Below are 57,671 nucleotides of genomic sequence, written 5' to 3'. Positions count from 1 at the left end.
TCGGATACGGCGAGACCTTCCACCTGGCGCCGGTCGGGGTGTTCTTCGGCGACGGCCAGGACGCCACGGAGACGGCCGGGGAGGGCGTCAGGGCCGCGCCCGGCGCCGAGGTGGACGACCCCTACTTCGGCGGGGAGGGCCCGCGCCGCAGGTCCTGCACCGAGTGCGGCGAGTGCATGACCGGCTGCCGGCACGGCGCCAAGAACACCCTCACCGAGAACTACCTGTTCCTGGCCGAGAAGAACGGCGCGCAGATCCTGCCGATGACCACGGTCACCCGGATCCGCGAGGACGGCGAGGGCTACGCCGTCGACGTCCGGGCCACCGACTCCCGTTCGAAGAACCCCGCCAAGAGCGCCTTCAGGAGCATCAGGGCCCGAAAGGTCGTGGTCTCGGCCGGGACCTTCGGCACCCAGAAGCTGCTGCACGAGATGCGGGACGAGGGCCACCTCCCCCGGATCTCGGCCCGGCTGGGCGAGCTGACCCGCACCAACTCCGAGGCGCTGGTCGGCTCGATGACCACGGACCGGCGGCTGGGCCGCAAGGCGGACTTCACCAGGGGCGTCGCCATCACCTCCTCGGTGCACCCGGACGCGCACACCCATATCGAGCCGGTGCGCTACGGCAAGGGGTCCAATGCGATGAGCCTGCTGTCCATCATGCAGGTGCCGGGCGGCAGCAGGATGCCGCTGCTGCGGTTCGCGAAGATCGCGGCGAGCAAGCCGCAGGTGACCGTGCAGATGCTGAACAAGCGGCGCTGGTCCGAGCGGGTCATCATCGGCCTGGTGATGCAGTCGCTGGACAACTCCGTCATCGTGTCCCGGAAGAAGTCCGGTTTGGGCAAGGGGAAGTTGACGTCGCGTCAGGGCCATGGCGCGCCCAACCCCAAGTGGATCCCGGCCGCGGAGGAGTCGGCGCGGGCCGTCGCCGCCGAGATCAACGGCGTGGCCGGCAGCGGGGTCAGCGATCTGCTGGGCCGCACCCTGACCGCGCACTTCCTGGGCGGCTGCGTGATCGGTGACTCCCCGGAGCGCGGCGTCATCGACCCGTACCAGCGGTTGTACGGCTACCCGGGGATCAGCGTCGCGGACGGCTCCACCGTCTCGGCCAACCTCGGGGTGAACCCCTCGCTGACGATCACGGCGCAGGCGGAGCGGGCGGTGTCGATGTGGCCCAACAAGGGGGACGCGGACCCGCGGCCGGAGCAGGGCCGGCCCTACCGCAGGGTCGCCGCGGTGGCCCCGAAGGCGCCGGCGGTGCCCGCGGGGGCCTTCGCGGAACTGCGGCTGCCGCTGCTGGCGGTGCCGGCGGTACCGCCGAAGCGCGGGGCCGAGACGGCGGCGGAGGGCGACTGAGAGCGACGTGGGTCACATTTGCTGGAAGCGGCCTTGTCCGGGATGACCGGCCGCTAGGTTTCCGATCAGAACCCGCCCGCGCCGATGGACGACCGTCGGCGCGGGCGGTGTCATGCGGTGGGCGGTGCCGTTCGGCGGGCGGTGCCATGCGGTGGGCGCCCCGGAAATTCCGGGCGTGGCCCGAGCGGTCCCGGTTAGGGTCGCGGGTGGAACGATCACACACCGTGGGGGCCCCGATGCGGCACAGCAGCCAGACACTCGTCTTCGACGCGGACGACACGCTGTGGGAGAACAACGTCCTGTTCGAGCGGGTCATCGACGACTTCCTGGGCTGGCTGCGCCATCCGTCGCTCGACCGGACCCAGCTCCGTGCCGTCCTCGACGACGTCCAGGCCGCCAACGCGATCGCCCATGGGTACGGCAGCAGGATGCTGCTGCGCAGCCTGGCCGACTGCGTCGAGCGGCTGAACGGCCGGCCTGCCACGGTCGAGGAGCGCGCCGAGATCGCTGACCTGGCCGCCGTCCTGGTCCACAACCGGGTTGAGCTGATCGCCGATGTGGCGGAGACGCTCGCGGACCTCGGCACCCGGCACACCCTGCTGATGCTCACCAAGGGCGACCGGGACGAGCAGCAGCGCAAGATCGACGCCTCGGAGCTGGTGCACCACTTCCGGGCCGTGGAGATCGTCCAGGAGAAGGACAACCGGACCTACCAGGAGTTCCTGGCGGCGCACGGCCTCGCCCCCGGCAGCAGTTGGATGATCGGCAACTCGCCGAAGTCGGACATCCTGCCGGCCCGTCAGGTCGGCATGCGCGCCGTCTTCATCCCCAACGACCACACCTGGGCACTGGAGCACAGCGAGCTGGATCCCGCGGACGCGGGAGTGCTGCACCTCACGTCCTTCCGTCAACTCCTCGACCACTTCTGAGAGCTGTGATGAACCACGATTCGCCCGAGCGCCCGCCCCAGCGCCCGTCCGGACGCCCGGCCGAGCGCGCCCTCAGCGCGCCCACCGTGTCCTGCGTGTTCGTCTGCCATGACGGCGCCGGACGGATCCTGCTGGCCCGCCGCAGCGAGGGGGCCAGGGACGAGCCGGGGACCTGGGACACCGGCGCGGGCGCCCTGGAGCACGGGGAGTCCTTCGAGTCGGCGGTGCGGCGCGAAGTCCGCGAGGAGTACCTGGCGGAGGCCCTGTCCGTGGAGACCCTGGGGGTGCGGAACATCCTGCGGGGCGACCCGGTCTCGCACTGGGTAGCGGTGCTCTTCGCGGTACGGGTCGACCCGGACCGGGTCGCCGTCGGCGAGCCGCACAAGTTCGACGCCCTGGGCTGGTTCACGCCGGACGCGCTGCCGCGGCCGCAGCACTCGCAACTGGCCGGGACGCTGGCGGTCTTCGAAGGCCGACAGCCCCCCGACACCCCGGCGTAACCCGCTGTCGTGCTGGAATAGAGGCGCACGTCATCTCGGTCGTGCAAGCTGTGACCGGCAACACGTCCCTGATCGAAAGGCTCGCGCAGCCGATGCCCCGTCTCTCCGTCGTCGTACCGATCTACAACGTCGAGCGCTACCTCGAGGAGTGCCTCGACTCGATCGCCGCCCAGACCTTCGAGGACTTCGAATGCGTCCTGGTCGACGACGGTTCGACGGACTCCAGCGCGGCGATCGCCGAGGCCTTCGCCGGCAGCGACCAGCGGTTCCGACTGGTGCGGCAGGAGAACAAGGGCCTCGGGGCGGCCCGGAACACCGGCTGGCGGCACATCGCCGCAGACACCGAGTACCTGGCCTTCGTGGACAGCGACGACACCCTGCCGCCCGAGGCGTACCAGCTGATGATCAGCACGCTGGACCAGACCGGGTCGGACTTCGTGGCCGGCAACGCGCTGCGGTTCAACTCGAAGGGCTACACCCCGTCCGGCGTGCACATCAAGCCGTTCGCGGAGACCCGGCTCAAGACCCACATCAGCGCGACCCCCGCGCTGGTCACCGACCGCACCGCGTGGAACAAGGTCTACCGCCGCAGCTTCTTCGACGCCGCGGGCATCCTCTACCCCGAGGGCATCCACTACGAGGACGCCCCGGTCAGCGTGCCGCTGCACTACCTGGCGGCCGGCGTGGACGTGCTCTCCGAGACGGTCTACCACTGGCGGGAGCGGGAGACCGGCGAGGTGTCGATCACTCAGATGACCGACCCCCGGGGCCTGGTCGACCGGGTCCAGTCGATCGACCTGGTCCGGGAGTGGCTGCAGGCCCGCCCCCAGCCGGAGTACCGCGACTACCTGCGCTCGTACGACTACAACACCATGGTCGAGGAGATCCCCAAGTTCTTCTGGCTGGTGGTGAGCGGTGGCGCGGCCTACCGCGCCGCCTACCAGCAGCAGGTCAGCCGCCTGCTCGGCGCGATCGGCACCGAGCGGCTGGGCGAGCTCAGCACCCTGCTGCGCCTCAAGTACCGCCTCACCCTGGCCGACCGCATCCGCACGTTCGTGCTGGTCCACCGGCTCCACCGCAAGTACGTGGGCCTGAAGCGCAGGATCCGCCGCCTGCTCCGGCGAGGTGCCCGCTAGGGCCTGTCCGGAGCCGTCGGCCATGGCACGATGCCCCTTGAGCGAAGGGGGATCGTGTGAACGAGTCGGGTCGGGTGGAGGCGTTCAGCGACGGGGTGTTCGCCATTGCGATCACGCTGCTGATCCTGGACGTCAAGGCGCCGTCGCAGTCGACGGGGAAGAGCCTCGCCCATCAACTGGCCCATCAGTGGCCGCAGTACGACGCCTATGTGGTGAGCTTCCTGGTGATCGGGATCATGTGGGCCAACCACCATCAGGTGTTCAGCTTCGTCGCCCGGGTGGACCGGGTTCTGCTGTTCCTGAACCTGTTGCTGCTGATGGGGGTGTCGGCGCTGCCGTGGGCGACTTCGGTGGTGTCCGGGTACCTGGACCAGCCGAAGGGCGCCGAGCTGGCGGTGGCGTTGTACGGCGGGTTCATGGTGGCGCACGCGCTGACGTTCCAGGCGCTGTGGTGGTGGCTCACCCGGACCGGGCACCTCTTCGACGCGCGGGTCGACGAGGTGCTGGCCAGGGGGACCCGGGCGCGGTTCGCCCTGGGAACGGTGGTGTACCCGATCCTGGTGGGGCTGTCGTTCGTCAATGCCGTGCTGACGCTCGCGCTGCACGGGGCCATCGCGATCTACTACGCCTTCAACCAGCTCCGCGTCCCGATCAAGCCGCAGGCCGACGGCGACGCCGAAGCGGTTCAGCCGGCGTCGTGAGCGGCCGCGGCGTCCGTCACTGCGGTGATGAGGGGCTGGAGCTTGTCCGTCAGGCTCTGGAAGTCGATGGCGCGGCCGTCCGACCACTGGGCCAGGCCGACCACTGCCAGATCCTTGAGACTCTGGAAGGACTGCACCAGTCCGCTGTCCGAGGGCAGTGACCGGAGCCCGGAGCCGGCCGGCGGCATCAGTACGCCGACCTGGTAGCTCATCGGGTTCGAACCCAGATAGGTGATCACGTTCATGGCGTCGACGGGGTCCTTCAGGGCGAACACGACAACCGTGTACTCGTTGTCGTCCGCGTCCTTGTACAGGGCCCCGATGACGCCGCGGCAGCCCTTGGTCTCGTTGATCACCTGGATCAGGTCCGGGGCGACCGTGTCCGAACTCGTGCAGTCGGGGCCGCCGGACTGGGTCACCTTGGTGAAGCCGGCGACGTGTGCGGGGAACGCCTGGTCGGTGGTGACCATCGGCTCGGTGCCGGACGTCGTTCTCGCGGCATCGACGGTCACCGTCGGGCGGGCCGTGGGTGCGGCGGACGCATGCTGCGTCGTGGTGCGGTGCAAGGGGCTGAACCAGAATCCGGCACCTGCCAGGACGGCCACCGCGCCGAGACCCGCCACCGCCTTGAGCCCGCGGCGGCGAGGGCGCTTCGCGGACTGTGCGTCGTTCGCCGCGCCGGCGGCCGCGCGCTCAGCCGCGCTCGGTTCGGGTATGCCCTTGCTCTTCTCGAACTCCTTGACGAACGCGTCCCACAGTTCGTCACCCGTCCCCCGGTGCTGTTCGGTCACGGGCGAACCATAGTGATCTCCTCTGTCCCGTGCAACGACGGAGGGCCCCGCGGGGGAAGACGGGGCCCTCGATCTGCGGCAACCGGCGTCAGGGCAGCGCCGGTGCTGCGGGAACGGCACCGGGGGAGGGGTGCCGTTTGACAGTTGGTCTGGGGTTCACCTGAGCAGGGGGCGCGCGCATCGGCCATGCGCCTCTGGGCAGGGTCGGCGAGGTGGGCGACAGGGCCACGGGGCCGTTTTGATTACTGCGAGTGACTGGCGAGAGTCTGTGCCGAGCGGGTTCCCAGCCTGGTGGGAGCCGTGCTCACGGGTGCTGTCCCGCTGCCCCAAGTCCACCCCCTCACCAGCATCGTGGGGGATATGGCCGCTGTTGCGCAACTGGTTCGGCACACATCGGCATAGTCGTTTTCTGTGACCCGGCTTGCGCCGGTGCCCCTCGGGACGATGCAGTGCCGACGTTACGCTCTGCGAGGGGAAGCGCAAGGGGGTGCGCAGTGGGATGTGCGCCGGGGGACGGGTACTGATCCATGCTGATCCGGATTGATCCGGGGCGGCCGGATCCGAGCGTCCCCGGTGCCGACCGCCCCTTCACAACAGATCACTACAGTCATGACCGGGCGGCTGTCCCCTGCTGCCCGGCCGGGCGCCGGCGCGAGGTCCCACGACGCGCCCGTTGGGGCACGTCTCATCGCGTCGGCGGACTGTTGTGACACTCCACGCGTGGTCCTGCTCGCCGCACACGGCCTCCGGAAGGGGGCTGGGAGCACGTCACTGGCCGGGACGTGAACCCCGTACGGTCATGGGGAACAACGATTCTCCTGGTGATGGGTCACGGCTTCCGGCGCGGGCGAACGAGTGAAGCGGCTATGATGTCGCCCATGTTCTGCGCGGCAGTCAACTTTAGCTATGGCACCGGAAGCCCCGGTCGCCATGGTGATGCCGTCTGACTTCAGGACAACAGACATCGCAGAGGCGCCCCGGGCCAAACGGCCCGGGGCGCCTTTCGTCCCCCGGAGCCGGGCCGGCCGGGACCCGCGCCTCCCGCCACCGAGGGAGACCGTCCATGGACAGCAGCAACGCCAGCCCCAGCACCAACCCCAGCACCAACCCCAGCACCATGCCCGGCACGACCCCTGACATCGGCACCGCCCTGACCGCCGAGCAGGCGGCAGTCGTCATCGCCGGGGCCCGCGGGCGCATCGACGAGCTGGACCGACGCATCATCGACCTGGTCCGCGAGCGCATGGGAGTGTCCGCGGAGGTCCAGTCCGCCCGGATGACCACCGGCGGCCCCAGGCTGGCGCTCAACCGCGAGCTGGAGATCCTGGCCCGCTACCGCGCGGCGCTGGGCCCGCAGGGCACCGAGGTCGCCATGCAGTTGCTGGAACTCTGCCGGGGCCGGGCCTGAGGGGAGCTGCCTCCTGGGAGCGTTCGGCTGACGCCTCTCCGGCCGAGGGGGCGTCTCTCCGGCCGAGGGGGCGTCCGCAGGATTGGGTGGGGCGGCAGGGGCGACGGTACGATGGGTCTTTCCCCTTCGCACCGCCGGAAGGCCGCCCTGTGGCAAACGCGACCCCCGACCACCCGTCGACCACTGCGCAGTCGCAAGAGGTCGTCCTCGTCGTCGACTTCGGCGCCCAGTACGCCCAGCTCATCGCGCGCCGGGTCCGTGAGGCCCGGGTCTACAGCGAGATCGTCCCCTCGACCATGCCGGTCGCCGAGATGCTGGCCAAGCGGCCCGCGGCGATCATCCTCTCCGGCGGGCCCTCCTCGGTGTACGCCGAGGGCGCCCCGGTGCTGGAGCGGGCGATCTTCGAGGCCGGGGTCCCGGTCTTCGGCATGTGCTACGGCTTCCAGCTGATGGCGGTGGCGCTGGGCGGCACGGTCGACAACAGCGGCGCCCGCGAGTACGGCCGCACGGCGCTGTCCGTCTCCCGGCCCGGGTCGACCCTGTTCGAGGGCACCCCGGATGAGCAGCAGGTGTGGATGTCGCACGGTGACGCCTGCTCCGCGGCCCCTCCCGGCTTCACCGTCACCGCCTCCACCGAGGTGGTCCCGGTCGCCGCGTTCGAGGACGACGCCCGCAAGCTCTACGGCGTCCAGTACCACCCCGAGGTGCTGCACTCCACGCACGGCCAGCAGATCCTGGAGCACTTCCTCTACCGCGGCGCGGGCATCGCCCCGTCCTGGACCACCACCAATGTGGTGGACGAGCAGGTCGCCTCGATCCGCGCCCAGGTCGGCGACAAGCGCGCGATCTGCGGGCTGTCCGGCGGGGTGGACTCCGCGGTGGCCGCCGCACTGGTGCAGAAGGCCATCGGCTCCCAGCTGACCTGCGTGTACGTCGACCACGGGCTGATGCGCAAGGGCGAGTCGGAGCAGGTCGAGAAGGACTTCGTGGCGGCCACCGGCGTCCAGCTGAAGGTCGTCGACGCGGAGCAGCGCTTCCTGTCCGCGCTGGCCGGGGTGTCCGACCCGGAGCAGAAGCGGAAGATCATCGGCCGGGAGTTCATCCGGGTCTTCGAGCAGGCCGCGAGCGAGATCGTGGCCGAGGCCGGCGAGTCCGGGCAGTCGGTGGAGTTCCTGGTCCAGGGCACCCTCTACCCGGACGTGGTGGAGTCCGGCGGCGGCACCGGCACCGCCAACATCAAGTCGCACCACAACGTCGGCGGGCTCCCCGAGGACCTGCAGTTCCAGCTGATCGAGCCGCTGCGCAAGCTGTTCAAGGACGAGGTCCGGATGGTCGGCGCGGAGCTCGGCCTGCCGGACGAGATCGTCCAGCGGCAGCCGTTCCCCGGCCCGGGGCTGGGTATCCGGATCGTCGGCGAGGTCACCAAGGACCGCCTGGACCTGCTGCGGGAGGCCGACGCCATCGCCCGCGCCGAGCTGACCGCGGCCGGGCTGGACCGCTCGATCTGGCAGTGCCCGGTGGTGCTGCTCGCCGACGTCCGCTCGGTCGGCGTCCAGGGCGACGGCCGCACCTACGGCCACCCGATCGTGCTGCGCCCGGTCTCCTCCGAGGACGCCATGACCGCGGACTGGTCCCGGGTCCCCTACGAGGTGCTGGCGAAGATCTCGACCCGGATCACCAACGAGGTCCCCGACGTCAACCGGGTGGTGCTGGACGTGACCAGCAAGCCCCCGGGCACCATCGAGTGGGAGTAGCCACTCGTACGCATCGTCAAGCGTGCTGCCACCCGACCTCCGTTCGGGTGGCAGCACGCTTGTTTTGGCGCATCTACGCTGGGGGAGCGGCAAGGATTCCAGCCATGGGAGGAAACCTGATGACTGCCGAACCGATCCCCGAGATTGAGCAGCGGTCCGTCCCGGCATGGCTGATCCCGCCGCTCGACGGCTTCACCGCAGAACAGTTCCTGACGATGGACGGCCTCCCGCCGCATACCGAGCTGATCGACGGGAGCCTGGTCTTCGTGAGTCCGCAGCGGGATTTTCATGGTCTGACACTGTTCGTCCTGGAAACCGGGCTGCGCCGAACGGTGCCCGAGCAGCTGCGGTCAGCCTGCCTTTCGATATCGACATCGACCTCTCTGAGATCACCCGGTTGTAGCACCGCGGGCCTGGTCATTTGCGCTACTGAGGGGTAGCTTCCGGGCGAGAAGGCCACCCCCGCTAGGAGCGCTCGCGATGACGAACCCGCCGCCGTCCCCCGTGCCGTTGGACCAGTTGCAGTTCGCGCTGCCGCAGACGTTCGAGACCGTCGAGGAGGAGCGCCGGCATCGCAAGGAGCGGTTGGTGGTGGCGCTGCGGCTGTTCGGGAAGTTCGGCTTCGAGGAGGGCGTGGCCGGGCACATCACGGCGCGCGACCCGGAGTGGACCGACCACTTCTGGGTGAACCCGTTCGGAATGTCCTTCAAGCGGATCACGGTCAGTGATCTGATCCTGGTGAACCACGACGGCCAGGTGGTCCAGGGGCGGCACCATGTGAACGCTGCGGCCTTCGCCATCCACTCGCAGGTGCACGCCGCGCGCCCGGAGGTGGTCGCGGCCGCGCACAGCCACTCGGTCTACGGCAAGACGCTGTCCGCGCTGGGGGAGCTGCTGGAGCCGATCACCCAGGACGTCTGCGCCTTCTACGAGAGCCATGCGCTGTTCGACGACTACACCGGCGTGGTGCTGGACCAGGAGGAGGGCCGTCGGATAGCCGCGGCCCTGGCCGGGCACAAGGCGGTGATCCTGCGGAACCACGGGCTGCTGACGGTGGGGGACTCGGTGGACGCGGCGGCGTGGTGGTTCATCACCATGGAGCGGTCCTGCCAGGTGCAGCTGATGGCGAGGGCGGCGGGCAAGCCGGTGCTGGTGGACCATGAGAACGCGGTGGTCACCCGGGACCAGTTGGGCAATGACCTGGTCGCCTGGATCAACTACCAGCCGCTGGTCGCCGGGCACGGCGATGCGCTGGTCGGGGCGTTCGAGTAGGGGGTTGTTGCCGGCTGGTTTCCGGGTGCGGACCGTACACGGCTGGGCGCGCAGTTCCCCGCGCCCGTGATGGTGCAACGTGCCCACGGTGGGTCAGTTGCCGCTACGCAGGGGCGCGGGGCTCTGCTTGATTGACAGCGCGCGCGACAAACCATGCACATGCCGCACCTGAAAGCTGAACCTTGTGTCAGTCCTCTGCGTAGGGGACTGGTGTACGAACGCCCCGTTCGAGAGGTGGAGACCGGCATGGATCTGTCAGAGAAGGCGACCCGGTACGCGCTGCTGCCACTTCGGCTGTTCCTGGGGGTGACCTTCATCTATGCCGGGCTGGACAAGCTGACCGACTCGCACTACCTGGCCGGGCTGAGCGATCCCACCTCCTTTGCGTCGATGACCACGGGCGTGAAGGCCGGGAGCCCGATCGGGCCGTTGCTGGACCTGGCGCTCAAGGCGCCCACCGGGTTCGCCCTGGCGATCGCGATAGGAGAGCTCGCGGTGGGGCTGGGCGCTCTGTTCGGGCTGCTGGGACGGATCGCGGCGTTCGGCGGGGTGCTGCTGAACCTGAGCTTCTGGCTCACCGTCAGCTGGCAGGTGCACCCCTACTACCTGGGCAACGACCTGATCTACCTGATGGCCTGGGTCCCGCTGGTGCTGGCCGGGACGCCCTACCTGTCGCTGGACGGGTGGCTGGCGTCCCGGCGGAAGCAGACCTCGGCCGGCGGTCAGCGCCTGCGCTCGGACTCGTCGTCGAACAGCCCCATCGAGTCGAGGTCGGCGGAGAGGTCCTCGTAGCGGCCGTCGCCGCGGCCTTCCTCACGGCTGTCGCGGCTGTCGGGGCGGAGCTGCTCCGGCGGGGCCTCGCGCTGGCCGCGGGCCATCCGGTAGATGGCCCCGGCCAGCCCGGCCACGCCCAGGGCGACCAGCAGCAGCGGGATCACCAGCCGGCCGTTCACACTCAACTGCCCGGCGGCGTCCAGCAGGTAGAGCACGGCGATGGCGACGAAGGCCAGCCCCGCGATCAGCGAGAACAGGTCGAGCTGATGGCGCTTCACTGGGTGACCTCCAGGTCTCCGACCCCGACGTTCAGATCGAGGCTGACGGTGCCGTGCCCGGCGGCGGCCTCGGGGGCGATGTCGGTGCTGCGGTTGGTCGAGATGCCGCCGGTGCTGCTGTTGTCGGGGAGGTGGATGCTGCCGATGCCGACGTGGGCGTCGATCTTGAGCTCGGTGCCCGGCGGCACGATCACGGTGAGCTTGCCGAATTCGACACGGACCTTGGTGGCGACGGTCTGGCCCGCGGTCGGCGCGGCGCCGGAGAGGTCGAGGATGCCGGTACCGCCGTCCAGGTCGTAGTTGGGCAGGACGGAGGCTGCGGCTGTCGGGGCCCAGGTCTGGTGCTGGTAGGTGCTGCGCAGATGGATCGGTCCTGCGCCGACGGCGGCGACCGCGAGGGTGAGCAGGGTCGCCCACACCACCAGGCCCCGGCCCCGGCCCCAGACCGCGCAGACCACCATGCCGAGGCCCAGCACCAGCAGCGCCGCGGCGAGCACGGCCAGCAGGTTGACCGGCCGGTTGTCCTTGGCGGCGACCCACCACACGGCGGCGCCGGCGATGACGGCGAGGAAGAAGAAGGCCGAGCCCAGGAAGGAGCGCTGGCGCCGCCGCCGTGGGGCGGGGACCGGCGCGAAGGGCGGCTCCGGCGCGGCCGGCGGTGGCGGATTCGGCGGGGCGTAGGGGGGCAGCGGTTCGGTCGGCACGGCGTCCTGCGGTGCGGCGGCGTCGCCGTCGGCGTCCGGCCCGGCGCCGTGGGCCCTGGTGCTGTCCGAGGGTGCCGTGCCGGTGCCGCCGGCCGCTCCCGAGGGGTGCTTGGCCATCGGGTCGGGCCGCTGCCACCAGGGCGCGGCCGGTGCCGGAACCGGAACGGTCGGCTGCTCCGGCGGCGGGGCCTGCGGGTTGGTGCGGAACTTCAGGCCGAACACCGAGCCCTCCACGCCGCCCCCGGCGCCGTCGGCGTCCTCGGGCGCGCCGGTGACCGGCTGCTCCCAGCGGCGCGGGTGCTTGGCCGGGTCGTAGCGCAGCGCGGCGAAGGCCAGCAGCGCGATCAGGGTGAGCGGGAAGATGTGCCCGGTGCTGCCCATGTAGGAGAAGAAGATGCCGGTGCCCAGCACGGTGACCAGCACCGCGCCCAGCGACTGGCCGTCCACCCGGCCGGAGAGCAGCCGCTGCAGCTCGTTCCGCCGGGTCCGCTCGACCGGGACGATCAGCCAGGCCAGGCCGTAGATGAACAGGCCGACGCCGCCGGAGAGGCAGAGCACGGCGATCACCACCCGGAACACCACCGGGTCGATGTCCAGGTGCCGGCCCAGGCCGCCGCAGACCCCGGCCACGACCCGGCGGTCGCGGCTGCGCTCCAGCGGGGGTCGTGCGGCGCGGGCCGGCTGCGGTGCAGTCGGGTTCGGTGCCTGCGGTGGAGGCGTGTCGTCCTTCATACCCCCATCCTGCTGCCACTGAGCCCCGGAGCCCATCAGGCATCTCCCTGACCGGACCCTGAGATACCCCTTCGGGAGATACCCGGAGCGCCTCGGACGTGTGACGATCGTGGTGTGGCAGCCACCGACTTCAACCCCGATCCCGCGCAGGCAGCGGCGTCCGCACCGCCGCCGGCGTCCGCGCCCTTGCCCGGAGCCGCGCCGGAGCTCGCGCCCGGCCCCGCGCCGGTGCGCAAGCTGTACCGGATCCCGGACGGGCGGATGCTCGGCGGGGTGGCCAACGGGCTCGCCGCGCACCTGGGCGTGGGCCGGTTCTGGGTCCGGGTGGCCTTCGTGGTGCTGCTGCTGGGCAACGGCCTGGGCGCGCTGCTGTACGCGGCCTTCTGGTTCGCGGTGCCGATGGGGCTGCGGGCCGGGGCGGCCCCGGCGACGACCTGGCAGGTCGGCAATATCGGCCCCTACTCGCTGGAGAAGCAGCAGCGCGGACTGCGGCGGGTGCGGCAGCTGCTGCAGCAGACCATCCAGGGCGAGCCGGCCGCGGACGGGCGCAGCGCCCCCGGCGCGGGCTCGACCCGTCCGGCCACCGGGCCCGGATCGGCCGAGGACGAGGAGCACCGGGGACCGCTGCTGGCCCTGATCGCCGTCGTCGCCGGGCTGCTGGTGTTCCTCAACACCGTGACCAAGCAGGCGACTTCGCCCTATGTCTGGCCGATACTGCTGGCCGGCCTCGGCGTCGCGGTGGTGTGGCGGCAGGCCGACGACGCGCGCTGGGCGCGCTGGTTCTCGCTGGGGGAGAGCAAGCGCGGCTCCACCGTGCTGCGGACCCTGGCCGGGGTGCTGCTGGTCGCCGCCGGGGTGGTCGGCTTCCTGTTCGTCTCCGGGACACTGGCCGACTTCGCCAAGGTGGCGCAGGCGGTGCTGGCCGTGCTGGCCGGGGCACTGCTGCTGGGCGGCCCCTATCTGCTGCGGATGTGGCAGGACCTGGGCACCGAGCGCGGCGAGCGGATCAGGGCGCAGGAGCGCGCCGAGGTCGCCGCCCATCTGCACGACTCGGTGCTGCACACGCTCACGCTGATCATGCGCAACGCCGAGGACCCCAAGGAGGTGACCCGGCTGGCCCGGGCCCAGGAGCGCGACCTGCGGCAGTGGCTCTACCGCCGGCCCTCGGACGCGGACGATGCCGAGAAGGCCCCGGACACCCTGGCCGAGTGCGCCCGCAAGGTCGCCGCCGAGGTGGAGGATCTGCACGGGGTGCCGGTCGAGGTGATCGTCGTCGGCGACTGCCCGATGGACGACGGACTGGTGGTCCAGTTGCAGGCCGCCAGGGAGGCGCTGGTCAACGCGGCCAAGTACGGTGGCGGCGAGCCGGTCTCGATGTACGCCGAGGTCGAGGGGAACACCGTCTGGGTGTTCGTCCGCGACCGCGGCCCCGGGTTCGACCTGGACTCCGTGCCGGAGGACAGGATGGGTGTACGCGGATCGATCATCGGCCGGATGCAGCGCAACGGCGGGCACGCGCGGGTACGCCCGGCACCGGCCGGCGGTACCGAGGTCGAACTTGAGATGGAGAGGGCGAGCGAGCAATGACGACGGGCGGGGACGAGATGACCACCGGCAGCGGGGCCGGCGACGGCAGCGGCGAGGGCACCGGCGATGGCAGCGGCGAGGGCGGCCGCAGGGCGCGGGTGGTGCTGGTGGACGACCACCGGATGTTCCGCACCGGCGTGCGCGCCGAGATCGGGCAGACCGAGCGCACCGGCGTGGACGTGGTCGGCGAGGCGGCCGATGTGGAGCAGGCCGTCGCCGTGGTCACCGCCACCAGGCCCGACGTGGTGCTGCTCGACGTCCACCTGCCCGGCGGCGGCGGGGTGGAGGTGCTGCGGCGCTGCGCCTCGCTGATGCCCGGCGGCACCGCTCCGGCGACCTCGCCCGAGGGCGCGGAGGCGGTGCGCTTCCTGGCCCTGTCGGTCTCCGACGCGGCCGAGGACGTGATCGGCGTGATCCGCGGCGGCGCCCGGGGCTACGTCACCAAGACCATCACCGGCACCGACCTGGTCGATGCGATCTTCCGGGTCGCGGACGGCGACGCGGTCTTCTCGCCGCGGCTGGCCGGCTTCGTCCTGGACGCCTTCGCCGCCACCGACACCCCGCCGGTCGACGAGGACCTGGACCGGCTGACCCAGCGCGAGCGCGAGGTGCTGCGGCTGATCGCCCGCGGCTACGCCTACAAGGAGATCGCCAAGCAGCTGTTCATCTCGGTGAAGACGGTGGAGAGCCATGTCTCGGCGGTGCTGCGCAAGCTGCAGCTGAGCAACCGTCATGAGCTGACCCGGTGGGCCACGGCGCGGCGACTGGTCTGACGAAACGTCAGCCGTGGGGCCGGTCAGGCGGGGCGGACCGCTCCGCTGACGGGCATCTCGTCCACCGGCGCGTACTCCACGGCCGCGCCGGGGTGCGGGGCGTGGATGATCTGGTCGTTGCCGACGTAGATGCCGACATGGCTGACGCCGGAGTAGTAGAAGACCAGGTCGCCGGGTTGCAGCCGGCCGACCTGGATCCGCTGTCCGGCGTCGATCTGCTCGTAGGTGGTGCGCGGCAGCGAGACCCCGGCGGCGGCCCAGGCGGCCTGGGTCAGCCCCGAGCAGTCGAAGGCGTCAGGACCGGTCGCGCCCCAGACGTAGGGCTTGCCGATCTGGGCGCGGGCGAAGGCCACGGCCGCGGCGGCGCGGCCGGAGACCGGGGCGGGGGGCGCCCCGGCGGTGCCGGGGGACTGTTCGACGGCGGCCTGCTGGGCGGCGGTGAGCGTGCCGAGCAACTGCTGCGCCGCGGCCAGCTTCGCCTGGACCTGGGCCCGGGCGGCGGAGATGCGCCGCTGGGAGGCCTGGAGCCGGGCCAGCTGTGCGGTGGCGGCGGACTGCTCCTGGTCCAGGGCGCGGCGCTGGGCTCCGTACTGGGTGAGCAGCTGCTGCTCGGAGGCGCTGAGCCGGCTGAGCGAGCCGGCCTGCTGCAGGAAGTCGTCCGGGTGGGCGCTGATGAGCAGGTGGATCAGCGGGTCGACCCCGCTGCCCCGGTACTGTGCGGCGGCGACCGCCCCGAGCCGGGTCTGCAGCGTGGTCATCGCGGCCCTGGTACGGGCCGCCCGGTCCTGCAGCCGAGCGGTCTGCTGCTGGAGCGCGGCGGTCCTGGCGACCGCGCCGTCGTAGTCCTGGGTGGCCGTCTCGGCCTGCTGGTAGAGCTGGTCGACCTGCGACTTCACGCCCTCGGCGGTGGGCTTGGGATCGGCGTGCCCGGGGTGGGCGAACACGGTGACCGACGCCGCGGCGGCTGTGGCCAGGGTCACCGCGGTGCGGGTGGTGGCCCTGGCGGTGACGGCTGCCAGCGGGTTGGGTCTGGGTTTCCGGTGCGACGCCATGGGCCGGGACGCTAGTCCGGCGCGGGCCGGCGGCGCGGGGTGGAGTTCGAGGCTGGCCGAAGTTCTATGGAACTGATCGTTCCGTTTAGCAGTTTCATGGCGGATTGAGCGCTGGTTCTGCCCGGAGTTGGGCGGAATGCCGATCAATCTGATCATCCGACCGTGCTCGGCGGAGGGCGGTCCGCCGATAGCGGCCTGGAGTGTCGGCAGGGACGCCTAGACTCGTCGTTGATGAGCAGCCTCTTTGATGACATTCCCCTCCCCGGCCTGGAGGGTTCCGCCGCGGAGCCGCCGGCCGACCATGCCGACGAGGACCTCCCCTACGAGGAGGAGCTGCCCGCCGACCTGTTCGCGGGCCGCTTCGACGCGCCACCGCCGCCGCGCGACGGCCACTACCGCGACGGCGCCCCGCGCCCGGTCGCGGACCCGGCCGTGCTGCTGGACGGGATGAACCCGCAGCAGCGCGAGGCCGTGGTGCACGCCGGATCGCCGCTGCTCATCGTGGCCGGCGCCGGGTCCGGCAAGACCCGGGTGCTCACCCATCGGATCGCCTACCTGCTGGGTGCGCGGGGGGTGCAGCCCGGCGAGATCCTGGCGATCACCTTCACCAACAAGGCCGCCGGTGAGATGCGCGAGCGGGTCGAGGCGCTGGTCGGACCGCGGGCCAAGGCCATGTGGGTGTCCACCTTCCACAGCGCCTGCGTCCGGATCCTGCGCCGGGAGAGCAAGAAGCTGGGCTTCACCTCCAGCTTCTCGATCTACGACTCGGCCGACTCGCAGCGGCTGATGGCGCTGGTCTGCCGGGACCTGGACCTGGATCCCAAGCAGTTCCCGCCGAAGTCGTTCACCGCGAAGGTCTCCAACCTCAAGAACGAGCTGGTCGACGACGAGACCTACGCCGGGCAGGCCGCCAACCCGATGGAGCGCAAGCTCGCCGAGGCCTACCGGCTCTACCAGGCCCGGCTGCGCGAGGCCAACGCGCTGGACTTCGACGACATCATCATGACCACGGTGCACCTGCTGCAGGCGTTCCCGGACGTCGCCGAGTACTACCGGCGCCGCTTCCGGCACATCCTGGTGGACGAGTACCAGGACACCAACCACGCCCAGTACATGCTGGTCAGGGAGTTGTCGGGGGGAGCGGCCGGGTCCGCGCCCAAGGTGACGGTGGACGGCGAACTGGTGAACCCGGCGGCGGCCGGGCTGGCCGCGGTGGAGCCGGCCGAGCTCTGCGTGGTCGGTGACGCGGACCAGTCGATCTACGCCTTCCGCGGCGCGACCATCCGCAACATCCTCGACTTCGAGGAGGACTACCCGAACGCCACCACCATCCTGCTGGAGCAGAACTACCGCTCCACCCAGACCATCCTCAGCGCCGCCAACGCGGTGATCGAGCGCAACACCAACCGCCGCGCCAAGAACCTGTGGACGGCCGGCGCCGACGGCGAGCTGATCACCGCCTATGTCGCGGACGACGAGCACGGCGAGGCGCAGTTCGTCGCCGACGAGGTGGACCGGCTGACCGACTCGGGCGCGGCCAGGCCCGGCGACGTCGCGGTGTTCTACCGGACCAACGCCCAGTCCCGGGTGTTCGAGGAGGTGTTCATCCGGGTCGGCCTGCCCTACAAGGTGGTCGGCGGGGTGCGCTTCTACGAGCGGAGGGAGGTCAGGGACGTACTGGCCTATCTGCGGGTGCTGGCCAACCCCGAGGACACGGTGCCGCTGCGGCGGATCCTCAACGTCCCCAAGCGCGGCATCGGGGACCGGGCCGAGGCGATGGTCGAGGCGCTGGCCCAGCGCGAGCGGATCTCCTTCGCCCAGGCGCTGCTGCGGGCCGACGAGGCGTACGGGATGGCTGCGCGCTCGCTCAATGCGGTGAAGAAGTTCAACGATCTGCTGGCTAAGCTGCGCGGGGTCGTAGAGTCAGGTGCAGGACCTGCGGCGGTGCTGGAGGCCATCCTGGAGGAGACCGGCTACCTCGCGGAGCTCCAGGCTTCGACCGACCCCCAGGACGAGACCCGGGTCGAGAACCTGCAGGAACTCGCGGCCGTGGCCCTGGAGTTCGAGCAGGAGGAGGCCGCGGCGGAGCCCGCCGACGACCCCGAGGCGGAGCCGGTGGCGACCGGTCTCGCCGCGTTCCTGGAGCGGGTGGCGCTGGTGGCCGATTCGGACCAGATCCCGGATGCGAAGCAGGCCGGGACATCAGAGGGAAGCCCTGACGATGACGAGGGTGAGAGCAAGGGCGTCATCACGCTGATGACGCTGCACACGGCCAAGGGGCTGGAGTTCCCGGTGGTGTTCCTGACCGGGATGGAGGACGGGATCTTCCCGCACATGCGGACCTTCGGCCAGGCGAAGGAGCTGGAGGAGGAGCGCCGACTGGCCTATGTGGGGCTGACCAGGGCGCGGGAACGGCTGTATCTGTCGCGGGCGGTGCTGCGCAGCGCGTGGGGGCAGCCCTCGTACAACCCGGCGTCGCGCTTCCTGGAGGAGATCCCGCCGACGCTGGTGGACGAGAAGCGGTCCTCGGCCGCGGCGGCGCCGTCCGCCCGTGGCTCCTTCGGGAGCGGCGGGAGCGGTGGCGGTGGCGGCAAGAGGTCTTCGGCGCCTGCGGGTTGGGGCCGGGGCGCGGGGCGGATCAAGGAGCGGGCGGCGGTGTCCCTGGCCGTCGGCGACCGGGTGACGCACGACCGCTTCGGCCTTGGCACCGTCGTGGCCGTGGGCGGGCCTCCTGACGATGCCAAGGCGACGATCGATTTCGGAGCGGAGGGGACCAAGCAGCTGCTGCTGCGCTACGCCCCGGTGGAGAAGCTCTGATCCTCGGTCAGGGGCTGTTCCTGCGGCGGCGCCGAATTGCGGCGCAGCAGGTAGAGGCCCAGGCCGACGGCGGTGATGACGGCGGTGAAGACGACGGCGCCCCACTGGAAGTACCAGTGGTCGTTGCCGTAGACGGCGGCGCGGGGCCAGGCCAGGTTGACGGTCATGGCGGCCCCGTACAGCACGGCGAAGACGTTCACCGGCAGGCCCCAGCGGCCCAGGTTGAAGTGCGGGCCGTGGCCCTCGCGGGGCCATTCGCCGCGTAGCCGGCGCAGCAGCATGGGCGCGGTCACCATCAGATAGGGGATGTAGAAGAGGATGATCGCGACCGAGGTCAGGATGTAGAACACCCGCTGGTTGCCGATGTTGACCAGGAGCAGGGCGATGGTGAGCACCCCGGTCAGCAGGGCCGGCACCATCGGGGTCCTGGAGCGCGGGGAGACCCGGGAGATCGCGGCGGCCCACGGCAGCCTGCCGTCCCTGGCCATGGAGAAGATCAGCCGGATCGCCGCGGTCTGAACGGCGAGGCAGCAGACGGTGATGGCGATGGCGGAGCAGACCAGGAAGGCGTCGCCCAGGCCGGTGCCCAGGGTGCTCTTGATCAGATAGGGCATGCCGAGGGTGCCGATCTCCTTGGCGTTGATGTCGCCCACGGCCATCATGCCGACGAGCATCAGCAGGCCGCCGGCGATGAAGGCGGCGGTGAGGGCGCGCAGGATGGCGCGCGGGGCGTGCAGCCGGGGCTGCTTGGTCTCCTCGGCCAGGGCGCCCGCGGTGTCGAAGCCGTAGAAGACATAGGCGCTCATCAGTGAGGCGACCAGGAAGGCGCCGAGGTAGCCCCAGGAGTGCCCGGCCCCGGTGCCGGCGGTGTGCAGCACCACCTGCGGGCCGCGCTTGATGTGCACGGCGAGCATGATGATCAGCAGGGTGACGCCGATGAGTTCGACGGCCACGCCCAGGTTGTTGAGCTTGGCCATCAGCCGCACGCCGACGATGTTGACGATGGTGGTGAAGACGACCAGGCCGAGCCCCAGCAGGATGGCGTTCTTGGCCCCGTTCGGGGTACTGGTGAGCCCGGCGTCGGCGGGGCCGCCGACGATCTGGAAGGCCAGCGACACCTGGGGCAGGATGATCTGGTAGGCCACGGCGACCGCGGCGGCGGTGACGATCGCCCCGATGGACATGATCCAGCCGGCCATCCAGGAGGTGCCGGGACCGGCGATCTGCTTGGACCACTGGTAGACCGAGCCCGCCAGCGGGAACTGTCCCGCCAGCTCCGCGAAGCAGAGGGCGACCGCGAGTTGGCCGATGAAGACCAGCGGCCAGGTCCAGAAGACGGCCGGCCCGCCGCTGGCGAAGCCGAAGCCGAAGAGCTGGAAGACGCCGGTCATGATCGAGATGTAGCTGAACCCGGCGGCGAAGCTGGAGAAGGAGCCGAGCGAGCGCTCCAGCTCCTGGCGGTAGCCGAAGCGGGCGAGGTCGTGGCTGTCCTCGGCGTGGGTGGGTGTGGGCGGCGGGCTGAGTGTGCTCATGGTCGCTCCAGGTGCGGCAGAACAACGGGGCTGGGGAACGCACGTCTGGTGGGAACGGAAGCAGCGGAATTCGTTGCGCCATGAGAGACAGTCGCCTTCATCTGCAACGAGGTGCCGCCAAGCATGGGAGCGCCATGATGCAGCGTCAAGTACTACGCGTGAACGCGGTGTTACTCGCACACCCTGCTCTTGACACCCCGTCACCGGACGAACACTCTGGTGCTCGGTTCCTCATCGCGAGTTGGGTTTCTCCATACGCAACAATTCCGGGAGGGCGGTCCGGCAGTGACGACACAACCCGCAGTAGTGATCATCGGAGCCGGGATCGTCGGCTGCGCGCTCGGCGACGAACTGTCGGCCCGAGGCTGGACCGACATCACCGTGCTGGAGCAGGGCCCGCTGTTCGCCACCGGCGGCTCCACCTCGCACGCCCCCGGCCTGGTCTTCCAGACCAATGCGTCAAAGGCGATGAGTGAGTTCGCCGCCTACACGGCGCACAAGTACGCCCGGCTGACCGCCGGTGGCGACCCCTGCTACCAGGCGCTGGGCGGCCTGGAGGTGGCCACCACGGCGGAGCGGGCGGAGGAGCTGAAGCGCCGTCATGGCTGGGCCACCGCCTGGGGGATCGAGTCCCGGCTGGTCGACGCCGACGAGTGCGTTCGACTGCATCCGCTGCTGGACCGGCGACAGGTCCTGTCCGGATTCCACACCCCGGGCGACGGGCTGGCCGACGCCGTCGGGGCCGCCGCGGCGCAGGCCCGGGCGGCGAGCGGACGCGGCGTCAGGTTCCTCGCCCACCACACCGTCACCGGGATCGAGCAGCACGGCGGGCGGGTCAGCGCGGTGGTCACCGACCGGGGCGTCTTCCCGGCCGACGCGGTGGTGTCCTGCGCCGGCTTCTGGGGTCCGCTGATCGGCCGGATGGCCGGCGTGGACGTCCCCCTGGTCCCGCTGGCGCACCAGTACGTCCGGACCACGCCGGTACCCGCCCTGACCGGCAGCGGCGACGGCAGTGGCGCGGGTAGTGGCGACGGCGCCGCGGCCTGGCCGATCCTGCGCCACCAGGACCAGGACCTCTACTTCCGCCGGCACGGCGACCGGATCGGCATCGGCTCCTACGCCCACCGGCCGATGCCGGTGGACCTGGACCGGCCGCTGGGCGGCGGCAGCCCGGACATGCCCTCGGCGCTGGCCTTCACCGAGGAGGACTTCGAGCCCTCCTGGCGGGAGTCCCGCCGGCTGCTGCCGGCGCTCGGCGCGGCCAAGGTCGAGGAGGGCTTCAACGGGGTGTTCTCGTTCACCTCCGACGGCTTCCCGCTGCTGGGGGAGAGCCCGGGGCTGCCGGGCCTCTGGCTGGCGGAGGCGGTCTGGGTGACCCACTCGGCGGGCGCGGCGGCGGCCGTCGCGGAGCTGATGGTGGACCGGCGCTCCCGGTTCGACCTGCATGAATGCGAGGCCGGCCGGTTCGACCAGGTTCAGCTGGCGCCCTCGTACACCCTGCGGCGCGGCTGCCGGAACTTCGTCGAGGTCTACGACATCCTGCATCCGCTGCAGCCGGCCGAGCAGCCGCGCCCGCTGCGGGTCAGCCCCTTCCAGGTGCGCCAGCGCGAGCTGGGGGCGTACTTCCTGGAGGCCGGCGGCTGGGAGCGGCCGCACTGGTTCGAGGCCAATGCCGGGCTGCCGGAGGTCGCCGAGGTGCCGGGCCGGGGCGCGTGGGCCTCCCGGTACTGGTCGCCGATCGCCGGGGCGGAGGCGCTGGCCACCCGGCGCCGGGTCGGGCTCTACGACATGACCCCGCTGCGACGGCTGGAGGTGACCGGACCGGGCGCGCTCGCCCTGCTCCAGGCCGCCACCAGCAACCAGCTCGACAAGCCGGTCGGCGCGGTGACCTACACCCTGCTGCTGGACGAGGCCGGCGGTGTGTGCAGCGACCTGACCGTGGCCAGGCTCGGCGAGCAGCACTTCCAGGTCGGCGCCAACACCCCCCTGGACCTGGCCCGGCTGCGCCGGTCGCTGCCGGCGGACGGCAGCGTCCAGATCCGCGACAGCACCGCCGGCACCTGCTGCGTCGGGGTCTGGGGCCCGCTGGCCCGGGAGCTGGTCCAGCCGCTCACCACGGCGGACTTCTCGCACCGGGGCTTCGGCTACTTCAAAGCCCGCCGGGCCTGGATCGGCGAGGTCCCGGTCACCGCCCTGCGCGTCTCCTACGTGGGCGAACTCGGCTGGGAGCTCTACACCGACGCGGACTGCGGCCTGCGGCTGTGGGACACCCTGTGGCAGGCCGGGCAGCCGCTGGGGGCGGTCGCCGCCGGGCGCAGCGCCTTCAACAGCCTGCGGCTGGAGAAGGGCTACCGCTCCTGGGGCGCGGACGTCACCGCCGAGCACAACCCCTACGAGGCGGGCCTGGGTTTCGCGGTCCGGCTGGACAAGGGGCCCTTCACCGGGCGTGAGGCCCTGTTGCGGCTGAAGGACGCCCCGCTCCGGCGTCAGCTGACCTGCCTGGTGCTCGACGATCCGTCAGCAGTGGTGCTGGGAAAGGAGCCGGTGCATGCCGGGGGTGAGCCGGTCGGGTATGTGACCAGCGCCGCCTGCGGCTACAGCGTCGGCGCCTCGATCGCCTACGCCTGGCTACCGGCCGCTCTGGCCGCCCCCGGCAGCCGGGTCGGGATCGAGTACTTCGGCGAGCGGCTGCCGGCCCGGGTGGCGGCGGAGCCGCTGTTCGACCCGCAGTTGGCAGCCATCCGGCGTTGAGCAGTGTCTATTGGAACGGAAGGCAGGCATGACCCAGACCGCACACCCCGCCAGTCTGCTGCCCACCCTCCCCGGGTCCGCCTACACCGACCCCGAGGTGTTCGCGCGTGAGCAGGGGCTGATCCTCGAACGGATGTGGTTCTGCGCGGTCCGCGCGGCGGACCTGGGCGGCCCGGGCGCCTTCCGCACCGTCCAGGTGGGGCGGGAGAGCGTGCTGCTGACCCGGGACGCCACCGGTGCGGTGCGGGCCTTCCTCAACCTCTGCCGGCACCGCGGCGCGCTGGTCTGCACCGAGGAGTCCGGCCAGGTCAAACGGGCCTTCCGGTGTCCGTACCACGCCTGGACCTACGGGCTGGACGGCCGGCTGACGGCCGCGCCCAACCTGGTCAGGATGCCCGACGTCGACCGCACCGCCTACGGTCTGCTCCCGGTCCGGGTGCGGGAGTGGCTCGGCTACGCCTGGGTCTGCCTGGCCGACGAGCCGCCCTCGTTCGAGGAGCAGGTGATCGGCGCGGTGACCGAGCGGCTGGGCGACGCCGGGGCCGTCGACCACTACCAGGTGGGGGAGTTGGCGCTCGGCCGGCGGATCCGCTACGACGTGAAGGCCAACTGGAAGCTCATCGTCGAGAACTTCATGGAGTGCTACCACTGCGCCACCATCCACCCCGAACTCACCCGGGTACTACCGGAGTTCAGCAACGGCTACGCGGCGCAGTCCTATGTCGGCCACGGCGCCGAGTTCGCGGGTGCGGCGCAGGGCTTCACCGTCGACGGCAGCCCCGGCGCTGAGCGGATACCGGGCGTGGCCCCCGAGCAGGACCGCCGCTACTACGCGATCACCGTGAGGCCGCAGGTCTTCGTCAACCTGGTGCCCGACCATGTGATCGTGCACCGGATGTACCCGCTGGCCGTGGACCGGACGGTGGTGGAGTGCGACTGGCTGTTCCTGCCCGAGGTGGTGGAGTCGGGACGGGACCTCTCGCCTTCGGTGGAGCTGTTCCACCGGGTCAACGTCCAGGACTTCGACGCCTGCGAGCGCTGCCAGCCGGGAATGGCCTCGCGCGGCTACGCCCGCGGCGGCGTCCTGGTGCCCAGCGAGCACCACATCGGCGAGTTCCACGCCTGGGTGACGGCAGCACTGCGACCGCACGGCAGCACCCACTGAGGAGGAGAGCGATGAGCAGTTCCTACGACTTCGTGATCGTGGGCGGCGGATCGGCCGGCTGCGCCCTGGCGGCCCGGCTGAGCGCGGACCCGGCCAACCGCGTGCTGGTGCTGGAGGCGGGCCGGCCGGACTACCCGTGGGACGTCTTCATCCATATGCCGGCCGCGCTGACCTTCCCCATCGGCAGCCGCTTCTACGACTGGAAGTACGAGTCCGAGCCGGAGCCGTTCATGAACGGCCGCCGGATCTACCACGCCCGCGGCAAGGTCCTGGGCGGCTCCAGCAGCATCAACGGCATGATCTTCCAGCGCGGCAACCCGCTGGACTACGAGCGCTGGGCCGCCGACCCCGGGATGGAGGACTGGGACTACGCCCACTGCCTGCCGTACTTCCGGCGGATGGAGGACTGCCTCGCCGACGACGGCACCGACGGCACGGACGACGGCACCGACGGCGGGTTCCGGGGCCGCGGCGGACCGCTGGTGCTGGAGCGCGGACCCGCGACCAACCCGCTCTTCGGCGCCTTCTTCGAGGCGGTCCAGCAGGCCGGCTACCCGCTCACCGATGACGTCAACGGCTACCGCCAGGAGGGCTTCGCGCCCTTCGACCGCAATGTGCACCGGGGCCGCCGCCTCAGCGCTGCCCGCGCCTACCTGCATCCGGTGCTGGGCCGGCCCAATCTGGAGGTCAGGACCCGGGCCCTGGTCGGCAGGGTGCTGTTCGACGGCGGGCGGGCCACCGGGGTCGAGTACCGGCAGGGCCGCGGCCCGGCCCGGCAGGTCCGTGCCGGGCGGGTGGTGCTCTGCGGCGGCGCCATCAACTCGCCGCAGCTGCTGCAGCTGTCGGGGATCGGCAATGCCGACGAACTGGCGAAGCTGGGCATCGAACCCGTGCACCACCTGCCGGGCGTCGGCGAGAACCTGCAGGACCATCTGGAGGTCTACGTCCAGCACGCCTGCACCCAGCCGGTGTCGGTGCAGCCGGCGCTGAAGCTCTGGCGGCGGCCCTTCATCGGCGCGGAGTGGCTGTTCCTGCGGAAGGGCCCCGGCGCCACCAACCACTTCGAGGGCGGCGGCTTCGTCCGCGGCAACGACCAGGTGGACTACCCCAACCTGATGTTCCACTTCCTGCCGATCGCGGTGCGCTACGACGGCTCGGCCCCGGCCGGCGGCCACGGCTACCAGGTGCACATCGGCCCGATGTACTCGGACGCCAGGGGCTCGGTCCGGATCGTCTCCTCCGACCCCCGGGTGCATCCGGCGCTGCGCTTCAACTACCTCTCCACGGAACAGGACCGGCGCGAGTGGGTGGAGGCGGTCCGGGTCACCCGCAGCATCCTCGGCCAGGACGCCTTCGCCCCGTTCAGCGGCGGCGAGATATCGCCGGGACCGGCGGTGGAGACCGACGAGCAGATCCTGGACTGGGTCGCCCGCGACGGCGAGACCGCACTGCACCCCTCCTGCACCTGCCGGATGGGGACGGACGGGATGTCGGTCGTCGACCCGGGGACGATGGCGGTGCACGGCCTGGACGGACTGCACGTGGTGGACGCCTCGGCGATGCGCTACGTCACCAACGGCAACATCTACGCCCCGGTGATGATGCTCGCCGAGAAGTCGGCCGACCTGCTGCTGGGCAACACCCCGCTGGAGCCGCAGCGGATCCCCTTCTACCGGCACCGGAAGGCCCCGGAAGGACATACCGTTCCATCATGAGCAGCAACATGGCGGCCCCTTCGCCGGTGCAGTCGGTCGACCGGGCGGTCAGCATCCTGGAGCTGGTCGCCCGTCGGGGTGAGGCCGGGGTGACCGAGATGGCGGCCGAGCTCGGGGTGCACAAGTCCACCGCGTTCCGGCTGGCCGCCGCCCTGGAGCAGCGGGGGCTGCTGGAGCAGCCGGGGGACCGGGGCAAGTACCGGCTCGGGCTCGGCCTGGTCCGGCTGGCCGGCGCGGCCACGGTGCGGTTCGACCTCTCCCAGCAGAGCCGCCCGGCCTGCGAGCGGCTGGCGGCGCAGGTCTCCGAGACCATCAACCTGGCCGTCCTGGACGGCGACGCGGCCGTCAACATCGACCAGGTGCTCGGCCCCTCGGCGGTCACCACCCACAACTGGGTGGGGCAGCGGACCCCGCTGCACGCCACCTCCAGCGGCAAGCTGATGCTGGCCCATCTGCCGGACGCCGCGCTCCAGGAGCGGCTCGCGGCAGGGCTTGACCGCTTCACGCCTGGCACGGTCACCGACCCGCGGCGGCTCCGTACCCAGCTGCGCACCGCGCTGGCGGCGGGGTACGCCTACTGCGTGGAGGAGTTGGAGACCGGGCTGAACGCGGTGGCCGCGCCGGTGCTGACCCAGGACGGGCAGCTGATCGCCGCGATCAGCGCGTCGGGGCCTTCCTACCGGCTGACGGAGCAGCGGATCCCGGAGGTCGCCGCGGCGGTGGTCGCGGCGGCGGCGGAGGTGTCGGCGCAGTTGGGGTTCATGGCGGTGCCGGGGCGGCGTCGCTGACGCTGTGTCGTCGTGGTTCTGAGGGATATTCGGCTGCGGACCGTAGCCGGCTGGTCGCGCAGTTCCGCGCGCCCCTGTGCGGGTGCAGCTGGTCCACGGCGGTTCAGTCGCCGACTGCGGTCCGGACTCGACGACCCGTCAGCGCGGGTCGAGGCCGTGGGCGAGCAGCCAGGGGAGGGGGTCTATGGCCGGGCCGCCGTCGGGGTGCACCTCGAAGTGCAGGTGCGGGCCGGTGGAGTTGCCGGTGTCGCCCGAGTACGCGATGACGTCGCCGGCCTTCACCGGTCCGCTGCGCACCTTGTAGGCGCTGAGGTGGCAGTACCAGGTCTGGGTGCCGTCCGGGGCGGTCAGTATCAGCATGTTGCCGTAGTACGCGTTCCACTTGGTGGAGACGGTGCCGTCGGTGACGGCGTGCACGCTGGTCCCGGTGCTGACCGGGAAGTCGATGCCGGTGTGCAGGGACATCCAGTGGGTCCCGGCCTGCCCGAAGAGGGCGCTGAGCCCGACATGCTGGGCGATGGGCAGCACGATCTTGGGCGTCTCGGCGGCCTTCTTCTTGGCCGCCGCGGTGCGCAGTGCCAGCGCCTGCCGCGCCTGGTCCCGGCTGGCCTGCTCGGCCGAGGCCTTGGCCTCCTGGGCGGCGAGCGCCTGGGCCTTCTGGTCGGCGGCGGTGAGGGTGGCCTTGGCGTCGCTGGCTGCGGTGGTGGAGCGGCCGGCGGCGCCGCTGGGTGACATCGTCGCGGCGGCCGCACCGGCGATGCCGAGGACGGCCACGGAGGGGACGGCGATGGTCAGCACGGCCGAGCGGCGCCGGGTGGTGCGCTTCTGCGCGGCGCGGGCGGCGGCACGGCCACCGGTACGGGGCTCCTGAATTGCGGCTGGCTCCTCGGGGGCCTCCCCCGGCTCCGGTTCGTCCAGCTCTGCCGGCAGGTCGTCCGGCTGCTCCTGGTGCTCGTCCTGGTACCCGTCCTGGTAGTCCCAGGGCTCTTCGGTGGCCGGGTGGTCCGCCGGGTACTGGAGATACTCCAAGTCCTGCGGGGTCAGCTCGTCCAGGACGGCCGTCATGGTGGTGGGCTGGCAGGGCGCGTACTCGTACTGGTATCCGTACGGCTGGGCGTACTGCTGCTGGTACGGGTCGACCGGGGGTGCGTAGTAGTACTGCTGCTGAGGCTGCTGCTGAGGCTGCTGCTGTTGCTGCTCGTAGTAGTAGTACTGCGGCTGCTCAGGCGGCTGCGGCTGCGGGTAGTAGTACTGCTGCTCTGTGGGGTCGTACCAGCCGGTGTCGGCGGTCATGCACAGCCCCCGCCCGTCGGCGGCACCGGGAACGGACCAGCACGATGCAGAGCGCCGCCGTCCACCACAGGAGTCCCATCCACGAACCGAAGGAAAGTGAGCGTGACTGTATCCCTCGTAACGGGACAGCCACAATCTCCCGGGAAAGGAATCCACTTATGGGGGGAATTGTCAGGCAGTGAGTCGTATCTGCCCATCAGCGGTGCTCACCTGCGGTTCCGTCAGCACTTCCCGTACCTGGGTGATCACGGTGCGATGGACCGGGAGGGTGACATGGCCGGAGCCGAGGACCAGGACGTTCTCCGCCCACAGGTCCGGATGCCGCAGCTCGGAGCTCCGCTGCGGCAGGATCAGCGGGTCGTGCTCGCCGCGGAACACCACGAACCGGGTGGTGCAGCCGACGGCGGGGGCGCTCAGCTCCTGGAACACGCTGCTGCCGGGCAGCAGCTGACGGGAGATCGGCAGCGGGTGGAGCAGATGGGCTCCCCAGGTGCCCTCGTGCGGGGTGGCCAGTGTCACCAGGGTGTGGACGTGCTCGTCGCCGCCGAGCCGCTGCACGTAGTAGCGCGCGATCAGGCCGCCGAGGCTGTGGCCGACCACGGCCACCCGTTCGCCGCCGTAGACCTCACGGGTGTGCAGTACATGCCTGCCGAACAGGGCGGCGGCCTCGCGCAGGTCGACGGTGACCGGGTTGTAGTTGAGCGCGTGCAGGTGCTCCCAGCCGTGGGAGTTCAGCGAGCGGCGCATCCGGCTGAACACCGCGCGGTTGTCGAACAGTCCGTGCAGCAGCAGGACCGGCGTGTGCGGGACGGCGGAGGCGGCGTGCGCGCAGACGGGAGCGGCCAGCGGCCAGCGCTCGGGGGAGATGCCGCTGGGGTAGAGCAGCAGGTGTTCGGCCAGCGCGCCGGCCTCCTGGCCTGCGGCGCGGGCGATGGTCAGCGCACGGCAGCTCGGGATCCCCATGACCTGCCTCCCCGTCGCGGTCCTTCGGAGGGTGACACGGATGGACACGGTGGGGTGTCGGCAGGTCGGCTCCGGGCCCAACACGCAGTGAACGTCTGTTCCCAGTGATTCTCCCCGCCTCCGCCGCCGTGAAACGGCATGCCGGCGGTGCGGGGAGTAGCGTTCGCCCATCGGATGGGAACGATCGTTAACATGCGACGGTAAGCGGCAGCGAACTCTAGGAGGCAACGATGGGCGTGTCCGGACCTCTCCGTGTGGTGGTGGCCAAGCCGGGCCTGGACGGTCACGACCGGGGGGCCAAGGTGATCGCCCGCGCGCTGCGCGACGCGGGCATGGAGGTCGTCTACACCGGCCTGCACCAGACGCCCGAACAGATCGTCGACACGGCGATCCAGGAGGACGCCGACGGCATCGGCCTGTCGATCCTCTCCGGAGCGCACATGACCCTCTGCGGACGCGTGGTCGCGTTGCTGAAGGAGCGGGAGGCGGAGGACATCACCGTCTTCGTCGGCGGGATCATCCCGGACGACGACATCCCGCTGCTCGCCGATCTCGGCATCAAGGGGATCTTCACCCCGGGCGCGACGACCACCGAGATCGTGGAGTGGGTGACCGCCAACCTCCGCCTGGCGACTGCATAGGGTCGTCAGGGATCGAGCTCGGAGAGCATCGTGGCGCGGAGGCGCAGGGTGGCGGCGAGGCGGGTGAACATCTCGGCCCAGGCCGAGTCGGCGTCGGCGGCCAGGGCGTCGAGGTGGTCCGCCGCCGCGGGTGGGAGGGCGCGCTCGGCGACGCCGAGCACCCCGCTGTGGCTCCACGGATAGCCCCCGCCGGTCGCCACCCGCGCGAGGCTGCGGAGCACGGCGTCGGCGAGGGGCCGGGGCCAGGGGGCCGGGCAGGCGACCAGGAGCTGGAAGACGTCGCCCAGCCCTTGCGACCCGCCGAGGAAGTCCGCCGTCCAGCGCGCCCGCTCGGCCGGTGGCAGCACCGCCAGCAGCTTCGCCGCCGTGCCGGCCCCGGGGTCGATCCCGGCCAGCAGCGCACGCGCCCACGCTGCGTCGTTCTGCCGGACCGCCGCGCGGGCCCAGGCGTCGTGCAGGTCCTGGGCCCACTCCTCGGAGACCGGGAGGGCGAGCACCTCGGCCGGGGCGCCGAGGTCCTCGGCCCAGATCCCCAACGGGGTCGCCGCGATGATCTCTCCCAGCCAGAACGCCCGTTCGGAGCGCCCGGTGGGCGAGGTCGCGGGTATGCCGTCGCGCTGCATGGCGGCGTCGCAGCCGGTCGGCGGGTGCACGACGATCCTCGGTCCGGCTGTCGACGGAGCGAGGGAGACCACGGCCCGGGCCCGTTCGGCCATCCGCCGGGCCAGCGCCGAGCCCGGCAGGGTGGAGAGCAGTTCGGCCGCGGTCAGCCGGACGTTCTTGGACCGGTCGCTGAGCGCGGACTCCAGGAAGGGCTCGTCGGCAGACGAGAGGTTCTCCTGCAGCGCGTCCAGGAACAGCAGCCGGTCCTCGGCCCGCTCAGTGGACCAGCTGGCGGCCAGCAGTTCCCTGGCCCCGGCCGGGTCGCGGCGGCGGAGCCGGGTGAGATGGGTGACCCGCTCGGCGAACAGTCCCTCCTGCCACAGCCGTCGGCCGTCCTCGGCGTCGTCGTCGGAACCGCCGCGGACCGGGGTGCGCAGCACGTAGCGCCAGTCCGGGTTGCGTTCGGCCAGCCAGCGGCCCAGCGGGCCGGCCAGCTGCACCGCGTCCCCGCGCAGCTCGCTGCGCGCGCGGGCGGCGTCCAGCAGCGGCGGCGCCAGCGGGGCCGGGACGCGGTAGCCGTGGGCGTTGGCGGCGGCGAGGTACTGCGGCAGCAGCTCGTTCACATTGGCGAGGCTGCCCGCCCCACTGTTCGATCCGGGCGCGGGCAGCAGCATGGTCAGCCGGTGCGACGCGGCCTCCGGCAGCGCAGGCCTGGGGTCCTCCGGGGCGGGCGGCGTCGCTGGGGCCGCCGCCCCGGGGAGCAGGCCCGCGCGGCGGCCGACGGTGTGCAGGGCGGCCCGGTCGAGCAGGGCGATGGCCGGGTCGGCGTCCGGGGCCACGGGCAGCGGACGCCGGTCGGTGCCGAGCAGCGCGGTGGTGACCAGCTCGGGCCAGTCCGTGTCGACGACCTCGTGTTCGACGACCTCGTGTTCGGCCCCCTCGTGTTCAGCGCCCTCGTACGGTGCGGTGCTCACGGTCGGCCTCCTAACTGGGTGACGGCGAGGGTTCGAGTGGCTCCGTCGTCCTGGTACCAGGCGGTGACCGGGGTGAAGCCGCGGTGGCCGCACTCGCCGAAGAGCGTCAGCGGACGGCCGCCCGAGACGGAGAGCAGCCGCCACAGGCCGGAGTCGGGGACCGGGCGCCGGTCCACGGGTATCGACTGCGCGGTGGCGGGGTCGGCCAGTTCCCAGCCGATCGCGGTGGGGGCCGGCACGACCTGGCGCAGCACCACCGGCCAGGACTCCAGCCAGGGGTCGTCCCCCAGCGCCCGGCCGTAGGCGTCCAGCGCCGCGGTGAGGTCCAGCCCCTCGGGTTCCGTCTCCGCGGCGGCCGGGGCCGCGGGAGCCGCGTAGCGGGTGCCCAGGGTGGCGCGCAGCGGGCGCACGCCGGGGTGGAAGGCGAGCTCGGCGTCGAGCCGCAGGCCGGTGGGCAGGGCGAGGTCGGGGCCGGTCCCGGGGCGTCCGAAGGCGAGCAGCAGCGCGTCCCGGCCGCTGTCGTGGCCGCGCAGCCAGATCCGACGGGTGGTCAGCCGGTCGTCGGCGCTGTCCCGGCTGCCGAGGACCAGCCAGCTGTCCCGCAGCAGCGGACCGCGCAACAGGTCGGCGGCGTCCACGGTGAAGCCCACCCTGGAGCGGACCGTGGCGGCCAACTGCTCCGGCAGCAGGTCCACCTGGCCGTAGCCGACCGCGAGCAGGTGCAGCAGCCCGTACTCCTCCAGCAGCCGGGCCGGCCAACCGGTCCCCGATCCCGGGACCGCGCCCAACTCCCTTACCCGGGCGGCGAGCCCGGGCGCCTGGGCGTCCACCATCCGGGCCGCGACATCGCCCCAGCCGGCATAGCCCCGGCCGGGGGCGTCGGCCAGACCGGAGCGGATCCGGTCGGCCAGCCTGGCCTCCAGTTCGGACGCGCCCGCGGCGACCCGCGCCGAACGGCGCGCCAGCCGCCGTTCGGCGGCGGCCCGGGCGGCCCCGTCCGGCTCGACCGCTTCCGGCTCGGCCGCTTCCGGCTCGGCCGCTTCCTCGCGCTGCTGCTGCCTCTCCTGCTGCTTCTCCTGCTGCTGCTCGGACTTCGACCGCCGGGCGGTCAGCCAGCCCTCGGCCCACCCGGGTACGTCCGAGCCGTCCGCAACCTGTCCGGCAGCACCCCCCGACCAGCGCAGCAGCAGCGCGAGGGCGTGTTTGCAGGGGAACTTCCGGCTGGGGCAGGTGCAGTGGAAGGCGGGCCCGGAGAGGTCCACCACGGTGCGGTAGGGAGTGCTCCCGCTGCCCTTGCACTCGCCCCAGACCGCCGCTCCGGCGACCGAGCCCTCCGATCGCTCCGCCGACCAGGAGCCTTCCGCCGACCAGGAGGCCGGTCCGGAGAGCTTGGCCGCGGCTTTGCCTGACGATACGTCAGGGGCGAGTGAGAGAACGTGCTCGGGTGTCCACCGATCCTCCATGGCAACGACCGTAGAGGGAGGGTCTGACAATCGGACCCCTCGGCGTCCGGGAGCGGCGATTGTCAGTGGGTGGGTGCAGAGTGGAGCCATCCTCTCAACGAGCCTACGGAGTCAGCATGTCCGTATCCGCCGTGCCCCCGACCGACAGTGCGGCCCCCGCGGAGGAGGCCCTGCGCCCGCATGCGGAGACCGCCTACGCCGCCGAACTCGCCGCTCTCGCCGCCGCCGACGACCGGCCGCGCCCCGCGTGCTGGCAGCTGTCGCCGTGGGCCGTCGCCACCTATCTGCTCGGCGGCGCACTGCCCGACGGCACGGTCGTCACTCCCAAGTACGTGGGCCCGCGTCGGATCATCGAGGTGGCGGTGACCACCCTGGCCACAGACCGGGCGCTGCTGCTGCTCGGCGTCCCCGGCACGGCCAAGACCTGGGTGTCGGAGCATCTGGCCGCAGCCGTCAGCGGTGACTCCACGCTGCTGGTGCAGGGCACCGCCGGCACGCCTGAGGAGGCCATCCGCTACGGCTGGAACTACGCCCGGCTGCTCGCCGAGGGGCCGAGCCGGGGCGCGCTGGTGCCCAGCCCGGTGATGCGGGCCATGTCCGAGGGGCGCACCGCGCGGGTGGAGGAGCTGACCCGGATACCCGCCGATGTGCAGGACAGCCTGATCACCATCCTCTCCGAGAAGACCCTGCCGATACCCGAACTGGGGGAGGAGGTGCAGGCGGTCCGCGGCTTCAACCTGATCGCCACCGCCAACGACCGCGACCGCGGCGTCAACGAGCTCTCCAGCGCACTGCGCCGGCGCTTCAACACCGTGGTGCTGCCGCTGCCCGCCTCGCTGGAGGAGGAGGTCGACATCGTCTCCCGCCGGGTCGGCGAACTGGGCCGCTCGCTGGAGCTCCCCGCCGTGCCGAGCGGTTCGGCGGAGATCCGACGGGTCGTCACCGTGTTCAGGGAGCTGCGGGACGGCGTCACGGCGGACGGCCGCACCAAGGTCAAGTCCCCTTCCGGCAGCCTCTCCACGGCCGAGGCCATCTCGGTGGTCACCAGCGGGCTCGCCCTCGCCGCGCACTTCGGCGACGGCGTGCTGCGGCCCGGCGACGTCGCCTCGGGCCTGCTCGGGGCCGTCGTCCGGGATCCGGCAGCGGACCGCCTGGTCTGGCAGGAGTACCTGGAGAGCGTGGTGCGCGACCGCGACGACTGGAAGGACTTCTACCGCAGCTGCCGCGAGGCCGCAGAACACTGACGGGGGCGAGGAAGTGACAGCTGCTCAGGACGTCGCCCTGCTGGGCGTACGCCACCACGGTCCCGGATCGGCCCGGGCGGTGGCGGCGGCGCTGGCGCAGTACCGGCCCGACACCGTGCTGATCGAGGGGCCGCCCGAGGCGGACGGCCTGCTGGCGCTCGCGGCGCACCAGGACATGGGACCGCCGGTCGCCCTGCTGGCGTACGTGGTGGACAACCCCGCGCAGGCCGCCTTCTGGCCCTTCGCCGCCTTCTCGCCGGAGTGGGTGGCGCTGCGCCACGCCCTGGACCACGACGTGCCGGTGCGGTTCATCGACCTGCCCGCCGCGCACACCTTCGTCCACGAGCACGAGGAGGAGCCGGAGGGCCCGGGGATCGACCCCATCGCCGAACTGGCCCGGACGGCCGGCCACGACGACCCCGAGCAGTGGTGGGACGACGTGGTCGAGCACCAGCTCGTCGGGGACGGCGACGCGCTGGCGCCGTTCCGCACCATCGCCGACGCCATGGCCGAACTGCGGCCGCCCGGTTCGGAGCCGTCCGGCGGCCGCGAGGCCCGGCGGGAGGCCTGGATGCGACGGCAGATCAGAGCCGCCGAACGGGCCGGGCACCGGCGCATCGCCGTCGTCTGCGGCGCCTGGCACGTCCCGGCACTGGCCGGCCGCCCGTCGGTGGCATCCGACGACGCCCTGCTCAAGGGCCTGCCCAAGGTGAAGGTCGAGCTGACCTGGGTGCCCTGGACCCACCGCCGGCTGTCCCAGCACACCGGCTACGGCGCCGGTATCGCCTCGCCCGGCTGGTACCAGCACCTCTTCGAGTCCGCCGACCGCGGCACCGTCCGCTGGATGACCAAGGTCGCCGCACTGCTGCGGGCCGAGGACCACTCGGTCTCGTCCGCCCATGTGATCGAGGCGGTCCGGCTCGCCGAGACCCTGGCCGCCATGCGCGGCCGCCCGCTGCCCGGACTGGCCGAGAGCACCGACGCGGTGCGGGCGGTGATGTGCGAGGGGTCCGACGTCCCGTTGGCGCTGGTGCAGGACCGGATGGTGGTCGGCGACCGGATGGGCCGGGTACCGGACGAGGCGCCGACCGTCCCGTTGCAGCGGGATCTGACCAGGCTTCAGCGGAGTCTGCGGCTGAAGCCCGAACCGGCCGAACGCGAGCTGGATCTCGACCTGCGCAAGGACACCGACGCCGCCCGCAGCCGGCTGCTGCACCGGCTCACCCTGCTGGACGTCCCCTGGGGCAGCGCCGCGACCTCCCGCACCGGCAGCACCGGGACCTTCCGGGAGAGCTGGCGGCTGCTCTGGGAGCCCGAACTCGCGATCAAGGTGGCCGAGGCGGGGATCTGGGGCACCACCGTCGAGTCCGCGGCCACCAGCCGGGCCAGGGACCTGGCGGCCCACTCCGGCTCGCTCGGCGAGGTCACCGCGCTCGCCGAGGCCTGCCTGCTGGCCGACCTCCCGGACGCGCTGCCGACCGTGCTGCAGGCGCTCGCCGACCGGGCCGCCCTGGACGCCGACGTGGCCCATCTCGCCGAGGCGCTGCCGGCCCTGGTCCGCTCGCTCCGCTACGGCGACGTCCGCGGCACCGACGCCGCCGCGCTGCGCGAGCTGGCCGAGGGCCTCGCGGTGCGGATCTGCATCGGCCTGCCGCCCGCCTGCAACAGCCTGGACGCCGAGGGCGCCGGGGCGATGGCCGGACACCTCGGCTCCACCCACGCGGCGGTGGCCCTGCTCACCGACGCCGACGAACTGCACCAGCGCTGGTCGGCGACGCTCCGCACGCTCGCCGAGCGCGACACCATCGCCGGCCTGCTGCGCGGCCGGGCGGCCCGGCTGCTGCTGGACGACAACCAGTGGGACGCCGCGGAGGCCGCCCGGCAGATGCGGCTCACCCTCAACCCGGTCACACCCCCGGCCGAGGCCGCAGGCTGGATCGAGGGATTCCTGGCGGGGGGCGGAATGCTGCTGGTGCACGACACCCGCCTGCTCGGCCTGGTCGACGACTGGCTCACCTCGGTCCCCGACGCCGCCTTCCCGGACGTCCTCCCCCTGCTCCGCCGCACCTTCTCCGGCTTCGACCCCGGCGTCCGCCGCACCATCGCCGACCGCGTCCGAGCCGGCACCGACACCCCCGCCACCCCCGACCGCCCGGGCTTCGCCCCCACCCTCGACCGGACCCGGGCCGCCACCGCCCGCAGAACAGCAGCTGTCCTGCTGGGCATCAACCATGCACCCCCAGGGGCGCGGGGCTCTGCTGAATGAAGAGCATGCGCTGCCGACCATGCACAGACGGAGGTCCGATCGTGACGACCGAAGCGGAACGCCAACGCCGCTGGCGACTGGCCCTGGGCCCCGACGCCGACTCGCAGAGCGCACGCCTCGCCGGCCGCGACTCCGCCATGGACCGCGCCCTCACCTCGCTCTACACCCCCGCCGCCGCAGGCCCCCGCGGCGCCGGGCTCGGGGGCTCCGCCCCCCAGGTGGCCCGCTGGCTCGGGGACATCCGGGAGTACTTCCCCACCAGCGTGGTGCAGCTGATGCAGCAGGACGCCATCGACCGCCTCGGCCTGGCCCACCTGCTGATGGAGCCCGAGATGCTGGAGGCCGTCGAGCCCGACGTGCATCTCGTCGGCACCCTGATCTCCCTGGGCCGCGCGCTGCCCGAGACCACCAGGGAGACCGCCCGCGCGGTCGTCCGCAAGGTCGTCGCGGACCTGGAGCGCCGCATCGCCACCCGGACCCGCTCGGTGCTGGGCGGCGCCCTGGACCGCAGCGCCCGGGTGAACCGCCCGCGCCACCGCGACATCGACTGGAACCGCACCATCCACGCCAACCTCAAGAACTACCTGGAGCCCACCGCCGGGAGGGACCACGGCACCGTCGTCCCCGAACGCCTGATCGGCTACGCCCGGGCGCGGAACGCCGTGAAGAAGGAAGTGATCCTCTGCATCGACCAGTCGGGCTCGATGGCCGCCTCCGTGGTCCACTCCTCGGTGTTCGGCGCGGTGCTCGCCTCCATGCCCTCGCTCAGCACCCGGCTGGTGGCCTTCGACACCTCGGTGGTCGACCTCACCGAGCAGCTGTCCGATCCGGTCGACGTGCTGTTCGGCGTCCAGCTCGGCGGCGGCACCGACATCAACCGCGCGCTGGCCTACTGCCAGTCGAAGATCACCCGTCCGGCCGAAACCGTCGTGGTGCTGATCAGCGACCTCTACGAGGGCGGCATCCGGAACGAGATGCTGAAGCGGGTGGCCGCCATGAAGGCCTCCGGGGTCCAGTTCATCGCCCTGCTCGCGCTCTCGGACGACGGAGCACCGGCCTACGACCGCTCGCACGCCGCCGCGCTGGCCGCCCTCGGCGCCCCGGCGTTCGCCTGCACCCCGGACCTCTTCCCGGACGTGATGGCCGCAGCCGTCCAGAAGCTCCCGCTGCCGATACCCGAGGGCTGACACCCGGGCCGTACCGACGGACCGTCAGCCGTCCGCGAGGTTCAGCGCCGCCCACACGGTCTTGCCCTCGGTCCCCGGCCGCGGCACGGCGCCCCAGGCCGTGGCGAAGCTGTCGATCAGCAGCATCCCGCGCCCGTGCTCGTCGTCCGCCTCGGCCTGGCCGACCTCGGGGAGCTCGCCCAGATCCTCGTCGTCCACCTCCAGGAACAGCACCCCCCGGGCGCTCCACAGCCGGCAGTGCACCCGGCTGCTGCCGGTGTGGGTGACCGCGTTGCAGACCAGCTCCGACATGCACAGCTCGGCGTCGGCCAGGGTGCCCCGGGGGAGCTGCCACATGGCGGCCGTGATCCGTACGAAGCGGCGGGCCATGGCCACCGAGGACGGCGTCCCGGGGAGGGTGGCGGCGGCCTGCCGGTCCATCTCCCAGGTGTTGCGCGCCGTTCCGAACTGGGGGATCCCAGCGGCGAGTGCGGTGGGGGTGAGGGGGGCGGTCGCCCCGTCGTGCGGCGCGTCCGGGTTCTGGACGCGGTGACGTGCGCTGTGCATCGAGCATCCGCTTCTTGGACGGTCGTCGCTACGGTCTGTGCGTGCACCGTTACCAGGATACGTTCCTTGAGTCGGAGGGTAAAAGCAACGTACTTGGACGGATTCGCCCCGGAGGAGTGCCTCCTGCGGGAGCGTGGTGTGGTCGTGCGCCCCCGCTGTGACGGTTATCACCGGCCGTAGCCCGGTCGGCGGCGAAATGTGCACCTCGGACGGGGATAACCTGCGAGGCGGACATGCCTGCCCGTCTGACGCCAGGCCGTGTGCTCCCCGTAGCGATGGCTCCGGCCGCGAGAACCCCTCAGGGATTCCGCGTACCGGTCGCCGCGACGGCCACAGCGGCGACCTTTCGGGCGGCACGCTGGGAAGATAGGAGTGGCCGGCCCTCCCGTGACCGACCACCTCTAAAAGTCGCGATCACAAGGACGGACGCGCGTGGACCTGTTCGAATACCAGGCGAGGGACATCTTCGCCAAGCACGGTGTACCTGTGCTGGGCGGTGCAGTCATCGAGAACGCCGAAGAGGCGCGAGCGATCGCTGAGGGTTGGGGCGGCCGCGCGGTCGTCAAGGCGCAGGTCAAGGTCGGTGGCCGCGGAAAGGCCGGCGGCGTGAAGCTGGCCTCCGACCCGGCCGACGCCGTCGCCAAGGCCGAGGCCATTCTGGGCATGGACATCAAGGGCCACACGGTCCACAAGGTGATGCTCGCCCAGACCGCCGACATCAAGGACGAGTACTACGTCTCGTTCCTGCTCGACCGCACCAACCGCACCTTCCTCGCGATGGCCTCGGTCGAGGGCGGCGTGGAGATCGAGGTCGTGGCCGTCGAGAACCCCGACGCGCTGGCCAGGATCGCGGTGGACGCGAACGAGGGCGTCACCGACGCCAAGGCCCGCGAGATCGTCGAGGCGGCCAAGTTCCCGGCCGACGTCGCCGACCAGATCGTCGAGGTGCTGAAGAGCCTGTGGAAGGTCTTCATCGCCGAGGACGCCCTGCTCGTCGAGGTCAACCCGCTGGTCAAGACGGGTGACGGCAAGATCGTCGCCCTTGACGGCAAGGTCTCCCTGGACGAGAACGCCGACTTCCGCCAGCCCGAGCACGAGGCGCTGGAGGACAAGGCCGCGGCCAACCCCCTCGAGGCCGCGGCCAAGGCCAAGAACCTCAACTACGTCAAGCTCGACGGCGAGGTCGGCATCATCGGCAACGGCGCGGGTCTCGTCATGAGCACCCTGGACGTCGTCGCCTACGCCGGTGAGAAGCACGGCAACGTCAAGCCCGCCAACTTCCTCGACATCGGCGGCGGCGCGTCCGCCCAGGTGATGGCGAACGGCCTGGGCGTCATCCTGGGCGACCCGGACGTCAAGTCCGTGTTCGTCAACGTCTTCGGTGGCATCACCGCCTGCGACGAGGTCGCCAACGGCATCGTCCAGGCGCTTGAGCTGCTCGCCGCCGGCGGCGAGGCGGTCACCAAGCCCCTGGTCGTCCGCCTGGACGGCAACAACGCGGAGCTGGGTCGCAAGATCCTGTCTGACGCCAACCACCCGCTGGTGCAGCGCGTGGACACCATGGACGAAGCGGCCGACAAGGCCGCCGAGCTGGCTGCGAAGTAAGGGACGAGGACTCCACAACCATGGCTATCTTCCTCACCAAGGAAAGCAAGGTCATCGTCCAGGGGATGACCGGTGCCACCGGTATGAGGCACACCCGCCTCATGCTCGCCGACGGCACCAACATCGTCGGCGGCGTGAACCCGCGCAAGGCCGGCACCAGTGTCGACTTCGACGGCACCGACGTGCCGGTGTTCGGCTCGGTCGCCGAGGCGATCGAGAAGACCGGCGCCGACGTCTCCGTCATCTTCGTGCCGCCGGCCTTCGCCAAGGCCGCCGTGATCGAGGCGATCGACGCCGAGATCCCGCTGGCGGTCGTGATCACCGAGGGCATCGCGGTCCACGACTCCGCGTCCTTCTGGGCCCACGCCGGCGAGAAGGGCAACAAGACCCGGATCATCGGCCCGAACTGCCCCGGCCTGATCACCCCCGGCCAGTCCAACGCGGGCATCATCCCCGGCGACATCACCAAGCCGGGCCGGATCGGTCTGGTGTCCAAGTCGGGCACCCTGACCTACCAGATGATGTACGAGCTGCGCGACATCGGCTTCTCGTCCGCCGTCGGCATCGGTGGCGACCCGATCATCGGCACCACGCACATCGACGCGCTGCAGGCCTTCCAGGACGACGCCGACACCGACCTGATCGTGATGATCGGCGAGATCGGCGGCGACGCGGAGGAGCGTGCCGCGGCCTACATCGCCGAGCACATCACCAAGCCGGTCGTCGGCTACGTGGCCGGCTTCACCGCGCCCGAGGGCAAGACCATGGGCCACGCCGGCGCCATCGTCTCCGGCTCCTCCGGCACCGCGCAGGCGAAGAAGGAGGCCCTCGAGGCCGCCGGCGTCAAGGTCGGCAAGACGCCGTCCGAGACCGCCCGCCTGGCCCGTGAGCTGATCGGCAAGTAAGCACCCGCCGCAACGAGCGCCCCGGACCGGATCCGTCCGGTGCGGGGCGCTCTGCCGTGCTGGTGTCTGCCGTGCTGGTGACGGTGCGTCAGTGGTGCCGGTGGCACGGCAGCGCGAACAGTCGGCACAGGGTGTTGGGCAGCGACGGCCGGTGCATCGAGCGGTGCGCCGCGGAGTGTGCCGCGGCGCGGTCCGCCGCGGCGGGTCCGGCCGGCGGCGGAGGGAGCAGCAGCCCCTCGGCGAGCGGTCGGGCCGGCGCCCCGTACCCGGACGGCGGAGCGGCCGTCAGCCGTGCCGGAAGCTGACCCGTCCTCGCCGTGGCCGCGGTGAACAACGACAGGTCCGGCAGTACGGCCGTGGCCGGCACCGGAGCGGGGGCGAGAGCAGGAGCGGGGCCCGGGGCCGTCCTCGGAGCCGGATCCGGGGCCGGCATGTCCTGGACCGCCGGGGCCCGCTCCTGGCCCGGCCCGGTCAGCGCGCCCTGCACCGAGTCGGCCGCCACCCGGTTCGCCGAGTGGTAGGCGATGAACGGAATCGTCGGCGGATGCCAGGGCGTCCCCACCATGGCGCCGGCGGCCAGCGCGCCGGCCATGCCGAGGGTCAGCACCCCGGCCGCCGCGGTCACCCCGCGCTCGTGCAGCCGGGAGCGCTGCCGGACCAGGCCCGGTGACGGCACCGGCGGCAGCGGGCAGCCGCGGACCGCGGCGCCGCGCAGCAGCACGCCCAGCTCGCGGCCGAAACCGCGCCGCCGTGCGTCCGTACCGGCGACGGCGGGTGCCATCCGTGCCAGCCCGAGTCGGGCGCGGACCACCCGGCCGTAGGCGGCCGGAGTGCTGGACTCGACCTCGGCGGCGGTCTGCGCCCAGTCCAGCCCCAGGGCGTCGTGCAGCACGACGGCCCGGCGCTGGGCCCGGGGCAGGTGCAGCAGTGCCGTCAGCAGCGTGCGGTCGTCCCTGGTCAGCTGATCGGCCGCGGCGGGGTGGCGCAGCGGGTTGCGGTGCCAGGGGGACAGTGCGAGATCGAAGGCGGCGGCGCGGATCCAGCCCTCGGGCGAGGAGTCCGCGGACACCGCGTCCCACTCCTTCCAGGCGAGCTGGAAGGCCCTCCGTACGCAGTGGGCCGCGCGGTGGCGGTGGCCGACCAGCAGATAGGTCTGCCGGGTCAGTCGCCGGTAGCTGTCGCGGTAGAGCGCCTCGAAGCATTCCGACTGATCAGCAGAGCTGATGAGAGACATATAGGAATTCTTTGGCGAAACAGCTGTATCTGCCATGTCGTTGGTCAAAACGGGTGGTGCCCGGAGCATGGTGGGGCATGGCCTTCTTGATGGAGCGGCTGCGTCCCGCCTCGGCGCGGCGCGTCAGCGACCCGGCGGCGCTCAGGACCGGGCTGGTCGGCGGCGCGGCAGCGGCCGGCCTGGGCTTCGCCGGGCTGGCGGTCCCGTTGTTCCTGCTCTGGATCGTGACCCCCTACGTCCAGGACGGGCCCGGCGGGGCGCTGCACCTGGCCGCCTGCCTGTGGCTGCTGGCGCAGGGCGCGGAACTGCTGCGTCCCGGCGGCGCGCCGCTGGCGGTACCGCCGCTGCTGGTGACGGTGCTGGTGCTGGTGCCGTTGTACCGGGCCGCGGTGCGGGCCGGCGTTCCCCGCGAGGACTCCGTCGAGGATGAGGCGGACGAGTTCCACGACGACCCGGAGCGTGCGGCCGAGGAGGAGGCCGGATCGGGCCGTGCCGGTTCCGCGCTGCTCGGCCTGGCGGCGGGCTACCTGCTGGCCGCCCTGGGCATGGTGGTCGCGGCCTCGGCCGACGCCCCGGGCGGCCTGCGCGCGGCCGACCCGCTCGGCGCCCTCCTCCGCACGGCGCTGCTGGCCCTCCCGGTCGCCGCGGTGGGCGTCCGCCGCGGCGGCGGATGGCCGCGGCAGGCCGGTGCACCGGCCTGGTTCCGCCTCCCCGGCTGGGCGCAGCCCCCCTCGCGGGAGCAGCTCCCGGCCTGGTTCCGGCTCCCCGGCCGGGCCCGCCGATCCGATTCGGGCCCCTACCCGTTCCCGGGGCCCAGCCCGGACCCGGACCTGGACTTCGACCTGGACCTCGACCCGGACGACACCGACGTCGGGGCGGGCCGGTGGAACGCCCTCCGCGCGCCCGGCGGCTCGGCCGTGGCGGTTCGGGCCGCCCTGTGCGGTGCCGTCGCGCTGCTGGGCGCCGGTGCGGCCGTGCTGACGCTCGCCCTGCTGCTGAACTTCGGCGCCGCGGGCGCTCTGGCCGCGCAGACCGCCCCGGATCTGGCCGGACGGCTGGCGCTGCTGCTGCTCTGCGTCACGCTGCTGCCCAACGGCGCGGTCTGGGCCGCCGCCTACGCGCTGGGTCCGGGGTTCGCGCTGGGCGGCCGACTGGCTCCGCTGACGGTCGCGGCCACCACCGCCCCGCCGGCGTTCCCGCTGCTCACGGCGGTGCCGACAAGCGGGGGAGGGTCGGCCGCGTGGCTGCTGCTGGCCCTCCCGGTGGTGTCCGGCGCCGCGGTGTCCGGCTGTGTGGGCCGGGCGGCGGAGTGCCACGGCTGGCGGCTGACCGCCACTGCGGGGGTCGCCCTGATCGCCGCTGTCGGCACCGCCGTGCTGGCGGGGCTGTGCGCCGCCGTCTCAGGCGGTTCGCTGGGCACCCACGCGCTCGCCGCCGTCGGACCCTCCCCGTGGTGGACCGGGCTGGCCGCGCTGGGCTGGGCGGCCGTCGGGGTGCCCGGCGCGCTGCTGGTGCGACTGCTGCTCAGCCGCCGATCTGCACCAGCCACTGCGGAGGCTTCGGCGTCACCGTGGTGGCGCAACTGTTGTAGGCGGCCTTGGTGAGGGCGTTGTTCTGGCAGTCGTAGAAGCTCTTGTAGTACAGCTGCACGCCGAACACGGTGGCGACCATCGCCAGCCCGACGATGGCGGCGATCAGCCCGCCCATCGCGGCCGGGACCTGGGGCCGGGTCTGGTACGGGGAGACGAACCCGGGGCGGTAGACCGGCGGCCCGTACCCGGGGGGCACGGGCGGCGCGCCCGGTGCGCCCGGGGCCTGGGGAGTGCCCGGAGCCTGGCCGGCCGGGGAGCCCGCGCTGCCGTCCAGGGCCGAGGCCGGCGTCTTGGCCGTGCCGCGCAGCGAGCTGATCGACCAGTACAGCGCCAGCGACGCCAGCAGCAGGGTGAGGTAGGGAACGCCGAGGATCAGGAAGAAGATCCCCCACATGCCGCTGAGCAGCGCGTAGCGGGCCCGGCGCTGGACCGGGTCGCTCGGGTCGAAACGGGGGGCCTGCGGGGCCGGGCTGTAGGGCAGGTGCGGCGGCTGCTGGCCCTGGTAGCCGGGGCTCCAGGGGTGCGGCGGCGGCACCTGGGGGCGCGGCGGCCGACCCTCCTGCGGGGCGTCCTCGGGCTCGCCCTGCTGCCCCTCCGGCGGCGTCTCCTTCGCCCAGCCGCGCTGGTCGTGGTGATCGTGCCGGGGGTGCTCGGGGTGCTCGGGACGGTCGGCGTGCTGCTGGGGCCTGCGGGGCTGCCAGGGGCGGTCCGGCGCGTCCTTGGACGGCGGGGCGAAGGGGTCGCGGGGCCCCTCGGGGGGTGTGCCGCTGTCCGATGTGTGGACCATGGTCTTCGCCGTACTCCTGCCTCTGGGCCGCTTTCCCGCTGTCCCTCTGTGGGGACACCCTCTCACTACGTACCCAGCTCTGGCGCGTCCCCACCCCATGATCGTCGACCACGAGTGCGAGGCCGCTGTCGGGGCCCGGTATCGTTGCTGACGACCGGCGGCCCCTGTGGGTTCCTGGTCGGCCCCTTCGGCGGACACGGATGCCGGTCACGAGATGACACCCCGTGCCTGCCCGCCCGCCCGTCTCCCACCACCGCCCTTGCAGCGTGGCGCTTCGCGCCGCACCTAATACCGTCTCCCACCACCGCCCTTGCAGCGTGGCGCTTCGCGCCGCACCTAATACCGTCTCCCACCACCGCCCTAGCAGCGTGGCGCTTCGCGCCGCACGCCGTGACGTGAGGATCGTGTTTTGGCGTACCCCGACACCCCTGCCTCCGACTACGCCGCACCTGCCGCGCCCGCGCGCCTCGTCGTCCTGGTCTCCGGGTCCGGCACCAATCTGCAGGCCCTGATCGAGGCCTGCGCGGACCCGGCCTACGGAGCGGTGGTCACCGCCGTCGGCGCCGACCGGGACGGCATCGCCGGCCTGGAGCGGGCCGAGGCGGCCGGCCTGCCCACCTTCGTGCTCCGGGTGAAGGACTTCGCCGAGCGCACCGACTGGGACGCGGCGCTGACCGCGGCCACCGCCGCGTACACGCCCGACCTGGTGGTCACCGCCGGCTTCATGAAGATCCTCGGCGGCGGCTTCATGCGCCGCTTCGAGGGCCGCATCGTCAACACCCACCCCGCGCTGCTCCCCGCCTTCCCGGGGGGGCACGGCGTGCGGGACGCGCTCGCCTACGGCGTGAAGGTCACCGGCTGCACCGTGCACCTGGTCGACGAGGGCGTGGACACCGGCCCGATCATCTCCCAGGGCGTGGTCGAGGTCACCGACGCCGACCACCAGGACGGCGGCGAGGCGCTGCACGAGCGCATCAAGGCCGTCGAGCGCGGACTGCTCGTCGAGGCCGTCGGCCGGCTGGCCCGCGAGGGCCACCGGGTCCAGGGACGCCGCGTCCTCCCCCTCCCCGCACACTCCTGACCACCACTCACCGAAGCGACTCACCGAAGCGCACTCACCGAAGCGAAGGACCAGCAATGAGCTCCGGCAGCACCCCGCCCGCGCCCACCGCAGCGGCTCCCATCTCCGAAGACGTGCGGCCGCTCCGCCGCGCCCTCGTCAGCGTCTACGACAAGACCGGGCTGGAGGAGCTGGCGCAGGGCCTGCACGCCGCCGGTGTCGAGCTGGTGTCCACCGGCTCCACCGCGGCCCGGATCGCCGCGGCCGGCGTCCCGGTCACCCCGGTCGAGGAGCTGACCGGCTTCCCCGAGTGCCTGGACGGCCGGGTCAAGACCCTGCACCCGCGGGTGCACGCCGGGATCCTGGCCGACCTGCGGCTGCCCTCGCACCGGGAGCAGCTGGCCGAGCTGGGCGTCGCCCCGTTCGACCTGGTGGTGGTCAACCTCTACCCGTTCAAGGCCACCGTCGCCTCCGGCGCCAGTCCGGACGAGTGCGTGGAGCAGATCGACATCGGCGGCCCCAGCATGGTCCGCGCCGCCGCCAAGAACCACCCCTCGGTCGCCGTGGTCACCTCCCCGACCCGCTACGCCGACGTCCTCGCCGCCGCCACGGCCGGCGGCTTCGACCTGGCCACCCGCAAGCGGCTGGCCGGTGAGGCCTTCGCCCACACCGCCGCCTACGACGTGGCAGTAGCCTCCTGGTTCGCGAGCGACTACGCCCCCTCCGACGACGAGGCGTTCCCGGCCTTCCTCGGCGCCACCTGGGAGCGCGAGAACGTGCTGCGCTACGGCGAGAACCCGCACCAGGCCGCCGCGCTCTACGTGGACGGCAGCGGAACCGGCCTCGCCGCGGCGGAGCAGTTGCACGGCAAGGAGATGTCGTACAACAACTACGCCGACACCGACGCCGCCGTCCGCGCCGCCTACGACCAGGACCGGCCCTGCGTCGCGATCATCAAGCACGCCAACCCCTGCGGCATCGCGGTCGGCGCGGACGTCGCCGAGGCGCACCGCAAGGCCCACGCCTGCGACCCCGTCTCTGCCTACGGCGGCGTCATCGCGGTGAACCGCGAGGTCACCGTGGAGCTGGCGGAGCAGATCGCGCCGATCTTCACCGAGGTCGTCTTCGCCCCCTCCTACGCGGACGGCGCCGTCGAGGTGCTGGCGCAGAAGAAGAACATCCGGGTGCTCCGCGGGACCCCCGCCGCGGCGCCGATCGAGACGCGCGCGGTCACCGGCGGGGTGCTGCTGCAGCAGGCCGACCGGATCGACGCGGCCGGTGACGACCCGTCGACCTGGACCCTGGCCACCGGCGACGCGCTCTCACCGGAGGAGCTGGCCGAGCTGTCCTTCGCCTGGCGCGCCTGCCGGGCCGTCAAGTCCAATGCGATCCTGCTGGCTTCGGGCGGCGCCTCGGTGGGCGTCGGCATGGGCCAGGTCAACCGGGTGGACTCGGCCAGGCTCGCGGTCGAGCGGGCCGGCGAGCGGGCGGCCGGCTCCTACGCCGCGTCGGACGCGTTCTTCCCGTTCCCGGACGGCCTGGAGATCCTGCTCGCCGCGGGCGTCAAGGCCGTGGTCCAGCCGGGCGGATCGATCCGCGACGACCAGGTGATCGAGGCGGCCAAGGCCGCCGGGGTGACGATGTACCTGACCGGGACCCGGCACTTCTTCCACTGAGTCGCCCGCACAACGCGGAGGCCCGCTGCTCCCGCCCCGAACGGGGGAGCAGCGGGCCTCGGTCCGTCCTGGTCAGGGCTTGATGACCAGGGTGTTCGCGGCCCGGTCGTGCCAGCCGCGGAGCTTGCCGGTGTTGTCGAAGAACGGCGAGATGTAGACCAGCAGCGCGCCGATGCCGCAGGTGAACAGGCCGAGGCCGAGCGGGAAGCCCCAGCGGGCCAGCGCGCCGCCGAAGCTGGGCTTGACGCCGGTGCGCTCGTCCACGATCAGCAGGCCGAGGATCATCTTGCCGGGGGTCGCGCCCTTCCAGGACACGAAGGCGACGTCCCAGGCCAGCAGCATCACGTAGAAGAACAGCTCGACCAGGATGATGGCGCCGAAGCCGGCCCCGCTGAGGCCGCCGCCGTTGGAGGAGCTGACCACTGCGGCGATCACCGCGAAGTAGACCACCAGGTAGATCACGAAGACGAAGACCATGTCCAGGAGTCGCGCACCGAAGCGCGCGCCGTAGGACGCGATCTGGAAGGTCCCGGTGGGGATGGTCACATAGCCCGAGGCGCCCTGGGCCACGCCCGGAACCGGCTGCGGCTGGTAGCCGTAGGCGTTGGGGTCGTATCCGGGCTGCGGCTGCTGCTGGTAGCCGTACTCCGGCTGCGGCGGGACCGGGGGCTGCTGCGGGTAGCCGTACTGGGGCTGCTGCGGAGGCTGCTGGGGCTGGCCCTGCGGGTAGCCGTAGCCGGGCTGCTGCGGCGGGACGCCCTGCGGCGCCTGCTGCGGGTAGCCGTAGCCCGGCTGCTGCGGGGGCTGCTGCGGCTGGCCGTAGGGGTTGTTGGGATCGGGAGGATAGGACACGGATTGCCTCCGGGCAGGAAGGGTGCTGAATCTCTTCAACGCGTATGGGTGCACGCTCCGGGACACCGCAGGCACGGGCCGTACGGGTGAGAACGCGGCGAGATTATCGGATGGGTATGACAGTGCGATGTGTGATGTGTGCGAATGCCGGGGCAGGGCCTCGCCGACTGGTACAAGTCGCCTGGGTCCACTGATGGGACGTCACTGGCGACTCTTGCTGACCGCGCACTGTCTCCCCCGAGTTCCGACCGCCTCCCGATGCCGCTGTCAGCGGTGACAGGACATCAGGGCGGACCACATTGCCGAGCCCATCGTTCCGGTCCGGTGCCGCGCTGTCCAGCCACTTCACGCGCCTCCACACACTTGTGGCGGATCTGCAACCGGATCCCCGTGCTCCGCCGGGTACGGACCATGAACCGGCTGGGTAACGAGCTGCCGCCGCGATCCGCGAGAATGGGGCCATGACCGCCCAGATTCTCGATGGCAAGGCCACCGCCGCCGCGATCAAGTCCGAGCTCGCCGTACGGATCGAAGCCCTGAAGGCCAGGGGTGTCCAGCCCGGCCTCGGCACCGTCCTGGTCGGCGACGACCCCGGAAGCCACTCCTACGTCCGCGGCAAGCACCGGGACTGCGCCCAGGTGGGCATCGCCAGCATCCAGCGCGAGCTGCCCGCCGACGCCACCCAGAGCGATGTCGAGGAGGTCGTCCGCGAACTCAACGCCGACCCGGCCTGCACCGGCTACATCGTCCAGCTGCCGCTGCCCAAGGGGCTGGACGAGAAGCGGGTGCTGGAGCTGATGGACCCGGCCAAGGATGCCGACGGCCTGCACCCGATGAGCCTGGGCCGGCTGGTCCTGGGCATCGACGCGCCGCTGCCCTGCACCCCGAACGGCATCGTCGAGCTGCTGCACCGGCACGGGGTGGCGACCAGGGGCGCGCATGTGGTCGTGGTCGGGCGCGGCGTCACGGTGGGCCGCTCGATCGGGCTGCTGCTGACCCGTCGCAGCGAGAACGCGACCGTCACCCTCACCCACACCGGCACCCGCGACCTGTCCGCGCACCTGCGCGAGGCCGACATCGTCGTCGCCGCCGCCGGGGTGACCCACCTGATCAAGCCCGAGGACGTGCGCCCCGGCGCGGCCGTGCTGGACGTCGGCGTCAGCCGCGACGAGGACGGCAAGCTGCTGGGCGACGTGCACCCCGGCGTGGCCGAGGTGGCCGGCTGGCTCTCGCCCAATCCGGGCGGGGTCGGGCCGATGACCCGGGCGATGCTGCTCAGCAACGTGGTCGAGGCGGCCGAGCGTGCCGCGGGCTGAGTCCGGGCCGGAGCGCCCCGCGGGGCCCAAGCACGGCGCCGGGCTGCAGCACGGCGCCGGGCCGACGGAGACGGCGGCCGAGCAGGCCGCAGAGGTGGTGGCGGTGGCGGCAGCGGCGGTCTCGCCGGTCTCCCGGCGCCGCGCCGACCCCACCGGCGGGACCTTCCCGCCCGAGGGTTCCGCCGCCGCGGCCGACCGCAGCCATCCGGTCCCGGTCCGGCAGTGGCCGATAGTCGTGGTGCTCACCCTGGTCGCGGTGGGGCTCGCGGTGACCGCGCTCAACGCCTTCCGCCCCGGCGTGATCACCATCGGCGCGGGGCTGCTGCTGGGCTGCGCGCTGCGGATCGCGCTCCCCGAGGTGGGGATGCTGGCGGTGCGCAGCCGGTTCACCGACGTGCTGGTGATGGGGGTGCTCGGGGTGGCCATCGTGGTGCTGGCGCTGGCCTCGGAACCCAATCCGGTGATCACACTGCCGTTCGTCAACGACATCGCCCGGTTCTTCGGCCGCGCCCAGGGCTGACGTCCGGGCGCGGGCTTGAAATGCCGGTTTGAGCTGGACTTATGCTGAATCGGTATAGGCGTGTGGCAAACGTGACGAAGGACGCCCCGGGAGGTCCGCCGGGGCGTCACCAGGAGCGGCTCTCCTGGGATAGCCTGTCAGCGGTCTCTTGAAGTCAAGAGATCGATCAGGTGCTCCGAAGACTCGAAAGAAGCCCTGACCACCCAAGGCATCGGCACCAGCAGGAGACGTCACTCATGACCCGCACTCCCGTCAACGTCACCGTCACCGGCGCGGCCGGACAGATCGGCTACGCGCTGCTCTTCCGCATCGCCTCCGGCCACCTCCTCGGCCCCGACGTGCCGGTGAAGCTGCGCCTGCTGGAGATCCCGCAGGGCGTCAAGGCCGCCGAGGGCACCGCGATGGAGCTCGACGACTGCGCCTTCCCGCTGCTCGCCGGCATCGACATCTTCGACGACCCGAACAAGGGCTTCGAGGGCGCCAACGTCGGCCTGCTCGTGGGCGCCCGCCCGCGCACAGCCGGCATGGAGCGGGGCGACCTGCTCTCCGCCAACGGCGGGATCTTCGGCCCGCAGGGCAAGGCCGTCAACGACCACGCCGCGGACGACATCCGGGTGCTGGTCGTCGGCAACCCGGCCAACACCAACGCGCTGATCGCCCAGCGGAACGCCCCCGACGTACCGGCGGACCGCTTCACCGCGATGACCCGCCTGGACCACAACCGCGCGGTCGCGCAGCTGGCCAAGAAGCTCGGCGTCCCGGTCTCCGAGATCAAGAAGCTGACGATCTGGGGCAACCACTCCGCGACCCAGTACCCCGACGTCTTCCACGCCGAGGTCAACGGTGAGAACGCCGCCAAGGCCGTCTCCGACGACGCCTGGCTGTCGGACACCTTCATCCCGACCGTGGCCAAGCGGGGCGCGGCCATCATCGACGCGCGGGGCGCCTCGTCCGCGGCGTCCGCGGCCAACGCGGCGATCGACCACGTCTTCACCTGGACCAACGGCACCGCGGAGGGTGACTGGACCTCCGCGGGCGTCGTCTCCGACGGTTCCTACGGCGTGCCGGAGGGGATCATCTCGTCCTTCCCGGTCACCGCGAAGAACGGCAGGTTCGAGATCGTCCAGGGGCTGGACATCAACGACTTCTCGCGCGCGCGGATCGACGCGTCCGTCGCCGAGCTGATCGAGGAGCGGGACGCGGTGGCCGGGCTCGGCCTGATCTGACCCGCTGCGGGGTCGATGTTGCGCACGCTGTTGATCCAGCGGTTCCCCGCGCCCTGAAAAGGGGCGCGGGGAACCGCGCTTTGCAGGGCCATAAACTGCACGGCGTGAGCACAACCCTGCAGGACGCCGGGCTCGTCCTGGTCTTCATCGTCATCGGTGGAATCTTCAATGTCGCCGAGATCTCGCTGATCTCCCTCCGGGAGGGCCAGATCCAGGCGCTGGCCGAGCGCGGCACCAAGCGGGGCGTCCGCGCGGCGCACCTGGCCGGGGATCCGAACCGGTTCCTGGCCGCGGTGCAGGTCGGGGTGACCTGCATGGGGTTTCTGTCGGCGGCGTTCGGCGCCGACACCCTGGCCGTCAAGGTGGCGCCGCTCTTCACCGGAATGGGGCTGAGCAAGGGCGTCGCCGACGCCGTCTCGCTGGTGGGGCTGACCCTGCTGATCTCCTATGTGTCGCTGGTGCTGGGCGAGCTGACGCCCAAGCGGATAGGGCTGCAGCGGGCGGAGTCCATCGCCCTGCTCGCGGCGCCGCTGGTGGACTTCATCTCGGTGGTGCTGCGCCCGGTGATCTGGCTGCTGTCGCGCTCCACCAATCTGATGGTGCGACTGCTGGGCGGCGACCCCGGTGCCGGACGCAACGCCATGAGCTCGGAGGAGCTCCGCGGCCTGGTCGCCTCCAACACCGAGCTGAGCAGCGACGAGCGGCGGCTGATCGGCGACGTCTTCGCCGCCGGGGAACGGCAGCTGCGCGAGGTGATGGTGCCGCGCACCGAGGTGACCTTCCTGGACGCCGCCCGCCGGCTGGAGGAGGTGCGGCAGGAGATCAACCGCTATCCGCACTCCCGCTACCCGGTGGTGGACGGCTCCTACGACGCGGTGGTGGGCTTCGTGCACGTCCGCGACCTCTACCAGGAGGCCGGCGGCGCGCAGACGGTGCGCGACCTGGCCCGTCCGGTGAAGCTGCTGCCCGCGACCAAGAGGGTGCTGCCGTCGATGTCGGAGATGCGCGACGAGGGGCACCACCTGGCGATCGTGGTGGACGAGTACGGCGGCACCGCCGGGATCGTCTCGCTGGAGGACCTGGTCGAGGAGGTCATCGGGGAGATCAGGGACGAGTACGACTCCCAGGAGGTCAGCACCACCCGCAGGCTCGCCGGCGGCAGCATCGAGGTGGACGGGCTGCTCAACCTCGCCGACTTCACCGAGGAGACCGGCGTCGAGCTGCCGGAGGGGCCGTACGAGACGGTGGCCGGCTTCGTGGTGTCCGTGCTGGGGCACCTGCCCGAACCCGGCGAGCAGGTGGAGGTCGGCGCGGGCTACCGGCTGGCCGTCGCGGCGCTGGACGGCCGCAGGGTGGACCGGGTCACGGTGAGCCGGACGGCTCCGAGCCCCTCCGCTGGGCCGGCAGCAGCGCCCCCAGCCGGGTCCGGGCCCGGCGCAGCGGCCAGTGGGCAGCCCGCCGGAGACTGACCCGCTCCCGCGCCAGCACCAGCGCCAGTGCGCCGTCCGGTCCGGCCCCGGCGCTGGCCAGGTAGGGCAGCCCGCGGCGCCACACCCGCTGCGACGGCAGCGGCGCGCTCGGCGCGGGGACGGGCAGGCGGACCGGCGGCCCCTCGTACGCGGCGTCCAGGCGCACCGACCAGCTGCCCGCCACGGGCCCGCGGCGCGGGAGCAGTTCGGCCAGCGGCAGGCTGACGGTGTGTTCCAGCAGCGCGCCGCCGGCCGACCGGGGGTCCTGCGGCGGCTCGGGGCGCCGCGCCCCGGACAGTTGCTCCAGGCGGGCCTGCAGCGATCCGCGGCCCACCGCCGACAGCGTCAGCGCCGGCCCGTCCGTGCGCTGCCAGCCGACGCCGGTCACCCGGGCCGGCGGGGGTGTGGTGCCGTGCTCCGCCTCGTACCGCAGCAGCTCCAGGTAGTCGTCCGGCAGCCCGTCCTGCAGCAGCCGGGCCCGCAGCAGCTGACTGCCGACCAGGCCTTCGCCGGTCCAGTCCCCGGCGTGCCGTGCCAGCAGCCGCTCGGCGCCGCGCAGCAGCCGCCGCCGCACCGCCGGGTCCAGCGCCAGCACCGGGCGGCCGACCAGCGGCAGCAGCTCCCACTGGAGGTGCCGCCGGAAGCACTCGGCCCGTCCCCGGCCCGGTTCGGTGAAGGCGACGGCGGTGGCCATGATGGCCTCGATGGCGCGCAGCCGGTCCTCCGGGTCGGCGGTGAGGGTGATGTTGCTCCCGTCGTCACGGCGGGTCAGGTGGTAGCAGGGGTAGTCGGAGTAGACCGAGATGCGTCCGGCCCGCGCGTAGGCCTCCAGGGCGAAGGGCTGGTCGCTGAAGACCGGCAGCTCCTCCGGGAAGCGCAGCCGGTAGCGCCGCACCAGCTCGTGCCGGTAGAGCTTGGTCACATTGAGCGACCAGGGCAGCAGCGGCCCGGGGAACGGCTCGTCCACCACTGTCTCCTGGTAGAGCCACTGGGCGACCTTGCGTCCGCTCTCGCCGACCATCCGGGCCAGCACCACGTCGGAGCCGTGCTCGTCGGCGAAGCCGACGCTGCGTTCCAGCGCCTCGGGTCCGAGGTAGTCGTCGGAGTCGACGAAGTAGAGGTAGCGCCCGGTGGCCAGCTCCAGCGCGCGGTTGCGGGCCCGGGCCGGGCCGCCGCGCTCGGGGAGCCGGACCACGGTGAGCAGGCCGGGGTGCTCGGCCGCGAGCCGGTCCAGCTGCCGGGCGCTGTCGTCGCCGGAGCCGTCGTCCACCGCGACGACCTCGATCCTTCCGACGCCGATGGACTGCGCCAGCAGGGAGTCGAACCAGCGCCTCAGGTAGCCACCGGTGTTGTGGACCGGGGTGATGATGCTCACGTCGGGTGGTGGCACGGGTGCGGCTCCGCTTCTGCGACGGCCAGCGCTGCTGTTGACGGTCAACCGATCAACGGTGTGCGGCACGGAGTGGGTACGGCTTGCTGAGAGAATGGGCCGCATGGTCACCCATCGCCCCCGCGTCCTCTCCGGCATCCAGCCCACCTCAGGCTCGTTCCACCTGGGCAATTACCTCGGCGCGGTGCGCCAGTGGGTGGCCCTGCAGGATTCCCACGACGCCTTCTACATGGTCGTGGACCTGCACGCGATCACCGTGGACCAGGACCCGGAGGCGCTCCGGGCGAACACCAGGGCGTCGGTGGCGCAGCTGCTCGGAGCGGGGCTCGACCCGGAGCGCTGCACCCTCTTCGTGCAGTCGCACGTGCCCGAGCACGCGCAGCTCGCCTGGGTGATGAACTGCATGGCCGGCTTCGGCGAGGCGGCCCGGATGACCCAGTTCAAGGACAAGTCCGCCAAGCAGGGCACCGACCGCACCTCGGTCGGGCTCTTCACCTACCCGATCCTGCAGGTCGCCGACATCCTGCTGTACCAGGCGAACCAGGTGCCGGTGGGCGAGGACCAGCGGCAGCACGTCGAGCTGACCCGCGACCTGGCGGAGCGCTTCAACCACCGCTACGGCCCCGAGCCGACCTTCACCGTGCCCAGCCCGTACATCCTCAAGGAGACCGCCAAGGTCTACGACCTCCAGGACCCGACGGCGAAGATGAGCAAGTCGGCCTCCTCCGCCAAGGGCCTGGTCAACCTGCTGGACGACCCGAAGGTGAGCGCCAAGAAGTTCCGCAGCGCGGTCACCGACACCGGGACCGTGGTCTCCTTCGACGAGAAGGAGAAGCCGGGCGTCTCCAACCTGCTGAGCATCTACTCCGCGATCAGCGGCCGTTCCGTGGCCGAACTGGTGGATCACTTCGAGGGCAAAATGTACGGCGCGCTGAAGACCGAGCTCGCCGACGCGTTCGGCGAGTGGGTCGCCCCCATCCAGCGCCGAACCAGCGCCTACCTGGACGACCCGGACGCCCTGGACGCGGTGCTGGCCCGCGGCGCCGAGAAGGCCCGCGCGGTTGCCTCGGAGACGCTGGCGACGGTGTACGACCGGATCGGCTTCCTCCCGGCGAAGCACTGAGCGGCCGCGAGGCACCCGGAAAAGCCCGGGGTGCCCGGAAGAGCCCGAGACGCACCGAGACGGACCGAGAAGCCCGAGACGAACTGAGAAGCGCTGAGAAGCACTGAGATGACGAGCAGCCCCATGCCGGCCGCAGGGCCGGGGAGGACCGTGATCGGCGTGTCGGTAGCGGTCCCCGAGCCGTGGGCCGCCGAGATCCAGGACGCCCGCGCCGGCTACGGCGATCCGCTGGCGCGGGCGATACCGACGCACATCACCCTGCTGCCGCCGACCGAGGTAGCCGTGGACGCGCTGGGGCGGATCGAGGAGCACCTGGCCGCCGCGGCGGCCGGGCACCGGCCGTTCCGGGTGCTGCTGCACGGGAGCGGCAGTTTTCGGCCGATCTCGCCGGTGGTATATGTCCGGGTCGAGGACGGAGTGCGCGAGTGCCGCGAGGTGGAGGCCTCGGTCCGCTCCGGCGTGCTGGCCAGGGAGCTGAACTTCCCTTACCACCCGCATGTGACGGTGGCTCACGGGGTGGAGCCGTCCGCCCTGGACAAGGCTCTCGCCGAGCTCAGGGGCTATCGGGCCGACTTCACCGTCCCCGGCTTCAGCCTGTACCGACGGGGCGCGGACGGGGTCTGGCGGCCGCTCCGGCGCTTCCGCTTCGGCAGTGTGTCAAGGTGAACGCAGGCTGATCGCTTTGTTAAGAGATTGACCAAACCCAAATAGACTTGAAGAACAGCGATCGATTAACGTCAGGGGTGGAATCGAGGAACGGTAGGGGCACAGAACGTTGCAAGTGACTCTTACCCGGCACTTGGAACCAGGTCCGCGCCCACTGATCTGATGGATGATCATGCCCCGCTTCAGCATCGTAGTACCCCACACCGAGGACGCCGCCTACCTGCGTGACGTCCTCGACTCCGTACTGACCCAGGTCTTCCCCGACCTGGAGCTGATTGTTGTGGGCAGCGCATCCGGCGGCGACGCGGCGGTCCTGATCGACGAGTACGCGCAGCGGGACCCCAGGCTGGTCAGGGTGCAGCGGACGGACGGCGCACCGGCGGACGACGAGCTCTCCGCGGAGCGCGACCTGGGCGCCGCCCGGGCCGGGGGCGAGTACCTGCTGCTGCTCGACCGCGACGTGCTGCTGATGCCCGGGGCCCTGGAGGCGCTGGACGAGCGGCTGACCGAACTGGGCTCCCCCGAGGTCCTGCTCTTCGACCACGAGCACCGGGACTGGCTGGGCCGGATCGACGCCAGCGAGGACGCCGAACTGCTGGCCGAGCTCGACCAGCAGACGGACGGCGTGTTCGCCACCGCCGCCGCACCGGAGGTGGTCCGGGTCACCCCGCTGCTCTGGAACCGGGTCCTGCGCCGGGACTTCCACGCCGCGCAGGCGGCCTCCGGTCCGGCCCTGGTGTCGGCCGAGCGGACCCTGCTGGCCGCGCGCACCGTCGGCGCCCTCGACGCGATCTGCGTCCAGCGGCTGCGCCGCCGCCCGGTCGGCCGCTGGACGGACGCGGTGCTCGGCGACGGCCTGCGCGTGGTGCAGGGCTACCGGCAGGTGCTGGAGTCTTTCGCCGCCCCGGACGGCCGCGCGGTCGGCACCGAGGAGCAGCGGAAGGCGCTGGCCTCGGCGCTGTACGACGGGATGTTCCTGGCCGCGCTGTCGACCATGGGGCGCTCGCGGGAGACCCCCGACGCCCCGCGCCGCGCCTTCCTGACCGCCGCCGCCGAGGCGCTCCGGGCCGTGCGCCCGGCCGGGTGGACCCGGCCCGCCGAGGCCGACGGGCTCCGCGCCGCAGCCCTGGAGCAGGGTTCCTACCTGCGCTTCCGTGCCGTGGAGCGGGCCGGCGCCACCGCGCTCAAGGGGCGCAAGCAGCTGCGCCGGCGCCGCAACAACACCGCGCGCCGGGCGATGCGGGCGATCTACCTGGCGAATCTGCGCCGTCCCGTCGAGAAGGGGCTGGTCGCCTACCAGGCGTACTGGAACCGTTCGATCGCCTGCAACCCCGAGGCGATCTACCGGAAGGCCCAGGAAGTCGCCCCGGGCATGCGCGGAGTCTGGGTGCTCAACAAGGAGGCCGCCCAGCTCGCCCCCAAGGGCGTACCGACCGTGGTGGTCGGATCCCGCGGCTACTGGGAGCTGATGGCCCGGGCCGAGTTCCTGGTCACCAACGCCAGCTGGTCCGGGGACGTGGTCAAGCGCCCCGACCAGACCTACATCCAGACCCACCACGGCACCCCGCTGAAGAAGATGGGCCTGGACCAGCGCGACTACCCCGCGGCCTCGATGAACTTCGCCCGGATGCTGGACAGCATCGACATGTGGGACGTCAGCCTCAGCTCCAACCGGCACTCCACCCAGGTCTGGGAGCGGGTCTACCCGAGCGGCTACACCACCCTGGAGAGCGGTTACCCGCGCAACGACGTCTACCAGCACGCCACCGCCGCCGACGTCGCCCGGATCCGCGCCGGGCTGGGCATCGAGCCCGGGAAGAAGGCGATCCTCTACGCGCCCACGCACCGGGACTACCGCAAGGGCTTCGTACCGCCGCTGGACCTGGAGGCCTTCTGCGCGGGCCTCGGCGACGAGTACGTGGTGCTGGTGCGCGCGCACTACTTCTACGGCGCCAACAAGCGGCTCCAACTGCAGAGCCGCCGCGGCGTGCTGCGGGACGTCTCGGCGCACCCCTCGGTCGAGGAGCTGGCGCTGGCCTCGGACGCGCTGCTCGCCGACTACTCGTCGGTGATGTTCGACTACGCCAACCTGGACCGGCCGATCGTGGTGCACGCCCCCGACTGGGAGGTGTACAAGGAGTCGCGCGGCGTCTACATGGACCTGGTCTCCGGGCGCCCCGGCGACACCCCCGGGGTGGTCGCCACGGACGTCGAGGGCCTGATAGAGGCATTCCGCTCGGGCGCGTGGGAGGGCGAGGAGTCGGCGAAGCTGCGTGCCGCGTTCCGGGAGCGGTTCTGCCAGTTCGACGACGGCAGGGCGGCCGAACGGGTCGTCCGCAGGGTGTTCCTGCGGGAGCCGGGGGACATTCCGTTCATCCCCCTGGACGAGCGGACGCCCGCGCCGCGGCCCTCGTCGTTGACGGGGGACGATGCCTCTGCGGGAGTGGCCGTGGAGGCCCAAGCGCGGGTCTGATCCTTCGGGTGCGGCTTGTGCATGGTTGGCAGCGCACGCCTTTGAATCAGTACAGCCCCGCGCCCCCAGGGGGCTGCAACTGA

General features: G+C 72.0%; 47 protein-coding genes (1 of these 47 running past the window's edge). 33 read left to right on the top strand and 14 right to left on the bottom strand.

The annotated features are described in order from the left end of the window. From TR46_RS16465 to TR46_RS16445, 5 genes are all read left to right on the top strand, one after another. Window positions 1-1,355: the 3' portion of a GMC family oxidoreductase N-terminal domain-containing protein gene (locus tag TR46_RS16465; protein ID WP_439654364.1), read on the top strand. The gene continues 472 nt to the left of window position 1, outside the view; only the last 1,355 of its 1,827 coding nucleotides appear in the window; its start codon lies off the left edge, out of view; it ends in the stop codon at window positions 1,353-1,355. Window positions 1,356-1,591: 236 nt separating this feature from the next. After that, on the top strand, window positions 1,592-2,284 hold the full coding sequence (locus tag TR46_RS16460; RefSeq protein WP_042401101.1) for an HAD family hydrolase: 693 nt from the start codon (window positions 1,592-1,594) through the stop codon (window positions 2,282-2,284). Between the two features lie 8 nt (window positions 2,285-2,292). Then, window positions 2,293-2,784, top strand: coding sequence for an NUDIX domain-containing protein (locus tag TR46_RS16455; protein ID WP_084718575.1), 492 nt, complete (start codon window positions 2,293-2,295; stop codon window positions 2,782-2,784). A 92-nt stretch (window positions 2,785-2,876) separates the two neighbouring features. Further along, a complete protein-coding gene (locus tag TR46_RS16450; protein WP_152626526.1) occupies window positions 2,877-3,920 on the top strand; it encodes a glycosyltransferase family 2 protein in 1,044 nt (347 codons plus the stop codon). Between the two features lie 56 nt (window positions 3,921-3,976). Next, complete coding sequence (locus tag TR46_RS16445; protein ID WP_042401095.1) at window positions 3,977-4,621, top strand: TMEM175 family protein; 645 nt, start codon at window positions 3,977-3,979, stop codon at window positions 4,619-4,621. On the opposite strand, the gene TR46_RS16440 is transcribed toward TR46_RS16445, so the two are convergent. After that, a complete protein-coding gene (locus TR46_RS16440) occupies window positions 4,606-5,412 on the bottom strand; it encodes a flagellar basal body-associated FliL family protein (RefSeq protein ID WP_042401091.1) in 807 nt (268 codons plus the stop codon). The two genes, TR46_RS16445 and TR46_RS16440, sit on opposite strands and share 16 nt — an antisense overlap. A gap of 1,063 nt (window positions 5,413-6,475) precedes the next feature. On the opposite strand from TR46_RS16440, the gene TR46_RS16435 reads away from it, so the two are divergent. The 5 genes from TR46_RS16435 (at window position 6,476) to TR46_RS16415 (ending at window position 10,638) form a co-directional block, all read left to right on the top strand. Then, complete coding sequence (locus TR46_RS16435) at window positions 6,476-6,820, top strand: chorismate mutase (RefSeq protein ID WP_369405994.1); 345 nt, start codon at window positions 6,476-6,478, stop codon at window positions 6,818-6,820. Window positions 6,821-6,969: 149 nt separating this feature from the next. Then, a complete protein-coding gene (gene guaA, locus TR46_RS16430) occupies window positions 6,970-8,574 on the top strand; it encodes a glutamine-hydrolyzing GMP synthase (protein WP_042401088.1) in 1,605 nt (534 codons plus the stop codon). A 104-nt stretch (window positions 8,575-8,678) separates the two neighbouring features. After that, the gene (locus tag TR46_RS16425; protein WP_152626525.1) at window positions 8,679-9,014 is read left to right on the top strand and encodes a hypothetical protein; all 336 of its coding nucleotides are present in this window, start codon (window positions 8,679-8,681) and stop codon (window positions 9,012-9,014) included. A gap of 40 nt (window positions 9,015-9,054) precedes the next feature. Beyond that, window positions 9,055-9,846 (top strand): class II aldolase/adducin family protein, encoded by a 792-nt coding sequence (locus tag TR46_RS16420; protein WP_042401085.1) that lies wholly within the window; start codon window positions 9,055-9,057, stop codon window positions 9,844-9,846. A gap of 246 nt (window positions 9,847-10,092) precedes the next feature. Next, window positions 10,093-10,638 (top strand): DoxX family protein, encoded by a 546-nt coding sequence (locus tag TR46_RS16415; protein ID WP_042401082.1) that lies wholly within the window; start codon window positions 10,093-10,095, stop codon window positions 10,636-10,638. On the opposite strand, the gene TR46_RS16410 is transcribed toward TR46_RS16415, so the two are convergent. Both TR46_RS16410 and TR46_RS16405 read right to left on the bottom strand, forming a co-directional pair. After that, window positions 10,569-10,898 (bottom strand): hypothetical protein, encoded by a 330-nt coding sequence (locus TR46_RS16410; protein WP_042401079.1) that lies wholly within the window; start codon window positions 10,896-10,898, stop codon window positions 10,569-10,571. The genes TR46_RS16415 and TR46_RS16410 overlap by 70 nt on opposite strands. After that, window positions 10,895-12,334 (bottom strand): PspC domain-containing protein, encoded by a 1,440-nt coding sequence (locus TR46_RS16405; RefSeq protein WP_042401076.1) that lies wholly within the window; start codon window positions 12,332-12,334, stop codon window positions 10,895-10,897. The genes TR46_RS16410 and TR46_RS16405 overlap by 4 nt, the downstream gene beginning before the upstream one ends. Window positions 12,335-12,520: 186 nt before the next feature. Between TR46_RS16405 and TR46_RS16400 the strand changes: the two genes are divergently transcribed. Further along, window positions 12,521-13,921, top strand: a complete 1,401-nt coding sequence (locus tag TR46_RS16400; protein ID WP_042401279.1) for an ATP-binding protein — start codon at window positions 12,521-12,523, stop codon at window positions 13,919-13,921. A gap of 17 nt (window positions 13,922-13,938) precedes the next feature. Continuing rightward, window positions 13,939-14,694: a LuxR C-terminal-related transcriptional regulator gene (locus TR46_RS16395; RefSeq protein ID WP_042401276.1), complete on the top strand. Its 756-nt coding sequence runs from the start codon at window positions 13,939-13,941 to the stop codon at window positions 14,692-14,694. Between the two features lie 23 nt (window positions 14,695-14,717). Here the strand turns inward: TR46_RS16395 and TR46_RS16390 are convergent, their stop codons facing one another. After that, window positions 14,718-15,746, bottom strand: coding sequence for a C40 family peptidase (locus TR46_RS16390; protein WP_042401073.1), 1,029 nt, complete (start codon window positions 15,744-15,746; stop codon window positions 14,718-14,720). A gap of 231 nt (window positions 15,747-15,977) precedes the next feature. On the opposite strand from TR46_RS16390, the gene pcrA reads away from it, so the two are divergent. Next, window positions 15,978-18,563: a DNA helicase PcrA gene (gene pcrA / locus TR46_RS16385; protein WP_042401070.1), complete on the top strand. Its 2,586-nt coding sequence runs from the start codon at window positions 15,978-15,980 to the stop codon at window positions 18,561-18,563. Here pcrA and TR46_RS16380 read toward each other — a convergent pair. Then, on the bottom strand, window positions 18,539-20,095 hold the full coding sequence (locus TR46_RS16380; protein WP_042401068.1) for an amino acid permease: 1,557 nt from the start codon (window positions 20,093-20,095) through the stop codon (window positions 18,539-18,541). The two genes, pcrA and TR46_RS16380, sit on opposite strands and share 25 nt — an antisense overlap. A 285-nt stretch (window positions 20,096-20,380) precedes the next feature. Here TR46_RS16380 and TR46_RS16375 point away from each other — a divergent pair, with 285 nt between their 5' ends. The 4 genes from TR46_RS16375 to TR46_RS16360 are packed head-to-tail and all read left to right on the top strand — an operon-like array spanning window position 20,381 to window position 26,514. Further along, complete coding sequence (locus TR46_RS16375; RefSeq protein WP_042401065.1) at window positions 20,381-22,846, top strand: GcvT family protein; 2,466 nt, start codon at window positions 20,381-20,383, stop codon at window positions 22,844-22,846. 28 nt (window positions 22,847-22,874) lie between these two features. Then, window positions 22,875-24,011, top strand: coding sequence for an aromatic ring-hydroxylating oxygenase subunit alpha (locus tag TR46_RS16370; protein WP_042401063.1), 1,137 nt, complete (start codon window positions 22,875-22,877; stop codon window positions 24,009-24,011). Between the two features lie 11 nt (window positions 24,012-24,022). After that, window positions 24,023-25,726: a choline dehydrogenase gene (gene betA / locus TR46_RS16365; protein WP_042401059.1), complete on the top strand. Its 1,704-nt coding sequence runs from the start codon at window positions 24,023-24,025 to the stop codon at window positions 25,724-25,726. A 26-nt stretch (window positions 25,727-25,752) separates the two neighbouring features. Further along, window positions 25,753-26,514, top strand: a complete 762-nt coding sequence (locus TR46_RS16360; protein WP_042401272.1) for an IclR family transcriptional regulator — start codon at window positions 25,753-25,755, stop codon at window positions 26,512-26,514. 138 nt (window positions 26,515-26,652) lie between these two features. Here the strand turns inward: TR46_RS16360 and TR46_RS45325 are convergent, their stop codons facing one another. Both TR46_RS45325 and TR46_RS16350 read right to left on the bottom strand, forming a co-directional pair. Beyond that, window positions 26,653-27,807, bottom strand: a complete 1,155-nt coding sequence (locus TR46_RS45325; RefSeq protein WP_052432861.1) for a M23 family metallopeptidase — start codon at window positions 27,805-27,807, stop codon at window positions 26,653-26,655. A 171-nt stretch (window positions 27,808-27,978) separates the two neighbouring features. Beyond that, a complete protein-coding gene (locus TR46_RS16350; RefSeq protein ID WP_042401056.1) occupies window positions 27,979-28,770 on the bottom strand; it encodes an esterase/lipase family protein in 792 nt (263 codons plus the stop codon). 230 nt (window positions 28,771-29,000) lie between these two features. On the opposite strand from TR46_RS16350, the gene icmB reads away from it, so the two are divergent. Then, entirely contained in the window at window positions 29,001-29,411 is a 411-nt protein-coding gene (icmB, locus tag TR46_RS16345; protein WP_042401053.1) for a coenzyme B12-dependent isobutyryl CoA mutase small subunit, read from the top strand. A gap of 5 nt (window positions 29,412-29,416) precedes the next feature. Here the strand turns inward: icmB and TR46_RS16340 are convergent, their stop codons facing one another. Continuing rightward, entirely contained in the window at window positions 29,417-30,988 is a 1,572-nt protein-coding gene (locus TR46_RS16340) for a DUF5691 domain-containing protein (RefSeq protein ID WP_236655353.1), read from the bottom strand. Next, window positions 30,985-32,451, bottom strand: a complete 1,467-nt coding sequence (locus tag TR46_RS16335; protein ID WP_042401050.1) for an SWIM zinc finger family protein — start codon at window positions 32,449-32,451, stop codon at window positions 30,985-30,987. Before TR46_RS16335 ends, TR46_RS16340 begins: the two co-directional genes overlap by 4 nt. A 116-nt stretch (window positions 32,452-32,567) precedes the next feature. Between TR46_RS16335 and TR46_RS16330 the strand changes: the two genes are divergently transcribed. From TR46_RS16330 to TR46_RS16320, 3 genes are read left to right on the top strand one after another with little or no spacing between them, the layout of a single operon-like run. Beyond that, window positions 32,568-33,695: an ATP-binding protein gene (locus TR46_RS16330; RefSeq protein WP_042401047.1), complete on the top strand. Its 1,128-nt coding sequence runs from the start codon at window positions 32,568-32,570 to the stop codon at window positions 33,693-33,695. 13 nt (window positions 33,696-33,708) lie between these two features. Further along, window positions 33,709-35,961 carry a DUF5682 family protein gene (locus tag TR46_RS16325; protein WP_042401043.1) on the top strand — a complete coding sequence of 751 codons (2,253 nt, stop codon included), beginning with the start codon at window positions 33,709-33,711 and terminating at the stop codon, window positions 35,959-35,961. 41 nt (window positions 35,962-36,002) lie between these two features. Beyond that, window positions 36,003-37,148, top strand: a complete 1,146-nt coding sequence (locus TR46_RS16320; RefSeq protein WP_236655352.1) for a VWA domain-containing protein — start codon at window positions 36,003-36,005, stop codon at window positions 37,146-37,148. Between the two features lie 24 nt (window positions 37,149-37,172). Here the strand turns inward: TR46_RS16320 and TR46_RS16315 are convergent, their stop codons facing one another. After that, window positions 37,173-37,694 carry an ATP-binding protein gene (locus TR46_RS16315; protein WP_052432860.1) on the bottom strand — a complete coding sequence of 174 codons (522 nt, stop codon included), beginning with the start codon at window positions 37,692-37,694 and terminating at the stop codon, window positions 37,173-37,175. Window positions 37,695-38,126: 432 nt separating this feature from the next. On the opposite strand from TR46_RS16315, the gene sucC reads away from it, so the two are divergent. Together sucC and sucD are read left to right on the top strand one after the other, a co-directional pair. Beyond that, window positions 38,127-39,299: an ADP-forming succinate--CoA ligase subunit beta gene (gene sucC / locus TR46_RS16310; RefSeq protein ID WP_042401037.1), complete on the top strand. Its 1,173-nt coding sequence runs from the start codon at window positions 38,127-38,129 to the stop codon at window positions 39,297-39,299. Between the two features lie 20 nt (window positions 39,300-39,319). Continuing rightward, complete coding sequence (gene sucD, locus TR46_RS16305) at window positions 39,320-40,204, top strand: succinate--CoA ligase subunit alpha (protein WP_042401034.1); 885 nt, start codon at window positions 39,320-39,322, stop codon at window positions 40,202-40,204. 88 nt (window positions 40,205-40,292) lie between these two features. Here sucD and TR46_RS38025 read toward each other — a convergent pair whose 3' ends face one another. Further along, a complete protein-coding gene (locus TR46_RS38025; RefSeq protein WP_052432859.1) occupies window positions 40,293-41,438 on the bottom strand; it encodes an RNA polymerase sigma factor in 1,146 nt (381 codons plus the stop codon). 77 nt (window positions 41,439-41,515) lie between these two features. Here TR46_RS38025 and TR46_RS16295 point away from each other — a divergent pair, with 77 nt between their 5' ends. Continuing rightward, the gene (locus tag TR46_RS16295) at window positions 41,516-43,042 is read left to right on the top strand and encodes a cell division protein PerM (RefSeq protein ID WP_042401031.1); all 1,527 of its coding nucleotides are present in this window, start codon (window positions 41,516-41,518) and stop codon (window positions 43,040-43,042) included. Here the strand turns inward: TR46_RS16295 and TR46_RS38020 are convergent. Then, the gene (locus tag TR46_RS38020) at window positions 42,963-43,817 is read right to left on the bottom strand and encodes a hypothetical protein (protein ID WP_052432858.1); all 855 of its coding nucleotides are present in this window, start codon (window positions 43,815-43,817) and stop codon (window positions 42,963-42,965) included. The genes TR46_RS16295 and TR46_RS38020 overlap by 80 nt on opposite strands. A 409-nt stretch (window positions 43,818-44,226) precedes the next feature. Here TR46_RS38020 and purN point away from each other — a divergent pair, with 409 nt between their 5' ends. Together purN and purH are read left to right on the top strand one after the other, a co-directional pair. Then, window positions 44,227-44,898, top strand: a complete 672-nt coding sequence (gene purN, locus TR46_RS16285; RefSeq protein ID WP_042401026.1) for a phosphoribosylglycinamide formyltransferase — start codon at window positions 44,227-44,229, stop codon at window positions 44,896-44,898. 56 nt (window positions 44,899-44,954) lie between these two features. Then, the gene (gene purH / locus TR46_RS16280; RefSeq protein WP_042401022.1) at window positions 44,955-46,553 is read left to right on the top strand and encodes a bifunctional phosphoribosylaminoimidazolecarboxamide formyltransferase/IMP cyclohydrolase; all 1,599 of its coding nucleotides are present in this window, start codon (window positions 44,955-44,957) and stop codon (window positions 46,551-46,553) included. 72 nt (window positions 46,554-46,625) lie between these two features. Here the strand turns inward: purH and TR46_RS16275 are convergent, their stop codons facing one another. Further along, a complete protein-coding gene (locus TR46_RS16275) occupies window positions 46,626-47,405 on the bottom strand; it encodes an RDD family protein (protein WP_042401019.1) in 780 nt (259 codons plus the stop codon). A gap of 461 nt (window positions 47,406-47,866) precedes the next feature. Between TR46_RS16275 and TR46_RS16270 the strand changes: the two genes are divergently transcribed. The 4 genes from TR46_RS16270 (at window position 47,867) to TR46_RS39490 (ending at window position 51,936) form a co-directional block, all read left to right on the top strand. Further along, the gene (locus tag TR46_RS16270; protein WP_042401015.1) at window positions 47,867-48,721 is read left to right on the top strand and encodes a bifunctional methylenetetrahydrofolate dehydrogenase/methenyltetrahydrofolate cyclohydrolase; all 855 of its coding nucleotides are present in this window, start codon (window positions 47,867-47,869) and stop codon (window positions 48,719-48,721) included. Beyond that, entirely contained in the window at window positions 48,708-49,241 is a 534-nt protein-coding gene (locus tag TR46_RS16265; RefSeq protein WP_236655351.1) for a DUF3017 domain-containing protein, read from the top strand. Before TR46_RS16270 ends, TR46_RS16265 begins: the two co-directional genes overlap by 14 nt. A 236-nt stretch (window positions 49,242-49,477) precedes the next feature. Then, window positions 49,478-50,467 (top strand): malate dehydrogenase, encoded by a 990-nt coding sequence (locus tag TR46_RS16260; protein ID WP_042401013.1) that lies wholly within the window; start codon window positions 49,478-49,480, stop codon window positions 50,465-50,467. Between the two features lie 104 nt (window positions 50,468-50,571). After that, the gene (locus tag TR46_RS39490; protein ID WP_084718569.1) at window positions 50,572-51,936 is read left to right on the top strand and encodes a hemolysin family protein; all 1,365 of its coding nucleotides are present in this window, start codon (window positions 50,572-50,574) and stop codon (window positions 51,934-51,936) included. On the opposite strand, the gene TR46_RS16245 is transcribed toward TR46_RS39490, so the two are convergent. Next, window positions 51,830-53,326, bottom strand: coding sequence for a glycosyltransferase family 2 protein (locus tag TR46_RS16245; protein ID WP_161790144.1), 1,497 nt, complete (start codon window positions 53,324-53,326; stop codon window positions 51,830-51,832). The two genes, TR46_RS39490 and TR46_RS16245, sit on opposite strands and share 107 nt — an antisense overlap. A 103-nt stretch (window positions 53,327-53,429) precedes the next feature. On the opposite strand from TR46_RS16245, the gene trpS reads away from it, so the two are divergent. From trpS to TR46_RS16230, 3 genes are all read left to right on the top strand, one after another. Continuing rightward, window positions 53,430-54,449: a tryptophan--tRNA ligase gene (trpS, locus tag TR46_RS16240; RefSeq protein WP_152626520.1), complete on the top strand. Its 1,020-nt coding sequence runs from the start codon at window positions 53,430-53,432 to the stop codon at window positions 54,447-54,449. A 108-nt stretch (window positions 54,450-54,557) separates the two neighbouring features. After that, window positions 54,558-55,115 (top strand): 2'-5' RNA ligase family protein, encoded by a 558-nt coding sequence (locus tag TR46_RS16235; protein ID WP_236655350.1) that lies wholly within the window; start codon window positions 54,558-54,560, stop codon window positions 55,113-55,115. 172 nt (window positions 55,116-55,287) lie between these two features. Then, entirely contained in the window at window positions 55,288-57,588 is a 2,301-nt protein-coding gene (locus TR46_RS16230; protein ID WP_042401255.1) for a bifunctional glycosyltransferase/CDP-glycerol:glycerophosphate glycerophosphotransferase, read from the top strand. Window positions 57,589-57,671 lie beyond the last annotated feature (83 nt).

This window comes from Streptacidiphilus carbonis (assembly GCF_000787775.1).
Taxonomy (GTDB): Bacteria; Actinomycetota; Actinomycetes; order Streptomycetales; family Streptomycetaceae; genus Streptacidiphilus; species Streptacidiphilus carbonis.
The sequence above is the reverse complement of the archived record's forward strand: the minus strand, read 5'-3'. Positions and strand labels throughout refer to the sequence as shown.

What these genes read in the sequence shown, in the direction of transcription:
- TR46_RS16420 (WP_042401085.1), top strand. Translation starts at nt 9,055, where the DNA reads ATGACGAACCCGCCGCCGTCCCCCGTGCCGTTGGACCAGTTGCAGTTC.
- TR46_RS38020 (WP_052432858.1), bottom strand. Translation starts at nt 43,817, where the DNA reads ATGGTCCACACATCGGACAGCGGCACACCCCCCGAGGGGCCCCGCGAC.
- TR46_RS16270 (WP_042401015.1), top strand. Translation starts at nt 47,867, where the DNA reads ATGACCGCCCAGATTCTCGATGGCAAGGCCACCGCCGCCGCGATCAAG.
- TR46_RS16425 (WP_152626525.1), top strand. Translation starts at nt 8,679, where the DNA reads ATGGGAGGAAACCTGATGACTGCCGAACCGATCCCCGAGATTGAGCAG.
- betA (WP_042401059.1), top strand. Translation starts at nt 24,023, where the DNA reads ATGAGCAGTTCCTACGACTTCGTGATCGTGGGCGGCGGATCGGCCGGC.
- TR46_RS16405 (WP_042401076.1), bottom strand. Translation starts at nt 12,334, where the DNA reads ATGAAGGACGACACGCCTCCACCGCAGGCACCGAACCCGACTGCACCG.
- TR46_RS16380 (WP_042401068.1), bottom strand. Translation starts at nt 20,095, where the DNA reads ATGAGCACACTCAGCCCGCCGCCCACACCCACCCACGCCGAGGACAGC.
- TR46_RS16415 (WP_042401082.1), top strand. Translation starts at nt 10,093, where the DNA reads ATGGATCTGTCAGAGAAGGCGACCCGGTACGCGCTGCTGCCACTTCGG.
- trpS (WP_152626520.1), top strand. Translation starts at nt 53,430, where the DNA reads ATGGTCACCCATCGCCCCCGCGTCCTCTCCGGCATCCAGCCCACCTCA.
- purH (WP_042401022.1), top strand. Translation starts at nt 44,955, where the DNA reads ATGAGCTCCGGCAGCACCCCGCCCGCGCCCACCGCAGCGGCTCCCATC.
- TR46_RS16230 (WP_042401255.1), top strand. Translation starts at nt 55,288, where the DNA reads ATGCCCCGCTTCAGCATCGTAGTACCCCACACCGAGGACGCCGCCTAC.
- pcrA (WP_042401070.1), top strand. Translation starts at nt 15,978, where the DNA reads ATGAGCAGCCTCTTTGATGACATTCCCCTCCCCGGCCTGGAGGGTTCC.
- TR46_RS16315 (WP_052432860.1), bottom strand. Translation starts at nt 37,694, where the DNA reads ATGCACAGCGCACGTCACCGCGTCCAGAACCCGGACGCGCCGCACGAC.
- TR46_RS38025 (WP_052432859.1), bottom strand. Translation starts at nt 41,438, where the DNA reads ATGTCTCTCATCAGCTCTGCTGATCAGTCGGAATGCTTCGAGGCGCTC.
- TR46_RS16350 (WP_042401056.1), bottom strand. Translation starts at nt 28,770, where the DNA reads ATGGGGATCCCGAGCTGCCGTGCGCTGACCATCGCCCGCGCCGCAGGC.
- TR46_RS16390 (WP_042401073.1), bottom strand. Translation starts at nt 15,746, where the DNA reads ATGGCGTCGCACCGGAAACCCAGACCCAACCCGCTGGCAGCCGTCACC.
- TR46_RS16330 (WP_042401047.1), top strand. Translation starts at nt 32,568, where the DNA reads ATGTCCGTATCCGCCGTGCCCCCGACCGACAGTGCGGCCCCCGCGGAG.
- sucD (WP_042401034.1), top strand. Translation starts at nt 39,320, where the DNA reads ATGGCTATCTTCCTCACCAAGGAAAGCAAGGTCATCGTCCAGGGGATG.
- TR46_RS16260 (WP_042401013.1), top strand. Translation starts at nt 49,478, where the DNA reads ATGACCCGCACTCCCGTCAACGTCACCGTCACCGGCGCGGCCGGACAG.
- icmB (WP_042401053.1), top strand. Translation starts at nt 29,001, where the DNA reads ATGGGCGTGTCCGGACCTCTCCGTGTGGTGGTGGCCAAGCCGGGCCTG.
- TR46_RS16395 (WP_042401276.1), top strand. Translation starts at nt 13,939, where the DNA reads ATGACCACCGGCAGCGGGGCCGGCGACGGCAGCGGCGAGGGCACCGGC.
- TR46_RS45325 (WP_052432861.1), bottom strand. Translation starts at nt 27,807, where the DNA reads ATGACCGCCGACACCGGCTGGTACGACCCCACAGAGCAGCAGTACTAC.
- TR46_RS16460 (WP_042401101.1), top strand. Translation starts at nt 1,592, where the DNA reads ATGCGGCACAGCAGCCAGACACTCGTCTTCGACGCGGACGACACGCTG.
- TR46_RS16450 (WP_152626526.1), top strand. Translation starts at nt 2,877, where the DNA reads ATGCCCCGTCTCTCCGTCGTCGTACCGATCTACAACGTCGAGCGCTAC.
- TR46_RS16335 (WP_042401050.1), bottom strand. Translation starts at nt 32,451, where the DNA reads ATGGAGGATCGGTGGACACCCGAGCACGTTCTCTCACTCGCCCCTGAC.
- TR46_RS16235 (WP_236655350.1), top strand. Translation starts at nt 54,558, where the DNA reads ATGACGAGCAGCCCCATGCCGGCCGCAGGGCCGGGGAGGACCGTGATC.
- TR46_RS16295 (WP_042401031.1), top strand. Translation starts at nt 41,516, where the DNA reads ATGGCCTTCTTGATGGAGCGGCTGCGTCCCGCCTCGGCGCGGCGCGTC.
- TR46_RS16370 (WP_042401063.1), top strand. Translation starts at nt 22,875, where the DNA reads ATGACCCAGACCGCACACCCCGCCAGTCTGCTGCCCACCCTCCCCGGG.
- TR46_RS16435 (WP_369405994.1), top strand. Translation starts at nt 6,476, where the DNA reads ATGGACAGCAGCAACGCCAGCCCCAGCACCAACCCCAGCACCAACCCC.
- TR46_RS16455 (WP_084718575.1), top strand. Translation starts at nt 2,293, where the DNA reads ATGAACCACGATTCGCCCGAGCGCCCGCCCCAGCGCCCGTCCGGACGC.